The organism is Mycobacteriales bacterium (assembly GCA_035504215.1).
Taxonomy (GTDB): Bacteria; Actinomycetota; Actinomycetes; order JAFAQI01; family JAFAQI01; genus DATAUK01.
Window position 1 is genome coordinate 1 of sequence record DATJSI010000043.1, and the last position, 57671, is coordinate 57671.

General features: G+C 68.3%; 57 protein-coding genes (1 of these 57 running past the window's edge). 30 read left to right on the forward strand and 27 right to left on the reverse strand.

What is annotated here, in order from left to right:
• Positions 1 to 604, reverse strand: a 604-nt coding sequence (locus tag VME70_04935) for a hypothetical protein (protein HTW19545.1), incomplete at its 3' end; no start/stop codon positions are given.
• Positions 605 to 788: 184 nt separating this feature from the next.
• Between VME70_04935 and VME70_04940 the strand changes: the two genes are divergently transcribed.
• The 11 genes from VME70_04940 to VME70_04990 all read left to right on the forward strand — a co-directional run bounded on the left by VME70_04940 (position 789) and on the right by VME70_04990 (position 12289).
• Positions 789 to 1574: a class I SAM-dependent methyltransferase gene (locus VME70_04940; protein ID HTW19546.1), complete on the forward strand. Its 786-nt coding sequence runs from the start codon at positions 789 to 791 to the stop codon at positions 1572 to 1574.
• A 148-nt stretch (positions 1575 to 1722) separates the two neighbouring features.
• Positions 1723 to 2595 (forward strand): FAD binding domain-containing protein, encoded by an 873-nt coding sequence (locus VME70_04945; GenBank protein HTW19547.1) that lies wholly within the window; start codon positions 1723 to 1725, stop codon positions 2593 to 2595.
• Entirely contained in the window at positions 2592 to 3074 is a 483-nt protein-coding gene (locus tag VME70_04950) for a (2Fe-2S)-binding protein (GenBank protein ID HTW19548.1), read from the forward strand. Before VME70_04945 ends, VME70_04950 begins: the two co-directional genes overlap by 4 nt.
• The gene (gene pucD / locus VME70_04955; protein ID HTW19549.1) at positions 3071 to 5452 is read left to right on the forward strand and encodes a xanthine dehydrogenase subunit D; all 2382 of its coding nucleotides are present in this window, start codon (positions 3071 to 3073) and stop codon (positions 5450 to 5452) included. The genes VME70_04950 and pucD overlap by 4 nt, the downstream gene beginning before the upstream one ends.
• A gap of 3 nt (positions 5453 to 5455) precedes the next feature.
• Positions 5456 to 6694: an aldolase gene (locus tag VME70_04960; protein HTW19550.1), complete on the forward strand. Its 1239-nt coding sequence runs from the start codon at positions 5456 to 5458 to the stop codon at positions 6692 to 6694.
• 25 nt (positions 6695 to 6719) lie between these two features.
• On the forward strand, positions 6720 to 8048 hold the full coding sequence (gene allB, locus VME70_04965) for an allantoinase AllB (GenBank protein ID HTW19551.1): 1329 nt from the start codon (positions 6720 to 6722) through the stop codon (positions 8046 to 8048).
• A complete protein-coding gene (alc, locus tag VME70_04970) occupies positions 8045 to 9187 on the forward strand; it encodes an allantoicase (protein HTW19552.1) in 1143 nt (380 codons plus the stop codon). Before allB ends, alc begins: the two co-directional genes overlap by 4 nt.
• On the forward strand, positions 9184 to 9699 hold the full coding sequence (uraD, locus tag VME70_04975) for a 2-oxo-4-hydroxy-4-carboxy-5-ureidoimidazoline decarboxylase (GenBank protein HTW19553.1): 516 nt from the start codon (positions 9184 to 9186) through the stop codon (positions 9697 to 9699). Before alc ends, uraD begins: the two co-directional genes overlap by 4 nt.
• Positions 9696 to 10022 (forward strand): hydroxyisourate hydrolase, encoded by a 327-nt coding sequence (gene uraH, locus VME70_04980; protein ID HTW19554.1) that lies wholly within the window; start codon positions 9696 to 9698, stop codon positions 10020 to 10022. The genes uraD and uraH overlap by 4 nt, the downstream gene beginning before the upstream one ends.
• Before the next feature lie 6 nt (positions 10023 to 10028).
• Positions 10029 to 10922 (forward strand): urate oxidase, encoded by an 894-nt coding sequence (gene pucL, locus VME70_04985; GenBank protein HTW19555.1) that lies wholly within the window; start codon positions 10029 to 10031, stop codon positions 10920 to 10922.
• Complete coding sequence (locus tag VME70_04990) at positions 10922 to 12289, forward strand: 8-oxoguanine deaminase (protein ID HTW19556.1); 1368 nt, start codon at positions 10922 to 10924, stop codon at positions 12287 to 12289. Before pucL ends, VME70_04990 begins: the two co-directional genes overlap by 1 nt.
• 135 nt (positions 12290 to 12424) lie before the next feature.
• Here the strand turns inward: VME70_04990 and VME70_04995 are convergent, their stop codons facing one another.
• Complete coding sequence (locus VME70_04995; protein HTW19557.1) at positions 12425 to 12592, reverse strand: CsbD family protein; 168 nt, start codon at positions 12590 to 12592, stop codon at positions 12425 to 12427.
• Between the two features lie 266 nt (positions 12593 to 12858).
• On the opposite strand from VME70_04995, the gene VME70_05000 reads away from it, so the two are divergent.
• Positions 12859 to 14451, forward strand: a complete 1593-nt coding sequence (locus VME70_05000) for an MFS transporter (GenBank protein HTW19558.1) — start codon at positions 12859 to 12861, stop codon at positions 14449 to 14451.
• Positions 14452 to 14691: 240 nt separating this feature from the next.
• A complete protein-coding gene (locus VME70_05005; protein HTW19559.1) occupies positions 14692 to 15363 on the forward strand; it encodes an N-acetylmuramoyl-L-alanine amidase in 672 nt (223 codons plus the stop codon).
• A gap of 1 nt (position 15364) precedes the next feature.
• Here the strand turns inward: VME70_05005 and VME70_05010 are convergent, their stop codons facing one another.
• A complete protein-coding gene (locus VME70_05010; protein HTW19560.1) occupies positions 15365 to 16750 on the reverse strand; it encodes a HAMP domain-containing sensor histidine kinase in 1386 nt (461 codons plus the stop codon).
• Positions 16750 to 17454 carry a response regulator transcription factor gene (locus VME70_05015; GenBank protein ID HTW19561.1) on the reverse strand — a complete coding sequence of 235 codons (705 nt, stop codon included), beginning with the start codon at positions 17452 to 17454 and terminating at the stop codon, positions 16750 to 16752. The genes VME70_05010 and VME70_05015 overlap by 1 nt, the downstream gene beginning before the upstream one ends.
• A gap of 125 nt (positions 17455 to 17579) precedes the next feature.
• Here VME70_05015 and VME70_05020 point away from each other — a divergent pair, with 125 nt between their 5' ends.
• The 3 genes from VME70_05020 to VME70_05030 are packed head-to-tail and all read left to right on the forward strand — an operon-like array spanning position 17580 to position 20645.
• Entirely contained in the window at positions 17580 to 18785 is a 1206-nt protein-coding gene (locus VME70_05020; GenBank protein HTW19562.1) for a DUF2092 domain-containing protein, read from the forward strand.
• Complete coding sequence (locus VME70_05025) at positions 18782 to 19771, forward strand: ABC transporter ATP-binding protein (GenBank protein ID HTW19563.1); 990 nt, start codon at positions 18782 to 18784, stop codon at positions 19769 to 19771. Before VME70_05020 ends, VME70_05025 begins: the two co-directional genes overlap by 4 nt.
• Positions 19758 to 20645, forward strand: a complete 888-nt coding sequence (locus tag VME70_05030) for an ABC transporter permease subunit (protein HTW19564.1) — start codon at positions 19758 to 19760, stop codon at positions 20643 to 20645. Before VME70_05025 ends, VME70_05030 begins: the two co-directional genes overlap by 14 nt.
• Before the next feature lie 10 nt (positions 20646 to 20655).
• On the opposite strand, the gene VME70_05035 is transcribed toward VME70_05030, so the two are convergent.
• Positions 20656 to 21138, reverse strand: a complete 483-nt coding sequence (locus tag VME70_05035) for a hypothetical protein (GenBank protein ID HTW19565.1) — start codon at positions 21136 to 21138, stop codon at positions 20656 to 20658.
• Between the two features lie 93 nt (positions 21139 to 21231).
• On the opposite strand from VME70_05035, the gene VME70_05040 reads away from it, so the two are divergent.
• From VME70_05040 to VME70_05050, 3 genes are all read left to right on the forward strand, one after another.
• Complete coding sequence (locus tag VME70_05040) at positions 21232 to 21819, forward strand: hypothetical protein (GenBank protein ID HTW19566.1); 588 nt, start codon at positions 21232 to 21234, stop codon at positions 21817 to 21819.
• 251 nt (positions 21820 to 22070) lie between these two features.
• A complete protein-coding gene (locus VME70_05045; protein ID HTW19567.1) occupies positions 22071 to 23249 on the forward strand; it encodes a glycosyltransferase family 4 protein in 1179 nt (392 codons plus the stop codon).
• A complete protein-coding gene (locus tag VME70_05050) occupies positions 23246 to 24334 on the forward strand; it encodes a YbhN family protein (protein ID HTW19568.1) in 1089 nt (362 codons plus the stop codon). Before VME70_05045 ends, VME70_05050 begins: the two co-directional genes overlap by 4 nt.
• Here the strand turns inward: VME70_05050 and VME70_05055 are convergent.
• The 5 genes from VME70_05055 to VME70_05075 form a co-directional block, all read right to left on the reverse strand.
• A complete protein-coding gene (locus VME70_05055) occupies positions 24312 to 25433 on the reverse strand; it encodes a hypothetical protein (GenBank protein HTW19569.1) in 1122 nt (373 codons plus the stop codon). The genes VME70_05050 and VME70_05055 overlap by 23 nt on opposite strands.
• Before the next feature lie 356 nt (positions 25434 to 25789).
• Complete coding sequence (locus tag VME70_05060; protein ID HTW19570.1) at positions 25790 to 26167, reverse strand: TraR/DksA family transcriptional regulator; 378 nt, start codon at positions 26165 to 26167, stop codon at positions 25790 to 25792.
• Between the two features lie 4 nt (positions 26168 to 26171).
• Positions 26172 to 28358: a putative Ig domain-containing protein gene (locus VME70_05065; GenBank protein HTW19571.1), complete on the reverse strand. Its 2187-nt coding sequence runs from the start codon at positions 28356 to 28358 to the stop codon at positions 26172 to 26174.
• 177 nt (positions 28359 to 28535) lie between these two features.
• Complete coding sequence (locus VME70_05070) at positions 28536 to 29378, reverse strand: hypothetical protein (GenBank protein HTW19572.1); 843 nt, start codon at positions 29376 to 29378, stop codon at positions 28536 to 28538.
• Between the two features lie 100 nt (positions 29379 to 29478).
• Complete coding sequence (locus tag VME70_05075; GenBank protein ID HTW19573.1) at positions 29479 to 29907, reverse strand: nitroreductase/quinone reductase family protein; 429 nt, start codon at positions 29905 to 29907, stop codon at positions 29479 to 29481.
• Positions 29908 to 30031: 124 nt separating this feature from the next.
• On the opposite strand from VME70_05075, the gene VME70_05080 reads away from it, so the two are divergent.
• Positions 30032 to 33265 (forward strand): AAA family ATPase, encoded by a 3234-nt coding sequence (locus tag VME70_05080; GenBank protein ID HTW19574.1) that lies wholly within the window; start codon positions 30032 to 30034, stop codon positions 33263 to 33265.
• A 37-nt stretch (positions 33266 to 33302) separates the two neighbouring features.
• On the opposite strand, the gene VME70_05085 is transcribed toward VME70_05080, so the two are convergent.
• The 3 genes from VME70_05085 to VME70_05095 form a co-directional block, all read right to left on the reverse strand.
• Positions 33303 to 33425 (reverse strand): hypothetical protein, encoded by a 123-nt coding sequence (locus tag VME70_05085; protein HTW19575.1) that lies wholly within the window; start codon positions 33423 to 33425, stop codon positions 33303 to 33305.
• 62 nt (positions 33426 to 33487) lie between these two features.
• Positions 33488 to 34801, reverse strand: a complete 1314-nt coding sequence (locus VME70_05090) for a PQQ-binding-like beta-propeller repeat protein (GenBank protein HTW19576.1) — start codon at positions 34799 to 34801, stop codon at positions 33488 to 33490.
• Between the two features lie 89 nt (positions 34802 to 34890).
• On the reverse strand, positions 34891 to 35553 hold the full coding sequence (locus VME70_05095) for a hypothetical protein (protein ID HTW19577.1): 663 nt from the start codon (positions 35551 to 35553) through the stop codon (positions 34891 to 34893).
• A 151-nt stretch (positions 35554 to 35704) separates the two neighbouring features.
• On the opposite strand from VME70_05095, the gene VME70_05100 reads away from it, so the two are divergent.
• From VME70_05100 to VME70_05115, 4 genes are all read left to right on the forward strand, one after another.
• On the forward strand, positions 35705 to 36751 hold the full coding sequence (locus tag VME70_05100) for a hypothetical protein (protein HTW19578.1): 1047 nt from the start codon (positions 35705 to 35707) through the stop codon (positions 36749 to 36751).
• Between the two features lie 127 nt (positions 36752 to 36878).
• Complete coding sequence (locus VME70_05105; GenBank protein ID HTW19579.1) at positions 36879 to 37034, forward strand: DUF6131 family protein; 156 nt, start codon at positions 36879 to 36881, stop codon at positions 37032 to 37034.
• A 153-nt stretch (positions 37035 to 37187) separates the two neighbouring features.
• Positions 37188 to 39314 carry an FG-GAP repeat protein gene (locus tag VME70_05110; GenBank protein ID HTW19580.1) on the forward strand — a complete coding sequence of 709 codons (2127 nt, stop codon included), beginning with the start codon at positions 37188 to 37190 and terminating at the stop codon, positions 39312 to 39314.
• A gap of 95 nt (positions 39315 to 39409) precedes the next feature.
• Entirely contained in the window at positions 39410 to 41134 is a 1725-nt protein-coding gene (locus tag VME70_05115; GenBank protein ID HTW19581.1) for an NAD-dependent malic enzyme, read from the forward strand.
• On the opposite strand, the gene VME70_05120 is transcribed toward VME70_05115, so the two are convergent.
• Both VME70_05120 and VME70_05125 read right to left on the reverse strand, forming a co-directional pair.
• Positions 41116 to 41280 (reverse strand): hypothetical protein, encoded by a 165-nt coding sequence (locus tag VME70_05120; protein HTW19582.1) that lies wholly within the window; start codon positions 41278 to 41280, stop codon positions 41116 to 41118. The genes VME70_05115 and VME70_05120 overlap by 19 nt on opposite strands.
• Complete coding sequence (locus VME70_05125; GenBank protein HTW19583.1) at positions 41277 to 42755, reverse strand: MFS transporter; 1479 nt, start codon at positions 42753 to 42755, stop codon at positions 41277 to 41279. The genes VME70_05120 and VME70_05125 overlap by 4 nt, the downstream gene beginning before the upstream one ends.
• 120 nt (positions 42756 to 42875) lie before the next feature.
• Here VME70_05125 and VME70_05130 point away from each other — a divergent pair, with 120 nt between their 5' ends.
• The 4 genes from VME70_05130 to VME70_05145 all read left to right on the forward strand — a co-directional run bounded on the left by VME70_05130 (position 42876) and on the right by VME70_05145 (position 46033).
• Entirely contained in the window at positions 42876 to 43445 is a 570-nt protein-coding gene (locus VME70_05130; GenBank protein HTW19584.1) for a TetR/AcrR family transcriptional regulator, read from the forward strand.
• A 166-nt stretch (positions 43446 to 43611) separates the two neighbouring features.
• On the forward strand, positions 43612 to 43971 hold the full coding sequence (locus tag VME70_05135; GenBank protein ID HTW19585.1) for a hypothetical protein: 360 nt from the start codon (positions 43612 to 43614) through the stop codon (positions 43969 to 43971).
• Between the two features lie 333 nt (positions 43972 to 44304).
• The gene (locus VME70_05140; protein ID HTW19586.1) at positions 44305 to 45345 is read left to right on the forward strand and encodes a GGDEF domain-containing protein; all 1041 of its coding nucleotides are present in this window, start codon (positions 44305 to 44307) and stop codon (positions 45343 to 45345) included.
• A 343-nt stretch (positions 45346 to 45688) separates the two neighbouring features.
• Positions 45689 to 46033: a VOC family protein gene (locus VME70_05145; protein ID HTW19587.1), complete on the forward strand. Its 345-nt coding sequence runs from the start codon at positions 45689 to 45691 to the stop codon at positions 46031 to 46033.
• Positions 46034 to 46205: 172 nt separating this feature from the next.
• Here the strand turns inward: VME70_05145 and VME70_05150 are convergent, their stop codons facing one another.
• On the reverse strand, positions 46206 to 47315 hold the full coding sequence (locus tag VME70_05150) for a GGDEF domain-containing protein (GenBank protein HTW19588.1): 1110 nt from the start codon (positions 47313 to 47315) through the stop codon (positions 46206 to 46208).
• A 596-nt stretch (positions 47316 to 47911) separates the two neighbouring features.
• Between VME70_05150 and VME70_05155 the strand changes: the two genes are divergently transcribed.
• Positions 47912 to 48622 carry an ANTAR domain-containing protein gene (locus VME70_05155; protein HTW19589.1) on the forward strand — a complete coding sequence of 237 codons (711 nt, stop codon included), beginning with the start codon at positions 47912 to 47914 and terminating at the stop codon, positions 48620 to 48622.
• Positions 48623 to 49063: 441 nt separating this feature from the next.
• On the opposite strand, the gene VME70_05160 is transcribed toward VME70_05155, so the two are convergent.
• Positions 49064 to 49192: a hypothetical protein gene (locus VME70_05160; GenBank protein ID HTW19590.1), complete on the reverse strand. Its 129-nt coding sequence runs from the start codon at positions 49190 to 49192 to the stop codon at positions 49064 to 49066.
• A 159-nt stretch (positions 49193 to 49351) separates the two neighbouring features.
• Between VME70_05160 and VME70_05165 the strand changes: the two genes are divergently transcribed.
• Positions 49352 to 49831: a hypothetical protein gene (locus tag VME70_05165; GenBank protein HTW19591.1), complete on the forward strand. Its 480-nt coding sequence runs from the start codon at positions 49352 to 49354 to the stop codon at positions 49829 to 49831.
• Positions 49832 to 50092: 261 nt separating this feature from the next.
• On the opposite strand, the gene VME70_05170 is transcribed toward VME70_05165, so the two are convergent.
• From VME70_05170 to VME70_05215, 10 genes are all read right to left on the reverse strand, one after another.
• Entirely contained in the window at positions 50093 to 50557 is a 465-nt protein-coding gene (locus tag VME70_05170; GenBank protein HTW19592.1) for a hypothetical protein, read from the reverse strand.
• Positions 50550 to 51098 carry a helix-turn-helix transcriptional regulator gene (locus tag VME70_05175; protein HTW19593.1) on the reverse strand — a complete coding sequence of 183 codons (549 nt, stop codon included), beginning with the start codon at positions 51096 to 51098 and terminating at the stop codon, positions 50550 to 50552. The genes VME70_05170 and VME70_05175 overlap by 8 nt, the downstream gene beginning before the upstream one ends.
• Positions 51099 to 51168: 70 nt before the next feature.
• Positions 51169 to 51813: a hypothetical protein gene (locus VME70_05180; protein HTW19594.1), complete on the reverse strand. Its 645-nt coding sequence runs from the start codon at positions 51811 to 51813 to the stop codon at positions 51169 to 51171.
• A gap of 281 nt (positions 51814 to 52094) precedes the next feature.
• Positions 52095 to 55178 (reverse strand): type I restriction endonuclease subunit R, encoded by a 3084-nt coding sequence (locus tag VME70_05185; GenBank protein ID HTW19595.1) that lies wholly within the window; start codon positions 55176 to 55178, stop codon positions 52095 to 52097.
• Complete coding sequence (locus tag VME70_05190) at positions 55175 to 55351, reverse strand: hypothetical protein (GenBank protein ID HTW19596.1); 177 nt, start codon at positions 55349 to 55351, stop codon at positions 55175 to 55177. Before VME70_05190 ends, VME70_05185 begins: the two co-directional genes overlap by 4 nt.
• Positions 55344 to 55685: a type II toxin-antitoxin system PemK/MazF family toxin gene (locus VME70_05195; protein HTW19597.1), complete on the reverse strand. Its 342-nt coding sequence runs from the start codon at positions 55683 to 55685 to the stop codon at positions 55344 to 55346. The genes VME70_05190 and VME70_05195 overlap by 8 nt, the downstream gene beginning before the upstream one ends.
• Positions 55678 to 55902: a hypothetical protein gene (locus tag VME70_05200; protein HTW19598.1), complete on the reverse strand. Its 225-nt coding sequence runs from the start codon at positions 55900 to 55902 to the stop codon at positions 55678 to 55680. Before VME70_05200 ends, VME70_05195 begins: the two co-directional genes overlap by 8 nt.
• A 43-nt stretch (positions 55903 to 55945) precedes the next feature.
• Positions 55946 to 56299, reverse strand: coding sequence for an HIRAN domain-containing protein (locus tag VME70_05205; GenBank protein ID HTW19599.1), 354 nt, complete (start codon positions 56297 to 56299; stop codon positions 55946 to 55948).
• 91 nt (positions 56300 to 56390) lie between these two features.
• A complete protein-coding gene (locus VME70_05210) occupies positions 56391 to 57569 on the reverse strand; it encodes a restriction endonuclease subunit S (GenBank protein HTW19600.1) in 1179 nt (392 codons plus the stop codon).
• On the reverse strand, positions 57566 to 57671 hold part of the coding region annotated (locus tag VME70_05215) for an N-6 DNA methylase (GenBank protein HTW19601.1) (this coding region is incomplete at its 5' end). 479 nt of the annotated region lie beyond the right edge of the window; 106 of 585 annotated nt are visible. The genes VME70_05210 and VME70_05215, both read right to left, overlap by 4 nt.

Sequence of the window (57671 nt, forward strand, 5' to 3'; positions counted from 1 at the left end):
CCTTCGCGGTCTCCGCCCGGTCGGCGGCCCCGGCCGGGTCGGCGGCGATCAGCTCCCGGCGAGCCGCCCGGGCCAGCTGCGCCGGGGTCCACCCGTGCTCGACCGCCTGCGGCACCAGCCGCCCGTCGACCTGCCCGGCCAACCCCGGCGGACAGGACCGCAGCTCACCGGCCAACCGGCTCACGTGCGCCAGGCTCAGCGCACCACGGTCCAGCGCGACCCACGCGGCCGGCAGCTCCCGAGCCACCTGGTCGACCAACGCGAGACGACGCGACTGCGTCCCATAAGAAGTAGCGGTACGGACCGCGAGCTCCTGACCGACCAGCCGGGCGGTGTCCTCACCCTCGAGGAACACCGGCAGGTCAGCCGCGGTGACCGCCTCGGTGGCGCTGATCATCGCCTGCGCCTGGGTCCACGCGGTCAACCGGTCCCACAACACGGTGGTCCGGACCGCGGTCGAGCAGTCCATCACCAACCCCTGCAACCGGACCAGCGCCGCCGCGAGACCCGGCCCGGGCGCAAGCTGCTCCGCCTCGCCGATGAGCACCGCGGCCCGGGCGTGCGCCGCGTCCAGCTCCGGGTCATCCACCCACCCCAACGACATGACTCGAACATACGTTCGAACCCCGACACTGTCCAGCCGACATCCACAAGCCGACATCCACAGTGGTGCGGAGGCTCCGCAAGGGGTCACGGCCGGCGTCCAGGGCGGTGGACTCTTAGCCGCGTCGCAGCGTTGCGTGGCCGACCGGCGGTCCGGTTGCTGCGCCGTGTGCAGAAGATGAGGCGTGGCCTCAACCATTTCGTTCGAGGACCTTGTCGCCGAGGGCGAGTCCGTGCCCGTCGACGGTTGGGACTTCTCGTGGTTCGAGGGCCGGGCGACCGAGGAACGCCCGCCATGGCGCTACAGCCGGCTGCTCGCGGCGCGCATGGCGGCGCTCGCCGAACTGCCCGGAGCGGCGGCTCTCGACCTTCAAACCGGTGGCGGCGAGGTCCTCGCGGAAGTTCCAGTCGCTCCGCCGACCCTCGTGGCGACCGAGTCGTGGCCGCCGAACGTCGAGCTGGCTCGTCGGCGACTGGCCCGGCTCGGGGCCACCGTCGTGGCGATGGCGGATGAGCTCGATGACCTGCCGTTCGCCGATGGGAGCTTCGACCTTGTGGTCAGCCGGCACCCGGTAGGGATCCGGTGGGACGAAGTCGCTCGTGTCCTCAAGCCGGGCGGAACGTACCTCTCTCAGGACGTCGGACATGCTTCGGTAGGCGAGCTGACCGAGTACCTCATAGGGCCCCAGCCCGAACCGGACGGCCCGACCCGGGATCCGCGCTGGTCGGTGATGGACGCGAATGCGGCTGGGCTCGACGTGATCGATGTTCGCGAGTTCCGCGGCCGGATGGAGTTCTACGACATCGCGGCGGTGATCCACTTCCTGCGCAAGGTCGTGTGGATCGTGCCGGACTTCACCGTCGCGGCGTACCGAGACCGACTCCTCCGACTGCACGAGCGAATACTCGAAGCCGGCCCGTTCCGGGCCACGTCCGTCCGCTTTCTCTTCGAAGCCCGTAAATCGCCCTAGGCCGTACGGGAGGGTTCACTACCTGCGCGTGGCTTTCACCTCGCTCCGTTCGGTGCGCCCCGACATTGCCAGTTCTGCCTGCGCTGCGCTCGGGACGATCGGAAGTCGCTGTCGGGCATGATGTCCGGAACAGGAGGTGGGTGCGCTCGTGGACTTTCTGTACGCGACCTCGTGGGACGAGGCGCTTGCAGCGAAGGCTGACCGCCCTGCGGCGGTGCCGATCGCCGGCGGGACCGATCTGATGGTGGACCTCAACTTTGATCGGCGCCGGCCCGAGGCGATGCTCGACCTCAACGGGGTCGCCGAGCTTCGCGAGTGGGAGCGCACGGGAGACGTCGTACGGATCGGCGCCGGCGTCTCGTTCACGCGGATCATCCAAGAGCTCGCGCCCGAGGTGCCTGGCTTGGCGATCGCTTCGCGAACCGTCGGCTCGCCCCAGATCCGCAACCGCGGCACGCTCGGTGGACAGCTGGGTACGGCGTCTCCGGCCGGGGATGCATTGCCGCCGTTGGTGAGTGTCGGCGCAACCGTAGAGGTCGCGTCCGTGCGCGGAGCGCGAACGGTGCCGGTGCGCGAGTTCTTCACCGGTCCGAAGCGCAACGTTCTCGAGCCCGACGAGCTGGTGCGAGCCGTGCAGGTGCCGGTCGCCGACGGGCCGCAACAGTTCGCCAAGGTCGGGACCCGCAATGCGATGGTGATCTCCGTGTGCGGGTTCGCGCTCTCCCTGCATCCCTCGCGCGGACTCGTCGGCACGTGCATCGGCTCGGCCGGCCCGACCGTGCTGCGCGCACCCGAGGCGGAGCAGTTCCTGCAGGAGGAGCTCACGGCCGGCGACCTGTGGCAGTCCCGCGCGGCGCTGGGGGAGTCGGTGATCGCACGCTTCGGCGAGCTGGCCGGAGCAGCAGCGCGCCCGATCGACGACGTACGTGGGACGGCGAGCTATCGCCGGCACGCGGTCGGTGTGATGGCTCGCCGGACGTTGAGCTGGGCGTGGTCGGACTATCAGGCGGCCGCGGCATGAGGATCACCTTCGACGTGAACGGCTCGACCGTGCACGCGGACGACGTGTGGCCGGGCGAGAGCCTGCTCTACGTTCTTCGCGAGCGGCTCGGCCTGCCCGGGACCAAGAACGCCTGCGAGCAAGGGGAGTGCGGGTCCTGCTCGGTCTATCTCGACGGGACGCTGGTGTGCGCCTGCCTCGTTGCCGCACCGCAGGCCCAGGGCAGAGTCGTGCGCACGGTCGAGAGCTTTGCCGCGGACGACGAGCTCGACCCGGTGCAGCAGGCGTTCGTCGACGCGGGCGCGGTGCAGTGCGGCTTCTGCACCCCGGGTCTGATCGTGGCGACCGACGACCTGCTGGCCCGCAACCCCGAGCCGGCCGACGGCGAGATCCGCGAGGCGCTCGCCGGCAACCTCTGTCGCTGCACCGGCTACGAGAAGATCCTCGACGCGGTGCGGCTGGCGGCGGCGAGGCGGTCCGCGGTCGACGGAGCGTCATGACTGAGACCGCGCGCCGGGACGCGCCGACACTGCCCACCCACCGGCCGGGGTCCGAAGCGACGACGACGCCGGCTCGGGGCGGAGTCGGCGAGAGCGTGCTGCGGCCGGACGGCATCCCGAAGGTCACCGGCGACTTCGCCTACTCTTCCGATCTCTGGATGGAGGACATGCTGTGGGGTGCGACGCTTCGCAGCCCGCACCCGCGGGCCCGCATTCGCAGCATCGGCATCGGTCCTGCCCTGGCGCTCGCCGGCGTCACCGCCGTACTCACGCACGAGGACGTGCCAGGTTCCAAGACCTACGGCCTGGAGATCTCCGACCAGCCGGTGCTGGCGATCGACCAGGTGCGGTACGCCGGGGAGCCGGTGGCGATCGTTGCGGCCGACCACCCCGAGACGGCCCGCCGCGCCGCGGCTCTCATCGACGTCGACTACGAAGTGCTCGACCCGGTCAGCGACATGGCAGCCGCGATGCTGCCGGACTCGCCGCTCGTGCACGAGGTGCCCACCCAGGACCACTATCCCGGTGGCGGGAACATCCTGCGCAAGATCCGCATCCAACGCGGCGACCTCAACGCAGCGGCGGACGTAACCGTCACGGGTGAGTACGAAGTCGGCATGCAGGACCAGGCCTTTCTCGGCCCCGAGTCCGGGTTGGCCGTCCCTGCAGAGGACGGCGGCGTCGACTTGTTCATCGCGACCCAGTGGTTGCACGTCGACCAACGCCAGGTGGCCGAGGCCTTGGATTTGCCGGAAGACAAGGTGCGGTTGTCGCTGGCCGGTGTGGGCGGCGCGTTCGGCGCACGCGAGGACGTCTCGATGCAGATCCACGCCTGCCTGCTCGCGCTGCGCACCAACCGCCCGGTGAAGATGGTCTACTCGCGCGAGGAGTCGTTCTTCGGCCACGTGCACCGGCACCCGGCGCGGATGCGGTACGCGCACGGTGCGCGCAGCGACGGCACGCTGGTCTACGTCAAGGCGGAGATCCTGCTCGACGGCGGTGCCTATGCCTCCAGCTCGCCGGCGGTTGTGAGCAACGCAGTGAGCTTCGCGGTCGGGCCGTACGAGTGCGACAACGTGCAGATCGATGGCCACGTCCTCTACACGAACAACCCGCCCTGCGGTGCGATGCGCGGCTTCGGCGCCGTACAGGTGTGCTTCGGGCACGAGTCGCAGATGGACAAGCTCGCCGCCGCGCTGGACATGGACCCCGTCGAGCTGCGAATCCGCAACGCGATGCGCAAGGGCTCGCTGATGCCGACCGGCCAGGTCATCGATGGCGCCGCTCCGGTCGCCGAGATCCTCCGCCTGGTGCAGAGCTCGCCCTTGCCCGCGGCCGCAGACCCTGCCGGCATCGACCTGCGGACCATGCCCGGTGGCGTCGCCAACACCACCCACGGCGAAGGAGTCCGCCGCGGCGTGGGCTACGCGGTCGGGTTCAAGAACGTCGGCTACTCGGAAGGGTTCGACGACTACTCGACGGCGCGCGTGCGGCTGCAGCTGCTCGGCGACGAGGTCAGCGCGACCGTCCACACCGCGGCGGCCGAGGTCGGCCAGGGGCTGGTCACCGTGATGGCCCAGATCGCCCGGACCGAGCTCGGTGTCGAGCGCGTCGTCAACCATCCCTCCGACACGTCCGTCGGCAGTGCTGGTTCGACCTCCGCGTCGAGGCAGACCTACTGCACCGGCGGCGCGGTGAAGCTGGCCTGCGAGGCGGTGCGCACCCAGGTGCTGGCGATGGCGACGCGAAAGCTCGGCCTCGAGGTCGACGGTGCCTCCCTGCAGGGTGGTCAGATCGTGGCTGCCGACGGCCGGTCGATCACCTCGCTCGCATCCGTGCTCGGTGACGACGTCGTTGAGGAGACCCGCGAGTTCCACCACCGGCCGACCGTCGCCCTCAGCCGCACGCCCGCACCGGACGGGGCGGTCGGGCAGGGCGATGCGCACCTGCAGTTCGCGTTTGCGGCGCACCGCGTGGTTGCCGACGTCGACGTCGAGCTGGGGCTCGTGCGGCTGGTCGAGGTGACCACCGCGCAGGACGTCGGAAAGGCGCTGAACCCGCTGTCGGTGGTAGGCCAGATCCAGGGCGGTACGACGCAAGGCATCGGTCTGGCTCTGATGGAGGAGATCCAGGTACGCGACGGCTTGATCCGCAACCCGTCCTTCACCGACTACCTGATTCCGACGATCCTCGACACCCCGCCGATGCAGATCCACGTCCTCGAGCTCGGCCACCCGACCGCGCCGTATGGGCTGCGCGGTGTCGGCGAGCCGCCGACGATCTCCTCGACCCCAGCCGTCGTGGCTGCGTTGCGAGCCGCGTCCGGGCGGCCGCTCACCCGGGTCCCGGTGCAACCCGAGCACATCGCCGGCATCTGAGCGATGGGTCTGGACGCGGGGGCCTACGAGCGGCTCGACGCCGAGCTCGCCGAGGTGGATGCGCAGCTGCTGGCCGACTATCCCGGTGATCTCGGCACCCGCCAGCCCGTGCACACGGTGTACGTCCCGGCCGACGCCGTCACCGCGACGCTTCCCGGCGACTGGGGTGAGCAGGCGCTCGGTGCGCTCGACCGGAACCTGCCCGAGCCGACGGCCCTTGCCGGCGTACTGGAGGTGGACGACGACCTGGCGGCCGCCGTGCTGCCGCGTGTGCGGGCGAAGCTCGCGCGAGAGCCGATCGAGGACCTTCGGGTCGACTTCGAGGACGGGTACGGCGCCCACTCCGATGCCGAGGAGGACGCAGCTGCGCGGGCAGCCGCGCGCGTACTGGCCGGGACCGCGCTGCCGTTCTGCGGGATCCGCTTGCGGAGCCTCGAGCCGGGCACCCGCCGGCGCGGGATCCGCACGCTCGATCTCTTCCTGGCCGAGCTGCTCGACCACGCAGCGCTGCCGGACGGCTTCGTGGTGACGCTGCCGAAGGTGACGCACGTCGCTCAGGTAGCCGCCTTCGCCGACCTGTGCGGCGCGTTGGAGCAGGCGCACGGCCTGAGCCCGGGCAGTCTGCGGTTCGAGATCCAGGTCGAGACACCACAGGCGATCCTCGCCGCCGACGGCACGGCGTCGGTCGCCCTCATGGTGCACGCCGGCGGCGGGCGGGTCGCCGGGTTGCACTACGGCACCTATGACTACAGCGCGGCCTGCGGAGTGCCGTCGCCGTACCAGAGCCTGGCGCATCCCGTTGCCGACCACGCGAAGGCGGTCATGCAGGTGGCCGCCGCCGGCACCGGGGTCCGGTTGAGCGACGGGTCGAGCAACGTCCTGCCGGTAGGGACCGCGGAGGAGATCGTCGCGGCGTGGCGCCTGCATGCGCACCTGGTGAGACGTTCGCTCGAACGCGCGTACTTCCAAGGCTGGGACCTGCACCCGCTGCAGCTCGTAAGCCGGTACGCCGCGACCTACGCCTTCTACCGCGGGGGCATGCCGTCCGCGGCCGCCCGGCTGCGGGCGTACCTGAGCGGCACGCATTCACCGGTGCTCGACGAGCCGGCGACGGCACAGGGCATGGCGGCGTTGCTGGTTCGCGGACTGCAGTGCGGAGCGCTCGACGAGGCCGAGGTGACCGAGCAGTCGGGTGCCGACCGCGTTCAGCTCGATGCGTTGTATCGGCGTCAGGTCCGCTGATGGGAAGTCCTCGGAGCACCGGGTCATGACGGTGGACCTCGTGGTGCGCGCCCAGCGCGCCGTGCTGCCGGATGGTGAACGTGCCTGCAGCGTCGCGGTCAACGCCGGGCAGGTCGTCGGCATCGGGTCGCTGAGCGAGCCGGTCGAAGCAACGCGGATCCTCGAGCTGGCCGACGACGAGGTCTTGTTCCCTGGCTTGGTGGATACCCACGTGCACGTCAACGAGCCGGGTCGCACGGAGTGGGAGGGGTTCGCGACTGCGACGGCCGCGGCAGCAGCCGGCGGGGTGACCGTGATCGTCGACATGCCACTCAACTGCATCCCGCCCACTTGCGACGTCGGCGCGCTGGAGGTGAAGCGGACGGCCGCAGCGGGGAAGTGTGCGGTCGACGTCGGGTTCTGGGGCGGCGCGATCCCGGGGAACCTGGCGGACCTTCGCCCGTTGCACGCCGCCGGGGTGTTCGGCTTCAAGTGCTTTCTGCTGCCCAGCGGCGTCGACGAGTTCCCGCCACTCCATGACCGAGGGCTGCAGGACGCGATGCGCGAGATCGCTTCGTTCGGTGGTCTGCTGATCGTCCACGCAGAGGACGCCGGCATCGTCGCCGATGCGCCGCATGACCGGCACTACCGGTCCTTTCTCGACTCGAGGCCGACGGACGCCGAGAACCGCGCGATCGCCCGGCTGATCGAGCTGTCCCGCGAGACCGGTTGCCGCGTGCATGTCCTGCACCTGTCGAGCGCGGGCGCGCTGCCGATGATCACCGCGGCGCGCGCGGCCGGCGTACGGATGACGGTGGAGACCTGCCCGCACTACCTGAGCTTCGAGGCAGGTGACATCCCCGACGGAGCGACCCAGTACAAGTGCTGCCCGCCGATCCGCGACGACGCCAATCGGGAGGCGCTCTGGCAAGGCCTGCGCGCGGGTCAGATCGACGGCGTCGTGTCGGACCACTCGCCGTGCACGGTCGACCTCAAGCGGCTCGACACCGGCGACTTCGGCGCGGCGTGGGGTGGCATCGCGTCGGTCCAGCTGGGGCTACCTGCGCTGTGGACGCAGGCTCGCGCGCGTGGCCTTTCGCTCAGTGACGTGGCCCGCTGGATGGCGGAAGGTCCGGCGAAGCTTGCCGGGCTGGCGCGCAAAGGGCGGCTGGCGCCAGGGTCCGATGCCGACTTCTGCGTGTTCGCTCCGGATGAGTCGTACGTCGTCGACCCCCTCCGCCTCAAGCACAGGAACCCGATCACGCCCTACGCCGGTCGCGAGCTCACCGGGGTGGTGCGCTCGACCTGGCTGCGCGGCGCGTGTATCAACGGTGACAACCCTGCCGGTCGGTTGCTGCGCCGAGGAGAGCGATGAACCAAGACGCCGTCGTGACAGCGAGCGCGCGCACGCTGCCCGACCTCGCCTCTCGCGCGCTCGGCGGCAGCGTGGTCGCTGCGAATGACGAGCTGTTCGCCGAGCGCGAGAACCTGATCAAAGCGGAGCCGCCGGTCTTCCAACCGCACACCTTCGGGCCGAAGGGCCAGATCATGGACGGCTGGGAGACCCGCCGTCGACGGGAGCCCGGCAGCGACTACGCGATCGTTCGGCTCGGCTGCCCCGGGATCGTCCGGAGCATCGTCGTGGACACCTCCTTCTTCACCGGCAACTACCCGCCGGAGGTGTCCGTCGACGCCTGCGGAATCGAGGGCTACCCGGAACCGTCCACGATCGCGTCCGGCGACTGGACCCCGCTCGTGGCACGGACCCGGATCGCAGGCGACACCATCAACGAGTTCGAGATCACCGCGCAGGAGCGCTTCACGCATGTCCGGCTGACAATCTTTCCGGATGGCGGCGTCGCGAGGCTTCGCGTGCATGGCGAGGTCGTCCTCGACCCGAGAGCACTCCCCGGAACGTTCGACCTTGCCGCATGTGAGTCAGGCGCTCGGATCGCCGGCTGCAGCAACATGTTCTACTCCTCGCCGAGCAACCTGATCATGCCCGGCAACGCTCGTTCGATGGGCGACGGCTGGGAGACCTCGCGAAGGCGCGACGACGGAAACGACTGGGTCGAGGTGCAGCTCGCCTGCCCCGGCCGGGTCGAGATCGCCGAGCTCGACACGTCGTGCTTCGTCGGGAACGCGCCGGGCTGGGCCCGCCTGAGTGACGGCGCCGACCGGGTTCTGCTGGAGCGCACGGCGCTGACGCCGGACACCCGGCATCGTTTCGTGCTCGACGACGACGCGTCCGTCGAGCGAGTCCGCATGGACATCTATCCCGACGGAGGGATGGCCCGGCTCCGCCTCTATGGGACGCCGAGCCCGCAGGCGCGGATCGAGCTTGCGCAGCGGTTCCTGGCCGGCCTGCCCGGGTCGCAGCTCGTCGAGGTGCTCGTCGGCGCAGGCCAGCCGCGCGCGGAGGCCGAGGCGCTGGCGGCCGGCCGGTCGATTGCTTTCGGCGACCTGCCCGAGTCCGCCCAGCACCGGCTGGCCGGGATCCGCGCGGCCCGATGACCGAGCGCTGGCTCCACGTCCTCAACGAAGGCTCGGCGGACGACCAGGTGGCTGCTGATCTCATGGCGTGCTGCAGCTCGCGCCAGTGGGCGGACCGGATGCTCGATCAGCGGCCGTACGCCGACAGCAATGCGCTGCTCGTGGCCTCCGACGCCGCGATCGCAGCGCTCGATGACGTCGGGCTCGCCGATGCGCTCGCCGGCCACCCTCGAATCGGTGAGCGCCCGACTGGATCGGCTCATGAGTGGTCGCGCCGGGAACAGTCCGGTGTGAGCACGGCAACCGCCGGCGTACTCGAGGAGATCGCGGCCGCGAACGCGGAGTACGAACGCCGCTTCGGTCGGGTCTACCTGGTGTGCGCGACCGGCAAGACGGCCGATGAGCTGCTCGCGATCTGCCGGTCGCGGCTGGGCAACGACCCGCAGACCGAGGAGGGTGTCGTGCGCATCGAGCTGGCCAAGATCACCCGGATCAGGCTGGGTCGGTTGCTCGGCTCCTACGATGCAGCGTGACCGTTTCCACGCACGTCCTCGACACCGTCACCGGTCTGCCCGCGGTCGGCGTTGCGGTCGTGCTCGAACGCCGGGCCGGCGCGGGCTGGGAGCAGGTGAGCGCCGCCAGCACGGATGACGACGGCCGGATCTCCTCACTGGGCGAGCTGTCCACCGGGGTGCACCGGATCTCCTTCGACTCCGGTGCTTACTTCGGGTCGCGTGAGATCGAGACGTTCTACCCGCAGGTCACTGTTGTGTTCGACGTGAGCGATCCCGGCCGCCACCTTCATGTTCCGTTGCTGCTGAGCCCCTTCGCCTACTCGACCTACCGCGGGAGCTAGGTATTCATGTCCGTGACCTTCGGTGACAACCAGTACGGCAAGGCGGAGGTCCGCCTGGTGCGGGTCACGCGCGGTGGCGAGCGCCACGAGCTGAAGGACGTGAGCGTGTCCACTGCGCTTCGCGGGGACTTCGCGGCCGCTCACGTGCACGGCGACAACTCGCATGTCGTTGCGACCGACACGCAGAAGAACACGGTCTACGCGTTTGCCCAGCAGTTCGGAGTCGGGGCGATCGAGGACTTCGCGCTCCGGCTTGCCCGCCACTTCGTCGACTCCTTCGACTGGGTGAGCGGCGCGAGGGTCAGCATCGAGGAGTACTCCTGGGACCGCATCGAGGTCGACGGCGCGCCGCACGACCACGCCTTCTCGCGCGGAGCGGGCACCCGCACCACGGTGGTGACTCTGGACGGCTCCGCGGCGTGGGTGGTGTCGGGCATCTCCGACCTCGTCGTGCTCAAGACCACCGGATCGGAGTTCACCGGCTTTCCCCGCGACCGCTACACGACGCTTCCCGAGGATCGGGACCGCATCCTCGCCACCGCGGTGACCGCTCGATGGCGCTACACCCACATCGACGACGTCGACTGGGACGCGAGCTATTCCGACGTACGCCGCATCCTGCTGGCGTCATTCGCGCGGAAGCACAGCCTCGCGCTGCAGCAGACCTTGTACTTCATGGGGGAGCAGGTGCTCGAAGCGCACCCGGAGGTCGCGGAGATCCGGATGTCCATGCCCAACAAGCATCACTTCCTGGTCGACCTGTCGCCGTTCGGTCTGCCCAACGACCGGGAGGTCTACTACGCCGCGGACCGTCCGTACGGGTTGATCGAGGGCACGGTCACCCGCGACGACGCGCCCGATCCCGGTCGCGCCTGGCAGAGCATCCCCGGATTCTGCTGATGGCCGAGATCGTCATCGACGGTTGCGCGATCGCGACGGTCGACGCTGCCGGCACCGAGTACGACGTCGGCCACGTCGTCGTGTCCGACGGTCGGATCGCCGCGGTCGGCAGCGGCCCGGCCCCGGAGGTCGAGGGCGCGAGGCGGGTCGACGGCAGCGGCTGCCTCGCGACGCCCGGCCTGGTGAACACCCACCATCACCTCTATCAGCGGCTCACCCGCGGGCGGGCCCAGAACAACACGCTGTTCGAGTGGCTGGTCACGTTGTACCCGATCTGGGGGCAGCTCGACGCCGAGCTCGAGCACGCCGCCGCGAGCGCCGGGCTCGCGAGCCTGGCGCTGTCCGGTTGCACGACCTCGACCGATCACCATTACGTCTTCCCGCACGACGGCGGCGACGTGCTCGCGGCGGAGATCGAGGCGGCTATCCGGATCGGGCTCCGCTTCCACCCGTGCCGCGGCTCGATGGACCTCGGCCAGTCCCAGGGCGGCCTGCCGCCGGATCACGTCGTCGAGGATCGCGACGCGATCCTGGCCGCGTGCGAGGACGCGGTGCGCCGCCACCACGATCCGTTCTTCGACTCGATGGTGCGAATCGCGCTCGCACCGTGTTCGCCGTTCTCGGTGACCGGGGAGCTCATGCGCGAGTCGGCCGACCTCGCTCGCCGGCTCGGGGTGCGGATGCACACCCATCTCGCCGAGACGGTCGACGAGGACGAGTTCTGCATGGAGCACTTCGGTTGCCGGCCGGTCGACTACGTGGAGTCGCTCGGCTGGCTGGGCGATGACGTGTGGCTGGCGCACTGCGTGCACCTGAACGGGCCGGACGTCGCGAAGCTTGCCGCGACCGGCACCGGCACCGCCCACTGCCCGAGCTCGAACGGGCGGCTCGGAGCGGGGATTGCTCCGGTTCCCGAGCTGCTCGCCGCCGGTGCGCCGGTCGGCCTGGGCGTCGACGGTTCGGCATCGAACGAGCACAGCGGTCTTGCCGTCGAGCTGCGGCAGGCGATGCTGGCTGCGCGCTCGCGGCGCGGGCCACTCGCCCTCGATGCGCGCGAGTCCCTCGCGATCGGCACGATCGGCGGGGCACGGTGTCTTGGCCGTCAGGACGAGATCGGCTCGCTCGAGCCGGGGAAGCTCGCCGACGTCGCGTTGTGGCGCCTGGACGGCCTCGGGCACGCCGACATCGAAGACCCGGTGTGTGCGCTGGTCTTCGGACCCCCCGCGCCGTTGGCGCTGTTGCTCGTCGGAGGGCATGCGGTGGTCGAGGATGACGAGCTTCGTACGGCGGACACCCGCACCCTCGCGACCGAGTCCCGGACGGCCGCCCGAACCCTCGCCGCCCGGGCGAGCGAGAAGGCTGGCTGAGTTCGATACCGCAGGAAGAACCGCCCGCCGCGTGCACGCGGCGGGCGGCAGGTCTGCGCAAGCAATGGCCTGCTCTGCGGTCGCCAGAAGCTCGTACGGATCTGTCTTCGCACGCTCTATCCAGCGACCTCCCCGCTAGAAGGCGTCCTTCACCTTCTCGCCGGCCTGCTTGAGGTTGCCGCTCGCCTGCTCTGCCTTGCCCTCGGCTTCCAGAGAGCGGTCGTTGGTGCCCTTGCCCGTCGCTTCCTTGACCTTGCCGCGGGCCTGCTCACCAGCGTTCTTCATCTTGTCCGTCGCGCCCATGATCACTCCTGTTCGTCGACGCCTTACCGTGAAAGCCTGCCCCCAGCGGTGTGGTCGAAACCGGGGCCGGCCGGTGTCCCGCTCTGCCGTGCTGAGGCGCTGAGGCGTCGCGAGGTGTACTTGCCGGCAGCTGCGCGGGGCGCCAGGTGAACGAGGGGTGAATCCCGGTGCGCGCCGCGGGCCCGGCGGGCGACTCAGGCGGAGCCAGGCAAGGCAGGTAGCGCCAGTACCGCCATAGTGTCGGTGCGGCAGGGCAGACTGCAGGTATGTCCCACGCCTCACCGATGCATGCCGCTACGCACGAGTCGCCCGCTGCGCCCTCGACCACCGAGACCAACGACAACAAGTGGTGGACCCTGATCGCGGTGTGTCTCGGCACGTTCATGCTGCTGCTCGACATCACGATCGTGAACGTCGCCCTGCCCAAGATCCAGGATGACCTTCACTCGACCTTTGCCGACCTTCAGTGGGTGGTCGACGCCTACGCCCTCACCCTCGCCGCGTTGCTGCTGACGAGCGGAGCGCTCGCGGACATGTACGGACGGCGTCGGCTCTACATCCTCGGCCTGGTGATCTTCACCGCCGCTTCCGTGTTGTGCGGGGTGGCACAGGGCTCGCTCATGCTGGAGCTCTCACGGGCGCTGCAGGGGATCGGCGGCGCGATCATGTTCTCGGTCTCGCTGGCGCTGCTCGCGCACGCCTTCCGGGGCAAGGAGCGCGGGCTCGCGTTCGGGGTGTGGGGAGCCACCACCGGCTTTGCCGTCGCGATCGGACCGGTGCTGGGCGGCGCACTGGTGAGCGGGCTGTCGTGGCGGTTCATCTTCTTCGTGAACCTGCCGATCGGGATCGGCGCGCTCGTGCTCACGATGATGCGGGTCGAGGAGTCCCGCGACACCGCGGCGCGTCGACCGGACTGGTGGGGGTTCATCCTGTTCACCGCGGGGCTGTCCAGCTTGATCTACGCCCTGATCGAGGCGGGCCTGACCAGCTTCGGTGCAACCCGCGTCATCGTGTGCTTCGTCCTCGCCGGCGTACTGATTGCCGGCTTCCTCGTCGCCGAGCGCATCGTGCGCGACCCGATGTTCGACCTGTCGCTGTTCCGGTTGCCGACCTTCAGCGGCGGGGCGATCGCCGCCTTCGGGCTGTCGGCCAGCATCTTCTCGATGTTGCTCTACCTGACGCTGTACCTGCAGGACCTGCTTCAGTACAGCGCGCTGCAGACCGGCCTGCGGCTGGTGATCATGTCCGGCGGCATTCTCGTCGTCGCTACCGTCGCCGGTCGGGTCTCGTCGCACGTCCCGGTGCGGCTGTTGATCGGGCCGGGGCTGCTCGTTGTCGGTGCGTCACTGCTGTTGATGCGCGGCCTTGGCGCCGGCTCGTCGTGGACCCACCTCATCCCCGGCCTGATCGTCGGCGGGATCGGGGTCGGGCTGATCAACCCGCCGCTGGCGTCGACCGCGGTCGGTGTGGTGCAGCCGCATCGGGCCGGGATGGCCTCCGGGATCAACTCGACGTTCCGGCAGGTGGGCATCGCCACCGGCATCGCCCTGCTCGGCACGTTGTTCGCTAAGCGCACGGCGACCTCGGTGGCCAGTGGCCTGGCGCACACGCCGCTGGCGGGCAAGAGCGCTGCGCTCAGCAATGCGTTGAAGAGCGGCGAGGCCACGTCGTACTTCAAGCAGCTCCCGCCGAAGCAGGTGCCGATCGCCGCTCACGTGGCCCGGGCCAGCTTCACCGCCGGGCTGAACGAGATCCTGCTGGTGGCCGCGATCGTCGCGCTCGTCTCCGGCGTGCTGACCTTCGGGCTGATCCGCACCAAGGACTTCATCCGGCACGAACCGGCCGGCGGAGCCGGGTAGCGCACGCCCACTCGCGGGGCTCGCTACGGCCGAGGATTGCTGCGGCTGATGCGGTTACTTTCTCCCGCCCGGGGGACGGCACGGGCCGTGGCCGTCCGGATCGTTCGCCTTCTCGCCCTCGGCAGCTGTGCGGTGCTCGTGGTGCCCGCGTTGGTGGGCTGGTCGGCGGCGGCACCGGCGGGCGGAGCCTCTCGTACTACGGTCCGAACCCACCATCGCCACCACGGTCCGCTTGCCGGCGTGACCGTCGGCGTGGACCCTGGCCACAACGGCGACAACTGGGCGCACCCCGGCGTCATCGACCGCAAGGTCTGGAACGGCAGGGAGTGGGAGAACTGCAACACCACCGGGACCGCGACCGACAGCGGCTACAGCGAGGCCAAGTTCAACTTCCGCGTGGCCGAGGACCTGCACCGCGACCTGCGCCATGAGGGAGCGCACGTGGTGATGACCCGGCACAACAACCACGGCGTCGGGCCGTGCGTCAACAAGCGTGCCGAGATCATCAACCGCTCACACGCGAGCGTCGGTATCGACATTCATGCCGACGGCGGGCCGGCCGGCGGGCGCGGGTTCGCGGTGCTCGAGCCGGTGCGCGACAAGGAGAACCGTCACGTCATCGGATTGTCGGACCGCTTCGGGCACATGTTGCGGCGCGCGATGCGCAGCGGGACGACCATGCCGACCAGCACGTACGACGGGCACCACGGGCTTGCCCACCGAGACAACCTGGCCGGCCTCAACCTGACCAAGGTTCCGCTCGTCCTCATCGAGTGCGGCAACCTGAGGAACTCCCATGATGCCCGGCTGCTGACCAGGACCCGGTTCCAGCACCGCCTGGCGCGTGCGTTCGCGGTTGCGATCACCCGGTTCGTCCGCTACCGCGAGCACCATCGCGATGCCGTGCTCTGACCTACTCCGTGCTGGCAGTTGCAGGCCGGCGGTCGAGCTCTGGCACCGCGCTATCGGGCGCCGCCGGCAGCACCAGGACGAAGCGCGCACCGCCCAACGGTGAGTCCTCGACCCGGACGCTGCCCCGGTGCGTGTGCGCCGTTGCTCGCACGATCGCCAGGCCGAGGCCCGTGCCGCCGTCGTCGCGGGCGCGGGCGTCGTCGAGTCGGACGAACCGCTCGAACACCCGCTGCCGATCGCGCACGGGCACACCGGGCCCGTCGTCGTCCACCCGCACCTCGATCGTCGTGCTGCCGGTCCGTACGACGTCGACGACCACCTGTCCGGCGGCGTGCCGGTTGGCGTTGGCGACCAGGTTGTCGACGGCGCGGGCCAGCGCTGGGCGATCGCCGAGGACGACGTACGGATCTGCTCGCACGAGCCCCGCGAGCTCGGCCACGTCGACCGGCTCCGAGACCGGCAGTTGCTCGGCCTCCATCCGGGCCAGCGTGAGCAGGTCGTCGATCAGCGCGGCGAGCCGCCCGGCGTCCTCGAGCGCGCCCGCCACCAGCTCGTCCTGCCGGGCCGGGTCGCTCTGGCGGAGCGCCACCTCGAGCTGGGTGTGAAGGGCGGCGAGCGGGCTGCGCAGCTCGTGCGCGACGTCGGCCACGAACTGCCGTTCCCGGCCGGCGGCCGCGGCGAGCCGGTCGAGCATCGCGTTCAGCGTGACGGCAAGCGCGCGGATCTCGTCCTGGCTGCCGGGCAGCGGCAGCCGCACGCCGCCCGCCGGGTCGGTGACCGCCTCGGCGCCCCGGCGCAGGCCGGAGACCGTGGTGAGCGCCCTGCCGAGCAGCATCCACAGCGTTGCGCCCACCAGCACGAGCAGCACCGGCGCCGCAATCGCGAGATAGCGACCGAGGCTGCTGAGGGTGGCGCGCTCGTCCCGGAGCGACTCGACGACCACGACGTAGTAGGTCGCGCCGCGGACGCGGACCGGCCGGACGAGGATCCGGTTGACCCCGGTAGCCGCGGTCTGGCTGACGTTCCCGCTGCTCGGTCCGGTCCGGGCGAGCCGGGCCAGCGCGCCGGCCGGCACGAGCGGCAGGGTTCGCGACGTACCGGGGGATACGGCGAGCACCTGGCCGCGAGCGGTCAGCACCTGAGCGCTTTGCCCTGCCTGCACCGGGAGCGTGGGTGGCAGCGCGCCCGTCGCGGTGAGGCTGGCGATGTCCGACGCGGCCGACCGGCTGGTCGAGTCGATGGCGTGCAGGCGGCTGGTCGAGAAGCCGTACAGCAGCAGGACGCTTCCGGCGGCAAGGAACACGGCGAGCGCGACCGTTGCGATCAGGGTGAGCCGGGCCCGCAGGCCCAGCCGGCTCCATCCGCGGGGAGCGCGCCAGGCCGCCATCAGCCGGCCCCCGGTCCGGCCCCGGTGGCGGCGCCGGGAGTGGTGGCGAGCGGAGTGCGGTAACCCGCGCCGCGAACCGTTTCGACGATCTCGCGGCCGAGCTTGCGGCGCAGGTAGCCGACGTAGACCTCGACGACGTTCAGGCCGCGCCCCGCGTCGTGCGACTCCCAGACATGCTCGTAGAGCTCCGCCTTCGATACGACGCGCCCGGCGTTGCGGGTCAGGTAGGCGAGCAGGGCGAACTCCCGCGCCGTGATCTCGACCTCGACGCCGTCACGAAGGACCTGCCGGGTGGCGGGGTCCACCTCGACCGTGCCGGCCCGCAGCACCGTTGGGCGAGGCGCCGAACCGCGTCGGAGCAAGGCGCGGATCCGCGCAACGAGCACGACGAGGGAGAACGGCTTGGTCAGGTAGTCATCCGCTCCCTCGTCGAGCGCGTCCGCCTCGTCGTACTCGCCGTCCTTCGCGGTGAGCATCAGCACCGGCGTCCAGATCTCCGCGCTGCGCAGCCGGCGGACCACCTGGTAGCCGGAGAGAACCGGAAGCATCAGGTCGAGGATGATCGCGTCGTAGCCGCCGGCGCACGCGGCGTCCAGCCCGGACTGGCCGTCGTAGGCGACGTCCACGACATAACCTTCGTCGCTGAGCCCGGTCTGCAACGCGCGTGCCAGCCGGCGCTCGTCGTCGACCAGCAGCAACCGCACGCACCCAGTCTCGGGGTGCGGCTGCGCAACGCGCCACTCGTCCCGCCGGTTCGCTCTCAGGCTCCTCTCAGGGAGACCGCGTCGCTCTCAGCGTCCTCTCAGCCGGCCCTTGGCATCGTGGCCGCATGCCAATGAGTCCCATCGCGCGCCGTCGGGCCCGGTACCTCGTCCCGCTGGGCGCGGCAGCGATCACCGCAGCCATCGTGTTCGTCCCGCAGGCTGCTTCGGGTGAGCAGCACCCGAACCTGCCGGCCAAGTCGGCCGCGCAGCTGCTCGCTTCCCTTGAGCAGCTGAAGCTGCCGCAGTTCAGTGGCACCGTGGTCGAGACGGCGCGGCTCGGGCTTCCCGACATCGGCGACAGCGCGCTCGGCTCGGAAGTCGCGCCCGGTGGCGGCAAGACCGGCATCGAGCAGCTGGTGACGCTGCTCACCGGTTCGCACACGGCGCAGCTCGCCTATGGGGGCCCGGACAAGCAGCGGGTTGCCATCTTCCTGTCCGACCTGTCCGAGACCGACGTCGTGCACAACGGCACCAACCTTTGGACCTACTCCAGCGACAGCAACACGGTCTCGCACAAGACGGTCGCGCGCGACAGCGAGGATACCGCGCCGCAGGCCACGACGCCGCTCAACCCGACGAAGGAGGCGGAGCAGGCACTGGCGAAGATCAACCCGTCGACGAAGGTGACGGTCGACCGTACGGCGGAGGTCGCGGGCCGCCCGGCGTACCAGCTGGACCTCGACCCGCGCGACAGCCGGGCGTTGATCAGCTCGGTGCGGATCGCGATGGACTCGCAGACCTCGATGCCGCTCCGGGTGCAGATCTGGTCGCGGAAGAACACCTCGTCGCCGGCGTTCTCCGTGGGGTTCACGAGCATCGCGATGTCCGCACCGAGCGCCTCCACGTTCGACTTCACGAAGCCGCCGAGCGCGTCGATGCAGTCCTCGCCGTTCTCTGGCGAAGGGCTGGGCGCCATCTCGCACGGTGCCGCGCAGCGCGCGTACGCGCAGCCAACGATCGGCAAGGACTGGACCGTGGTCTACGTCGACCGGGGCTCGGTCGGCACCTCGTCGTCCGCTAGGTCGGTGCGTTCATCGGTCACCCGCAGTGGAGTGTTCGGGTCGAAGAGCAAGTCGGTCGGCGTCGAGGGATCGGGCGGCGGGCCTGGTCTCGCGCAGGAGCTCGACCAGCTCGGGAGCCGCGTGCCCGAGGGACATCTGATCACGACCAGCCTGGTGACAATCCTCGTCACCAACGACAACCGGATTCTTTTCGGCGCCGTTACGCCGCAGTATCTCGAGCAGGTCGCAGCCAGCCAGGCTGCGCAATGACCGCGCTGATCGAGGAAGACGCCGAGTCCGCGCCGTCCGCATCGACCACCGAGTCCCTGGTCGTCGCAACCGAAGGCCTGACCAAGCGGTTCCGATCCGGACAGGTCGCGGTGGACCACATCGACCTGGCCGTGCCCAGAGGCGCGGTCTACGGCTTCCTCGGCCCGAACGGGTCGGGGAAGACGACGACCATCCGGATGCTGCTCGGCCTGATCCGCCCGACCGAGGGATCGGTGACGCTGGTCGGCGAGCCGATCCCGCGCGGTGCGCCGCGTGCGCTGCCGAAGGTCGGGGCTCTGGTCGAGGGCCCGGCCTTCCATCCGTACCTCACCGGTCGGGCGAACCTCGTCCGGCTCGACCGGATGGACGAGACGGCGGACCCGCGGACCCACGACGAGCGCATCGCCGATGCACTGGCTCGGGTTGGGCTCACCGCGGCGGCGGGCAAGAAGTTCCGGCAGTACTCGCTCGGCATGAAGCAGCGGCTCGGGATCGCCGCCGCGCTGTTGCAGCCGCGCGAGCTGCTGGTGCTCGACGAGCCGACCAACGGTCTCGACCCGCAGGGCACCCGCGAGGTGCGCAACCTGGTCCGCGAGCTGTCGTCGGACGGCCTCACCGTGTTCGTGTCGAGCCACCTGCTCGCCGAGGTCGAGCAGGTCTGCACGCACGTCGGGATCATGAGCACCGGCAAGCTCGTCGTACAGGGCACTCTCAATGACCTGCGCAGGAACGGCACAACGCAGGTCGTGGTCACGACACCCGCCGTTGAGCTGGCCGCCTCGACGATGGCTGCGCTCGGCCTCACCGATGTCGGCGCGGGCGCGCCGGAGGAGGTGCACGCGACGCTCGGCGAGGTGCTGCCGGAGGCGGTGACCGCCGCGCTGGTGCGCGCCGGCGTCCCCGTGCGGGGGATCGCCGTGACCCGACCCGCGCTGGAGGACCTGTTCGTGGAGCTCACGGGGGAGGGATTCGATGTCGTCCGCTGAAGCCGTCGGCCTCGGCGCCGGCCATGCGGTGGTCGCGCCGCGTCGCCATCGCGGCGCGCTCGGCCGGCAGCTGCGCTCCGAGCTCCGCCTGGTGTTCGGCCGTCGGCGCAACCAGATCCTGCTTGGCGCGCTCGGAGCGATCCCGCTCACCATCGGGATCGCGGTCAAGCTGGCTCCACCCGGCGGTTCGGGTGGCGGCGGCGGCCCGGAGTTCCTGAACCGCATCACCGGCAGCGGGCTGTTCCTCGTGCTGACCGCGCTGTTCCTGACGCTGAACCTGTTTCTACCGGTAGTGGTCGGGATCATTGCGGCCGACGGGATTGCCGGCGAGGCACAGAGCGGCACGCTGCGGTATCTGCTGACCATCCCGGTACGCCGCACCCGGTTGCTGTTCGTGAAGGCGTTCGGCCTCGCCGCGTACGCGTTGGCCGCAGTCGCGACGATCGCGCTGGTTGCCGCTGTTGCGGGCGTCGGGTTGTTCGGCACCGGTTCCTTCACGTTGCTCGGCGGCCAGACGGTGTCGGTCGGCGAGGGTTTGCTGCGCATCTTCGGCGTCGCGATCTACGTGTGGCTGTCGCTGTGGGGGCTGCTGGCCGTCGGGCTGCTGATCTCCGTGCTGACCGAGGTGCCGATTGCAGCGATGGCGGGCACGCTCGGCTTCGCCATCCTGTCCATCGTGCTCGACCAGATACCGCAGCTGCATGCGATCCATCCCGGCCTGATCGACAACTACTGGCAGAGCTTCGGCACGCTGATCCGGGTCGGCCCCCACTTCGGGCAGCTCGGCCGCTACCTGCTGTTACAGGCGGTCTATGTCGCGGTCGCCGGCGGGCTGGCCTGGGCAAGGTTCAGCGACGCGGACGTGACCTCGTAGCTCCTACCTCCTACCGGGTGAGATGCGCCAACACCCGGTCGCGCAGGAGGGTGTACTGCTCCGCGCACCGAAGCGGCGGTCCGCCGGGCCGCGGCATGACGCGGCCGGGCTGAACCTGCTCGCCGTCGGTGAACTGCGACCGGGTCAGGTCGAGCTCGGAACCGTCCGGGAGCCGGTTCCAGAAGTGCACACCCTGCCGGGATCCGTCCGGTCGGAGGACCTCGGCGAGGATCAGGTCTCCGCCGCAGAGATCGTTGATCACGAGCGCGGTGACACCGCACTGCCCACGCGCCCGATTGGTCTCGCTCCAGAGCGGCAGGTCGACCGGGTCGCAGGTCTCGACCGACCAGCTCGCGCGGCAGGCGCCGGCTACCTGCTCGATCGTCCACGCGGCCATCGGCGCATCGTTGCAGACCATGACGACCTCGAGCGACGGCTGCCCGAGGTTGTTCCTCGAGCGGCAGTTGGACCGGCGCGGCTCGGTTTTGTGCACCCTGGGACGGGTATCTGTCACGGAATTGCTCCTCGTTCGTCTTGAGCAGCATCTGGCTGATCGACGTTCGTGGTTCTCGAGGAGGCGTTCGGCATGTCAAGTGTGGTCATCGCCATCATCGTCATCGTGGTCGTCGTCGCGGTCGCGCTCGCCGCCGTCTCGTTCGTCACGCGGCGCCGCGCTGAGAAGCTGCGTGGGCAGTTCGGGCCGGAGTACGACCGTGCCGTCTCAGATCACGACAGCCGCCGCAAGGCCGAGCGCGAGCTGCGTGAGCGTACTGAACGCCGGGAGCGGCTCGAGATCGTTCCGCTCACCCGTGAGGAGACCGAACGGTATCGGGCCGAATGGCGGCTCGTTCAGGAGCGCTTCGTCGATGTCCCGGCTGAGTCGCTCGCGATGACCAAGGCGTTGCTCTCCGCCGCGATGAGCGATCGCGGCTATCCGACTGCCGGTACTGACGAGCGGGCGTCGTTGTTGTCGGTCGACCACGCCGACGTCGTGCAGGAGTACCGCGAGGGCGCAGCGATCGAGCAGCGCTGGCGCGACACGGACAGCGCCGACACGGAGGATCTGCGGCAGGCGATGCAGCACTATCGAGCCGTCTTCGGGCGCGTTGTCGGTGCCGGCGCGGACACCGAGGCCGGACAGACCGCGAGCCGATCGCGTTCCGGCCGGGCGTAGCGGTCGGCTAAGTCTCGCGGCCACAACTCGGCCGAAACCAGGCGCGGCCCCGCTCTACTACTACAGTGTTGTAGTAGTAGAGTTGAGGTGCTTACGTCGCGTACGACGCGTGCGAGATCGCGTCGCGTGTGAACACGTGACGAGGCGAACAACGGGACCGGATCCACCGTGCCGACGCCGGTGCGCTTACCCGATCTGAAGGGGCGTCGCGTGATCACTGCAGCGGGCGGTTTCGTTCGCGGCAGCGGTCGATGCGGCACGCAGCCGATGTCGTCGTGAGCGGGTTCCCCAGAACAATGGTGGTGACCGGGCACTTCCCCCCGGCGCACGGAGGAGTGCAGCGCTTCACCGCGGAGATTCTCGCGCGACTCCCGTACGAGCGGATCGTCGTGATGGCGCCGAGGCAGCCGGGCAGCGCGGCGATCGACGCCCGGCTGCCGTTCCCGGTTCACCGCTACCCGGGCCACATCACGACCAACCCGCGGCTCTCGTCCCTAGTCCGCGAAGCCTTTCGCGCCCACGGCTGCGAGGCGGTGTGGTTCACCTCCGGCATGCCCCTCGCGGCAATGGCGCCGGCGTTGCGCCGCGGCGGTGCGCGCCGGATCGTGGTCTCGACGCACGGGCTCGAGGCTGGTTGGTCTTCGATCCCAGTGGTTCGCACCGCGCTGCGCCGGGTCTCGCGGGCCGTCGACGTCGTAACCGTCCTCGGCGACTACACCCGCGCCGCGATCGCACCCGCACTGCACGGCGCGGTACGGATGGTCCAGCTCACCGGCGCGGTCGATGCCGGACGGTTCCACCCGGACGTCGACCCTGCGCCGGTGATCGCCCGGCATCGGTTGCAGGACCGTCCCGTTGTCATCTCGGTGTCTCGCCTGGTACGCCGCAAAGGACACGACGTCCTCCTCCGAGCCTGGCCCGGCGTCCTGCGCCGGCAACCGGACGCGGTCGCACTGCTCGTCGGCGACGGCTATCTGCGTCCGGCGCTCGAGCGAGAGGCTCGTCGCCTCGGCATCCATCGCAGTGTGCGCTTCGCCGGCTCGGTGCCCGACGACCGCCTTCCGGCGTACCTGAGCGCCGGCGACGTCCACGTGCTTCCTTGCCGCACACAGCTGCGCGGCATGTCGGTGGAAGGACTCGGTCTCACCACCCTCGAGGCGTCGGCCACCGGGCTGCCGGTGGTCGTCGGAGACTCCGGGGGCGCGAGGGACACCGTCCTTGACGGGGTGACCGGGGTCGTGACCAACTGCTCGGGACGGCATGCCTCGGCGCGGCTCGCAACAGTGTTGGGCGATCTGCTCGCCGACCCCTCCACGCGGCAGGCGATGGGCGTGAAGGGACGGCTGTGGGCGAGCGAGGCCTGGTCCTGGCCGACGATGAGCGGCCGGCTCGCGGACGCGCTCTGCGGGTCGACTGAGTTGGGCCGATGACCGGGTCGCGCCGGCTGCTGAGCCCGCTCGCCCGCCGCGCGCTTCGGCGTTCGGCCGAGCTCGCCATCCTCGCGCTCGTGATCGAGTACGTGCTGCTGCCGCAGTTCATCGGGCAGCGCAGCCAGTTCCACCGGCTGCTCGCGCTCAACAGCCCGTGGTTGCTCGTGGCGGTCGCGGCGGAGCTGGCTTCGCTCGTGTCATTCGCACTGTGCAGCCGCGCGATGCTGCCGCGCCATGCGCGGCCGAGCTTCCCGCGCCTGGTCCGGATCGATCTGTCGACGGTCGCGCTGTCACACAGCTTGCCGGGCGGAAGCACAGCGGGAACCGGGCTCGGCCTGCGACTGCTGTCCGAGGCGGGAGTGCCGCTGCCCGATGCGGCCTTCGCAAAGCTTGCGCAAGGCTTCTCGTCCGCGGTCGTGCTTCAGGCGCTGCTGCTGACCGCTCTGGTCGCGACGTTGCCCACGCACGGCGGCTCCGAGCTCCTGGGCGCGGTGACGGTGGGCGGCGTGCTGCTGATCGTGCTGGTAGTGATGGCCGTCGTACTCGTGCGGTGGGGCCGGGACCGCCTCGCTGCTGTCGTCGCACGGGTCTGCCGCTGGACGCCGTTCCTGAGCGATCAGTTCGGACACCGCCTCGTGATGTCGACCGCCGCGTCCCTCGACGCGATCCTCGCGGACCGGCGACGGCTGGCATCGGCAGCGCTCTGGTCGACGGCCAACTGGATGATGGACGCGTTGGCGTTGTGGGCGTCGGTGCGAGCCTTCGGCCACTCGCTGTCCTACCTCAGCCTGATGGTGCCGTTCGGTGTGGCCAGCACGCTGGCGTGGATCCCGCTGACACCGAGTGGCCTCGGCTTCGTGGAGGGCGCACTCGTGCCGCTGCTGATCGCGTTCGGTACGCCGAAACCGGCCGCCGTCCTGGGCGTGGTCACGTGGCGCATCATCGCGTTCTGGCTACCGGTACCGCTCGGCGCCGCGGCGTACGGATCGCTGGCCGCCTTTCCCGGCCGAGGAGCTGTCCGGCGTACGCAGCGCGCGGCCGGCGCCGGTCGTCAACTGGTCGTCAGCCCACCAGCTTCTCGATGAGCGCATGTCCCGTGGCGCCCGGCTGGTTGCCCACGGCGAAACAGTGCTTCGACGACGCGCACGAGCCCCCCACGAAGCCGCTCGGGTGGTTGCCGGGATTCACGCTGCGGGCGACATGCCAGGAATGACCGTTCCACTTCGCTGCAATCGTGGACCGGTCCTTCGAGGTGGGGTGTGCTCCGGCGAAGGAGAAGGCACCACCTTGACCATTGGCCCAGCAGTCCTTGCTCGAGACGCAGCTCACTGCGAGCAGGGTGTTGTAGGGGAAGGCCAGATGAGTCGGGTTCGGTGAGATCACGGTCGTGAACCGGCCCTTGCGATAGACCTCGGTGAGGGTCTTGTACGCCTTGCTGCTGTCCTGTTCCCCTACCGCGATGCACTCCTTCGAGGTTGGGCAGGACACGGACCACATGTCCGCGGTGTAGCCCTTCGCCGTGTGCCCGGCCTTGACCCGGGTGAACTTCTTGCCCGTTGAGCGCTCGAGCAGTGCGCCCTTGGTACCACCGCCGACGGCCATGCACATGCTGCCGTGGCAGCTCACGCCGTTCAGATAGTCGAGCTTGCCGACGGTCACGGTCGACACGATCGTGAACTGTTTGCCGGTCCAGTGCTCCGCCAGGGTCGCGTTTCCGTCGATGGCGCCGACCGCCCAACAGTCCTTGGCCGAGGGACAGCTCACCGCCTTGAGTGCCGCGGTCGACTGCGGGTTCGCGGCGGTGACCTCTGTCCAGGACGTCCCGTTCCACTTCTCTGCCAGCGGACCGCCCGTGACGATGCCCACCACCATGCAGAACTTCTTGCTCACACAGGAGACGCCGTCGAGATAGGCACCAGCGGGAAAGGCCGGTGTCGTTGTTGTCCAGTGATGTCCGTTCCAGCGCGCGACGTCGGCCGCGCCGCCCGAGTTGGCGCCGACCGCCATGCAGTTCGTGGGGGAGGCGCAGCTGACGGCGTTGAGCCGGCCGGTCGCGCCTGCCTTGACCACGACCCAGTGCGGCGATGCAGCGAAGGCGGCGGGCATCGATCCCAACGTCGAGCCCAGCAGCCCCATCGCAAGCACCAGAACGAGCTTCGAGCTCCTCGTGATTCGCCGAGTCATGAACCCCGCCCTCTTTACTCACACCCCCGTCGGCGTTCGCAACCCTAGGCCCCGGCGTACGATTCGTCAGCCTTTCCTGCGACCTCCGGTGGCCGGTGAGCGCGCGTCAGCCGTCGTGGTCGGGGTGTTGCGGGCTGATCAGAATCGGTCGCGGCGTGTGCGCCGCCAGGGTGTGCGAGACGCTGCCCAACAGTGCACTGCGGACGGCGCCTCGCCCGCGTTGGCTGCACACGATCAAGCGCGCCGACAACTCATCGCCGCCCTCGACCCGTCAGATCCGTCGAAGCAGAACAGCACAGGCCCGGTGCGGGCACCCTCGGTCATGGCAGTGGTCCTCAATCTGTTGTTTGACGGACTCAGTGCCGGCGGCCTCGGCGAGCCGGTCGCGCGTCGTTGCGCGAGTTGCTCTGGCAGCTGACGCAGCGCACGGCGGTGGGGAGAGCATCGAGGCGGGCCTCGCCGATCGGGCCACCGCAGTCGTCGCAGCGCCCGTAGCTGCCGTCCGCGACCTTGGCGAGCGCTCGGAGCACGACGTCGAGCTGCTGGTCGAGCTGCTCGGCCGTCATCGCGCGCTCTTCCTGCTCGGTCGCGATCGCGGTGAAGTCGCCCGCCCGCTTGCCGAACCCGATCGCGGCCATGCCTTCTTCGCGCGGCGCGTTGAGCCGCGCAATCTGAGCGACCAGCTCGTCACGGCGACGCGTCAGCTCTGCGTCGACCTCAGAAGTTCGACGCAAGCCATCAACCCGTTACTTTGATCGTGATCCGGTGAGTGTAGGCCCGGGGCTTGACCCCGTTGGAGGCGCGCACCTTGAAGCGGTACTTGCCCGGCTTGGTGGGCTTGCCCGAGAGGACGCCGGTGTCGTGGTTGAGGTGCATGCCCTTCGGCAGCTTGCCGGAGAACAGGACGTAGCGCGCGATCGGGTAGCCGAGCGCGATGAACTGGTACGCGTAGTGCTTGCCGACCGTCATGTGCCGCCGAGGATGTTCGGCCGCGAACACCGGTGCTTCCGACACCACGATGTGTAGCGACGGTGAGAGCACGCTGCCGAGCGAGTTGCGCGCGCGAACCCTGAAGGTGTACCTGCCTCCGACCCCGGGAGTGCCGGTCAGCTCCCCGGTGCCGGCGTCGAGGCGGATGCCACGCGGCAACGCGCCCTTGGCGATCGAGTACGTCGGTCGCGGCGTACCGGTGGCGTGGAAGGTGTAGTAGTAGAGGGCTCCGGCCCGGGCCTTGGCGCCCGGATGGTCTGCGCTGAACTTCGGTGCGGTCGCCGGGACGAGGGGAAGCTTCAGCAGTCGGCTGTTCCCGCTGTCGACGACGAAGACGTTCTTGGCCGAGTCGACGGCTACGGACTGCGGATGCCGCAGACCGATGAACGGCAGAACCTTCGGAGAACTCGAGCCGTGGGCGAGCTCGAGCACCCGGTTGTTGCCGGTGTCGGCGACGAACACGTCGCCGGAGGAGTCCACCGCGATGCCGGTCGGACCGGACAGGCCGACAAACGGCAGCGTCTTCGGCGTGGATGCGCCTTTGGCCAGCTCGAGCACGCGGTCGTTGCCGGTGTCGACGGCGAACAGGTCGCCGGCCGAGTCGAGCGCCACGCCGGTCGGGCTCGCCATGCCGGTGAAGGGCATGGTGGTCAGCGTGCTCGATCCGGAAGGGAGCTCCAGCACATGGTTCTTGGCGTTGTCGACGATGAAGGCGTTACCGGCGGAGTCGACTGCGACGCCGCGAGGATGTGCCACCGTCGTGACGAGGATGTTGCCGGTGTTCGCGCCGTTCGCCAGGGACACCAGCTGGTCGTAGCGCACGTTGGTCACCCATACGCTCTGCCACGACTTGCCGGAGGCCTGGATGGCGACCCCCTGCGGTTGGTGCAGCCCATCGCTCATGAGGACGGTCGGAGTCGACGCTCCGACCGGTAGCTCCACAAGCCGCGCGTTGCCCGAGCTGTCGTAGTCGGCGACGAATGCGTCGCCCTTGGGGTCCACCGCGACTGCCTTGGCGGTGTACAGGCCGAAGGACGGTACGGCGGTCGCCGGCGCCTTGTGCCCGACGTACTCGTACAGCGACGTTGATGCGGCGAAGAGGTTGCCGTTGCTGTCGACGGCCAGTGCCTGAGCCGGCGTCCCCGACAGTGGCAGCGTGGTGACCTGGTTCGATCCTGCCGCGAGCTCGCTGATCTCGGCACCGGCCACGAACACGTCGCCGGACCCATCGACCGCCACGCTTTGCGGTGCCGAGAGAGCGCCGAACGGAAGCACGGTCTGCGAGCTCTTGCCCTTCTTCAGCTCGACGACCTGGTTGCCTCCGGTGTTTGCGACGTACACGTTGCCGTGGCTGATCGCGACCGCCTGCGGGTTCGTGAGCTTGTTGAAGCCGAGCAGAGTGTCGTGCGAGGTGCCGTGGCGCAGCTCGGCAACCCGTCCGGTGTTGAAGTCGGTGACCACGACGTCGCCGTCCGGGTCGACCGCCAACCCGACCGGCGAGGTGATGCCGTGGAGTGGCAACACGGTCTGCTTGGTGGCGTCGTGCGCCAGCTCGAGGACTCGGCCGTGCCCGGAGTCGACGACGAAGACGTCCCCGGCGGAGTCGACGCCGATGCCGGTGGGGTCCGACAAGCCGGTGAACGCGAGCTGTTTCGCGGTACTGGAGCCGGCCCGCAGCTCCAACGCGCGGTTGGTCTTGCCGTCGGTGACGAAGATGTTGCCGGACGTGCTGATCGCCAGTCCGTTCGGGCTGGTGAGCGCGGGGCCGATGAGGGTTTGCTGCGCGCCGTAGGCGAGAACCGTGGCCGCGGTCTTCGGGACCGCCGCGGACTTACCGTCATGCGCCGAGGCAGCGCCGACGGAGGCCGGCCAGAGCGACCCGAGCGCAACCGCGGATGCCAGCACTGCGGCACGCCGAGCAGGTACGCCACGCATGCGTAAGCCTCAACCCCCCGCACCCATCGTTGCCTGACGGACCGTCACACAACTGGGTGCGATCGCGGGGCGACGGCCGCGACAAAATGCTAGCTTCCGCAAACCCGTTGCGGAGCCGATTCGGAGAATCAGCTGCCCTTCGCACCGGGTGAATTTTTGCCTGGTTTAGAGGGTTTCTCAGACCTCGAGGCTGTCCGCTCCCTGTTGGATGTCGGGCCGCGCAACCGCGAGATAGCCGACGAGTGCGGCAACCAGCAAGAAGCAGATCGCCGCGGTCGGTCCGTTGCCGTAGTGCAGGCCACCAATGCGCTGCGGTTTGCTGAACCAGTCCGCGAACGAGGCGCCGAGCGGACGAGTGAGCACGTACGACGCCCAGAACGCTGTGATCGCGTTGAGGTGGAACCGCCAGTGCGCGATGCCGGGCAGGACGATCAGGATGCCGAAGAACACCGCGGAGCCGAGGTAGCCCATGTTCAGGACGGACGCGGTGTAGTCACCGAGCGCGGTGCCCAGAGCGAAGGTGGCGAAGACGGTGGCCCAGTAGTACGCCTCGCGGCGGCGGGTGTGAATGCTGTGGATCGAGAGGGTTCCCTCGGCGTGATGCCAGAGCACGAACACCGCCGCCAGGACTGCTGCCCAGAGCAGTGTTGTACCGAAGTACGGGATGTGCAGGTCCAGATGCATGAAGTCCGCGATGCCGGTGCCGAAGATGGCGATCGAGAAGGCGAGCCACCAGTAGGAGAAAGCGCGGTATCGGCGGGCACTGAACTGCAGGAGCAGGCCGATCGCGAACTCCAGCACCTCGATGCCGCCGCCGACGACGTTGCCGTACCTGGTCAGGAAGTCAGACGTCGCCTCGCCACCCGCGGTAGTGAGGACCTTGACCACCCAGAACAGCGGGATGATCTCCGGCACCTTCGACGTGGTCGGCCAGGCCCAGACCCGCTCCCACCCGAAGTTCGCATGCGGATGCGCGCGCGGTCGGGGGAGCGGTCTCAGCCGCGCCTCGCCGTCCGCCACTACTTACGACAAGTAGTAGTAGTCACGTCGTCGAGCGTATCTCCGGCGGTTCGCGAGTGCGGTCCGAACCTCGGATGACCGCGCGAAACGACTATCCGGCTCAGGCCCGGCGCAGCGCCAGGACCGGAATGGTCCGAACGCCCTCGGTCTTCTCGGCGTACTCCGCGAAGCCGGGGTAACGGCTGGCCTGCTCGGCATAGATCCGGTCTCGATCCGCGCCGGTCAGCTCGGTGACCGTTACGGGGTAGGTCTCGGTGCCTACTTCGACCACCGCGCGCCCGGCGGCGATGGCGTTGTAGTACCAGTCCGGGTTGGTCGGCGCGCCGGCTTTCGACGCGAACACGTAGATCAGGCCGTCGTCTGCGGGATCGGCCAGATACATCATCGGGCTGATGAACTCACTGCCGCTCTTGCGGCCCGAGTGGTGCAGCAGGACGATCGGCGCGCCGTCGAACGGACCGCCGACTCGTCCCTCGTTGGCCCGGAACTGCTCGATCACCGAAGTGTTGAAGTCGTTGGTGGAGGTCATGTGTGCCTCAACCGGCGGCCCGTGATCCCGCATTCCCCCACGACGGACCGGCCGCGTTCTCGGACGCCTGCGTGTTCGCGGGATCTGGCCGCTCAAGCGATCTGCCACGGCCTAGGCTCAGCGAATGGCGGCATGCGTGGCGTGTGGCGAGCCACTGGGGGACGGCGCCCGCTTCTGCGCGGCCTGCGGGCACGCGGTCCAGGTCGGAGCTCCGCACGAGGAGCGTAAGGTCATCTCGATCTTGTTCGTGGACCTGGTCGGTTCTACCGCTGCAGCTGACGGCAAGGACCCGGAGGTCGTCCGCGATGTTCTTCGCTCCTACCACCAGCGAGTGAAGGAAGAGCTGGAACCGTACGGCGCTGTCGTCGAGAAGTTCATCGGTGATGCGGTGATGGCCGTCTTCGGAGCGCCGCATGCCCACAGCGACGATGCCGAGCGGGCAGTTCGGGCCGGACTACGGGCGCTGGATGCGGTCTCCTCGTTGACCACACCGACAGGGACGGCGCTTGCCGCGCGGGCCGCGGTCGCAACCGGCGAAGCGGTCGTGATGGTCGACGCGAACGCCGGCGCGGGCGAGGCGCTGGCGATGGGCGACGTCGTGAACATCGCGGCCCGGCTGCAGTCAGCTGCGCCCGAGAACCGCCTCCTCGTCGACGACACCACGATGCGGGCAACCCGGCGGACGATCAGCTATCGCGAGGCTGATCCGGTGGTCGCGAAAGGCAAGGCTGATCCGCTCCCGGCCTGGTTGGCCGACGCCGTGTCTTCGGAAAGCGTGGCGCCGGTCGGACGGGTTCCGCTGGTCGGGCGGGACGCAGAGCTGTCACAGCTGCTTGCGACCTGGGAGCGGGTCGCTCAGCAGGGCCGACCGTCCCTGGTGGCGGTCATCGGCGCGGCCGGGGCCGGCAAGTCGCGGCTCGCCAGCGAGTTCCGGGACGCCGTGGACGCGCGAGTGGTAACCGGGCGAAGCCTGCCGTACGAGCAGGCGAACGCGTACGGCTCGTTCACCCGGCAGCTCAGGCAGCTGGCCGGCATCGTTGAGGGTGACGACCGATCGGTCGGTCGGGCGAAGCTGGACCGCCTGGTTGACACCACCGTGCCCGAACCGGAGCGCGCGGAGGTGCGCCGCTGCGTGGCCGCGCTGCTGAGCCAGGCCGCGGACGAACCGGTCGTCAGTGACTCAACCGTGTTGTTCTACTCCATCCGGCGGTTGGTGGAGTCGGTGTCGACGGACCGGCCGACCGTGTTCGTGTTCGAAGACGTGCACTGGGCGGAGGCGGCGGAGTACGAGCTGATTCGCTACCTGGCTCAGTATGTGCGGGACGTGCCCGCGATGTTCGTGCTGCTGGCCCGTCCCGAGCTCATGGAGACCAGGCCCGACTGGAGCAGCGGCCTGCTGTCCTACAGCACGATGCCCCTCGAGCCGCTCGCCGGCGAGGATGCGCGGACGATCGTGCGCACCATCGCCGGCGCGGGTCTGCTCTCCGACGTGGTCACGCGGTTGGTGGAGCGGGGAGCAGGCAACCCACTGTTTCTCGAAGAGCTCGCGACTGCGGTCGCGGAGAGCCGCGGATCCGGCGCGGACGACCTACCGGCGAACGTTCGGTCCGCGATCGCCAGCCGCATCGACGCCCTGCCGGCTGATGCGCGCTCGCTCCTGCTGACCGCCTCGGTCGTCGGACGGTCCTTCTGGGTCGGCGCAGTGGCTTCGATCGCTGCCGCGGAGGTCGGTGGAGCGCTGGCCCTGCTCGAACAGCGAGATCTGATCCGGCGGCAACCGACGAGCGAAGTGCCTGGAGAGGTGGAGTTCCGCTTCAAGCACGCGCTGATCCGCGATGTCTGCTACGGGACGCTGCCCAAGGGCGAGCGGGCGCGTACCCACGCGGCGGTCGCGACGTACCTCGAGCAGCGGGTCGGGGGAGACGACGAGTTCGCCTGGCTGCTCGGGCACCACTTCGAGCAGGCGGGTGCCGCTGCTGAAGCGATCCGTTACCTGCTGGCCGCGTCGGATCGGGCTAAGGCGGTGTTCGCGCCGACTGAGGCAGTTGCGCTGCTCGATCGCGCCGAGCGGCTCGCTCTCGACGAGCCGACCCGGACGCGGATCCGGCTGGCGCGCGGCCGCACGCTGACGATCTTCGAGGACTACGACGAGGGCTATGCCACTCTTCAGCCGCTGCTGCCGCTCCTGAGTGGCGACGATCTGATCGAGGCGCTCACCGACTACGCCCGATGCTGCCACTGGACCGAGCGGACCGACGAGGTGATCGAGGTCGCGCAGCGCGCCGCGGACCTCGCACGCGAGCTCGGCCGCATGGATGCCGTCGCGCCGGCGCTGGCCCGGCTCAGCCAGGGCTACGCGATGCGTGGCCGCGAAGGGGATCTGGCGCGAGGGATCGACATCGGTGAGCAGGCACTGGCGACATGGTCGCCCGGCATCAGAGCCGAGGATCGCGCCGAGCACGAGTACCTGCTCGGCCATCAGTACCACTGGGCGGGTGACTATCACCGCGCGATCGAATTGGCCCGCACGGCGCGCGAGACCGCGGTCGAGGACCCGGCCAGCGTCGAGGCCCGCCTGCGCGGGATCGGCATGGACGGGATTCTGCTCGCGACGATGGGCGACTACCAGGAAGCGCTCGCGAAGTTCGACGACGCCCTGACCCTCGCCGAAGAGATCGGCCGGCCCCGCCGGGTGCTGATGAACTACTCGACGCTCGCGTTCCGGGAGCTGTTCGACCTCGAGGAGGCACGGCGACGTAGCAGCTGGGTGCTCGACGGGATCCCGAAGTCGTCGTTCCACATGCCGTGGATGAATGCTGAGGCCGACCTGCTGCATGCCGACGTGCTCGCCGGAGACTGGGGCGCCGCGGCGAGCCGGTGGAACGACCTGTACCCGCAGGTGGCGGCGACCGAGGCCTGGGAACGCTGGCTGTTGGGCTCGAAGCTCGTGACCTTCCGCGCCGAGATCGCGCTGCACACCGAGGAGCCGGCGGTCGCCGCCGATTGGGCAGCCCGGGCGCTCGACTCCATCCTCGAGTCCGCCCGGATCAAGTACGAGCCATCCGCGCGCGACACGTTGGCTCGTGCGCTGGCGGCGATGGGCGACGGCGAACGGGCCCGAAGCGAGGTCGGGGCCGCTGTGGCCTCCGCGGACCGGCTGGACAACCCGCACGTCCGGCTGCTCACGCACACCCACGCGGCGGCCACGCTCTACCGGCTCGGGGACGATGACGCCGCCGCGGCTCACCATCGGGTCGCCGAGCAGATCGCCGCCGATGTCGCGGCTGGTCTCGCGCCGGACAGCGCAGCGCACTATCTTGCCGCGGTCCCGCTGCCGGCGGTCGACGAGTACCGATAGCGGGGCGAGCCCGGCCGGCTCGCGCAGGCACCGGGTTCTACTTCTTCGGCAGCGAGAACTTCACGACCTCTTTGACCGCACCCTTACCGCTGGGCGTGAACGACCTCGACGCGGTGAGTGCATCCGGTGCCGGAAAGAAGACCCTGACGGTGACGCTCACGAAGGCCGGGCGAGAGGCATGCGCCTGTCACCGCGGTGAACCACCAGCTCACTGGAGTGCAGCTAGCGTTCGCCGTACGCGACGTAGTGCGTCTTGTTGTCGACGAGCAGCCGTCCGTCGGCCACCAGTACCGGGCCAAGTCTGGTCGCCTGAGACGTCCAGAGCGTCTGGCCGTCGCTGAGCCGGAACGCGCGCACATGGTTGCTCGCCGTGTCGGCGTAGATCACACCGTCCGCCCCTACCACGTGGTCGAAGAACTCGGACGCCGCGCGGCGCCACAGCACGTGGCCGCTCGCGATGCTCAAAGCGACCAGCCTTCCCGGGTTGGTGATGTAGACGACCCGTTTGCCGTCCGTGACGATGAACGAACCATCCGGGCCGCCGCTGGCGTGCGGCTCGGCGTGCGCCCAACGGACCGTTCCCGCCGCGGCGTCGAGGGCGTAGATGTCCGAGGCCGCGTTGTCGGTCGAGTTGGCGGTCACGAAGACGGTCGAGTCGCTGTAGGAGACGCCGGTGATGTAGGGGTTGTCGGTCAAGGAGAACTCCCACGCCAGCACCCCGGTCGCCTCGTTGTAGGCGTGGATCTCCACGTCGACCGAGGGCTCCTCGCGCGGGCCGGCCGTCTCGATGACCACCCCCGAAGCGGGCACGTAGACCATGCCGCCCCCGACGGCGATCGGCCCGTAGGCATCTGCGGCTGACCAGAGCAGCTGTCCGGTCGTCAGGGAGAAGGCTTCGAGCTGGTCGGAGTCGGTGTACGACGGAGAGAAGCTCTGCGTCTCGAGTACGGCGAAGACGGTCGATCCGCTCACCGTGAGCGAGCTCCACTGGTTGGACACCGACGAGGTGTGCACCTCCGGCACCTTCCAGTCGACCTTGCCGTTCGACAGGTTGATGGCGACGAGATCCGGTCCGGTCGTCGTGATCATCCGCGACCCGTCGAACGCCGGCGGGACGATCGCGGTCGCCCCTCGCTTGACCGTGAAGGTACGAACGTGGCGGCCGGACGCCATCGAGTAGGCCCGGACCGTGGTCGGGTTGGCCTCGAACAGCGTGCCGCCCCGGACGCCGATCGGCGGGACCGCGGCTCGGTCGCCCGAGTACGCCGGGACCTCCCACTTCTTGACGATCTTGCCCACGGTGACCGGTCGCAGCGTGTGCTCCGAGCCGTTGTAGGAGGTCGCCGCGCCGTTGTAGTTCCAGTCCGGCCACGGGTCAGGAGTTGGAGCGTGCTTGGTGGCTGAGGGTGACGACGGCGACGAGTGGTGCGGCGCCGCTGCTGCTGCCCCGGGACCGGCCAGGCCAACGGCCGCCACTGTCCCCAGCAGGGCGATGAGCGTGCAGGCGCCCGTGGTCCGCGACCTGTTCCGGTTCATCCAGATACCCGCCCTTCGTCCCGATCGCTGCGGCCAGCCTGACACGAAGCGGCGGCCGGGTCACGGGATCCGGCCGGTGACGTCGCGAGCTACCGCGGGGCGGGAAGCCCGGCCGCGACCGTGGCGGCGAAGCGCAGCCGGTCGTCGAGCAGCGCCACGTCGTGCTTGTGGTAACCCTGCCAGAGGAACAACCGGTCGTTGACGATGTGCATGCCGGTCAGCGCCTGGGCGGGAAGGCCGGCCCGCACCGCCGGCGACAGGGCGGCTTTCGCGTACTCCTGGTCCTTTGCGAACAACACGTACGTGCTGTCAAAGGTCTCGTCGCCGGTCGGGACCGCTTCGTCGTCCCCGTGCCGGCGTAGGTGCTTGCGCTGGGTCACGTGCAGCCAGGGAACGCTGGTCGGGAGCTGCATGACCAACATGGCGAAGTAGACGTGGGAGGCTCCGGAGCCGGCTGGGCCGACGCCACTACCCACGGTGGCGAAGTAGAAGTCGTAGACCGCGATCGCGCGCTCGGCGTACCTGCCCGTGATGACCCGGTGCGCGTACTGACGATCGAACTGCCCGAACGGGTAGAACGTCAGGCCGTCGTACTGGCTGTTGTCCTCGAAGACATAGCTGCAGCCATGGGAGGTGGCCCATGCCTGCATGTCGTCGTTGTGCGCATTGAACACCCGCTTGTTGCGGCGCGCGATCGGAATGGCCACCACGACGAGCACCAGCACCGCGATGATCGCGAGCACGCGACCCAACGAAACCACCCCCCGACCTGCCGCCGTCCGCGCTCACCATAGCGACCCGAGCCTGGTTGCCGTGACCTACATATTGCCGAGTGTTGCCGAGAGCGTTTATCGATCAAGGTTCCGTGGCACGTCCGGGCATCGGCTAGCAGGAGGTGAGGCCATGTTCACACGCGCGATTGCGCTCTCAGCCGTGGTTGCCACGTCAACTTTGGGGTTGGCGGGCATCCCGGCGCATGCCGGATCGGCGCCGCCATTGCCGACCGCGACGAACGGGCACAAGGTGCATCTGTTCGCGTCGGGCTTGAAGACGCCGACATCGTTCGCCTTCGGGGACGGCGCAGTGTTCGAAGGTGATGGCGGGAACTCGGAGGGTTCGGCGCCCCCGAACGGGGGAGTCTTCCTGCTGAAAGGCGGAAAGGCGACCGAGATCCCGGGCTCGCCGCAGTTCGTCGCGGGGCTCGCCTGGCACCACGGCGCGCTCTATGTGAGCGGCGGCTCGGTCACTGACACCGGCGTCGCCTGGACCCTGTCCAGGTGGACCGGCTGGACGGGCAAGAAGTTCAAGCACCAGAAGACGATCTTCACCGCGCCGTGGAAGAAGTTCGACGGCTTCAACGGCTTGGGCTTCGGAGCCAACGGGCGTCTGTACGTCGGTGTGGACGTCGGCCTGACCGACGGCAACGACCACGGTCCCGCATCGACGTCACCACACGTGTACCAGATCCTGTCGTTCACCCCGAACGGCAAGCATCACAAGATGTTCGCCCGCGGGATCCGGCAACCGTGGCAGATGGTCTTCCCGGCCGGCTCGAACTCGCCGTACGTCACCGATCTCGGTCAGGACAGCGGCGCGACGAACCCGCCGGACTTCATCCTCAGGGTCAAGGCCGGCCAGAACTACGGCTTCCCCAAGTGCAACCGCACCTCGGGCTCGGCGTGCTCCGGTTTCGCCAAGCCGTGGCGGAGGTTCCATCCGCACACGGACCTGATGGGCATCGGTCTGCGTTCGCGCCATCTGTACCTCACGTCGTTCCAAGGCCCGAAGGCCAAGGGTCCGGGTGGCGAGGTCTACTCGCTGTCGCTGAAGGGTCACACGCTGAAGCCGTTGATCAAGGGCTTCGTGGCCCCGACCGTCGGACTCGGCATTCATGGCGACTACCTGTATGTCGGCGAGCTGACCGGACAGGTCTTCCGCCTGAAGCTGTAAGCAACGTTCACGTCGACGGGGCGGGTGTCTGCGCATCACAGCGCGGATGCCCGCCCCGCGGCATCGTCTGCGCCAGATGTGGGTACGTCGTAACCGAGACGCGACGCGTCAAGGCGGAGGTGCCACGATGATCATCCTCGGTATTGTGCTGCTGTTACTCGGCTTGATTACCGGAATCGGCATCCTTTGGACGATCGGGATCGTCGTCCTGGTCATTGGCCTGATTCTCCTGCTGCTGGGCGGAACCAGCCGCGCGGTCGGAGGCCGCCGCCACTACTACTGAGCAACCCGAGGCGGCTGAGGGCCGAGTGATGCCTGACCGATTCCGCCTGCGAAGGACCGCGTGTCCCGCGAGGATTGCCGTGGGGTGGCCATCTGCTTAGGCTCCCGGAGCAACTGCGCAGCATGCACTGCGCACCTCTCACGAGGAGTCACCGTGTCCGACGCTGCCGTCGCTGCTCCCGTCCGTCCGGTGGTGCTGCCTTCGGTAGTTCGCCGCCGCGCCCTGATGGGCTTGGTCGCGCTTGCCTGTACGGCGTTGGCCGCGGCCGGCCTGCCGGCGCTGCTGTCGTCGGGCTCCGGCGCGGCCGAGTCGCTCGCCGGCGGAACCGGTGCGGCGTCTCTGTCGGTGACGAATCCGGCCCAGGGGCTGACCGCAAGCTTCGGCATCGGCGCTTTGACGGTCCGATCACAGGGCGCACGGTTCACGCTCGGGCGTCCGGCGGTCGCGCGCGGATCTCAGGTCCACTCACTCGCGCCGGTGCAGCCGCGGGTGAGTAGTGGGGAGGTCCGGTACGCGTATCCGGGCGGCGTGACCGAGACCTGGCAGAACGAGTCCGCCGGGCTCGAGCAGAGCTTCGTGATCGCGCGGCCGCCCGCCGGAGCTGGTCCGTTGAGCATCGACATGACAGCGCCTGCCACCGCGGTGCTGAACGGCGCTGCTGTGTTGCTGCCGGGCGGTCTGAGCTACGGCAGCCTGCGCGCCACCGACGCCAGCGGACGGGTATTGCGCTCCTGGCTCGCGCTTTCACATGGGACTTTGCGCATCAAGGTCTCCGACCACGATGCCCAATACCCGGTGCGGATCGATCCGCTCGTCCATAAGGCCAACGTGACCGCGAGTGACGGTGCGGTCGGGGACCTGTTCGGGACGAGCGTCGCGGTGTCCGGAAGCACGATGGTTGTGGGAGCTCCTGACCACAAGGTCGGATTGAATTCCAACGAAGGGGCGGCGTACGTCTTCACCGATCGGTCGGGTCACTGGAAGCAGGTCGCCGAGCTCACGCCGCCGGCCGGTATCCCCAGCGAGGAGTTCGGCGCGGCGGTCGCGATCTCCGGCAAGACGATTGCCGTCAGCGGTTGGGGTGCGGGCAGTGACGCCCAGGGAGCGGTGTTCGTGTTCAGTGATAGCTCTGGACACTGGAAGCAGATCGGCACGCTCACCGCGTCGGATGCCGCGCCCAACGACGAGCTCGGCCACTACTCGATCGCCATGCAAGGGAGCACGATCGTCGCGGGTGCGCCGTACCACTCGGTCGACTCGGTCAGCGGCCAGGGGGCGGTGTATGTCTTCGACGAGCCGTCCGGCGGCTGGCACAGCATGACGCAGAGCGCTGAGCTGACCGAGTCGCACGGGGCGCCGGACGACTATGTCGGCTACTCGGTATCGATCTCCGGCAACACGATCGCGGCCGGGGCGCCCGCGCCGTACCACGGGAACAACCACAACGCCGCGATCTTTGTCTTCACCAAGAGCGCAGGGCACTGGAAGGTGACCGGCGAGATGCACCAGAAGAATGCCGCCCTCGACAACGACATCGGCAGCGCGGTTGCGATCTCCGGTCACACCATCGCGGCGGGCGCATCAGAGACCGGCGCCTTGTACGTCTTCCAGCCCAAGGGCGGCAAGTGGAAGCAGACGGCAGACCTGAGCTATGGAGGGTGCGACGCTGGCTGCCTGACCTACAGCTATCTGGGCAGTGCGGTTGCATTCGACGGCAGCACCATCCTGGCGAGCGCCGACGACATCAGCGCCAAGGGCGACTACTTGGGTGCGGTGGCTCAATATCGGGAGATCTCAGGCCACTGGCGCGAGGTCGCAAGGTTCCTGACCGGGTCCGGCGAGCACAGCACGCAGAACCTGTTCGACGAGTCGGTTGCCGCATCGGGCAGCACCGTGGTCGCCGGCGTCTACAACAGCGGCGACAAGGGCTCGGCGGTCGTCTACAAGGGCCACGTCACCAGCGAAGGTCTGCTGATCGACCAGATCGGGGCCACCACAACGGGTGAGGGCGTGGTGTCGGTGACGTGCGAGGAGGTCCACTCGACCTGCCGCGTGACCGTCGGCGTACACCGGGCGGGCACCAAGAAGGTCATGGGCCACGCGAAGCCGAAGAACATCCCGGCCACCGACGTCAAGACCATCACGGTCCACTTCAACAAGGCCTTCGAGCATTTGCTCGCCAAGCCAAAGGGCGTGGACGTGACTTTCACCGTCCGTGAGTACTCCCACGGCAAGTTGAAGGCGCACGGAAGTGCGACGGTCCACTTCATCCCCGAATAGAGGTCTCGACCCGTAGCGGGGTGGCGCCAGCGTGGCCGGAGTCGTTCGGCCATGCTTGATGCGCCGGCTGCGAGGAAGGGATCCCGATGTGCCCGATGGCGGACCAGCCGAGGGTTGGGGGCGGCACCGCAAGCGCGCCAGGGACGCGGAAAGCGCGTTGGGAGCTGCTCGCGGATCCGCTGACGAACCGCGGTACGGCGTTCTCCGAGGCCGACCGTGACCGCCTCGGCCTGGCCGGCCTGCTGCCGCCCGGGGTCGAGACGCTCGAGCAGCAGTCCGAGCGCGCCTGGCGGGCAATGCTGGCGGTCGAGGGAAGTGACCCGTCAGCACGCGACCTCGCCCGCCACATCAACCTGCGTGCTCTTCAGGACACCAACGAGGTGTTGTTCTACAAGGTCCTGTCCGACCACATCGCAGACACCCTCCCGATCGTCTACACGCCGACGGTCGGTTTGGCGACGGAGCGGTTCAGCGAGATCTACCGGCGACCTCGTGGCCTGTTCATCTCCTATCCCGACCGGCATCGGATCCGCGACCTGCTGGCCAACCGACCACGCAAGGACGTCGATGTCATCGTCGTCACCGACGGGCAGCGGATCCTCGGGCTCGGCGACCAGGGCGCCGGCGGCATGGGCATCCCGATCGGGAAGCTGTCCCTCTATACGGCCGTGGGCGGCATCAACCCGGCGCGGACGTTGCCGATCCTCCTGGACGTCGGCACCGACAACGCGGAGCGACGGGCGGATCCGATGTACGTCGGATGGCGCCATGAGCGCGTTCCCGAACCCGACTACGACGCGTTCATCGATGACTTCGTTAGAGCGGTGCAGGCCGAGCTGCCCGGCGTACTGCTGCAGTGGGAGGACTTCGCGACCAACCATGCGGCCCCGATCCTGCAGCGCTACCGCGACCAGCTGCTGACGTTCAACGACGACATCCAAGGCACTGCTGCCGTCGTGGCCGGGGCGATGACGGGTGCGGTGGCCGCCACCGGTACGCCGCTGCGTGACCAGCGAATCGTGATGGTCGGGGCCGGGTCGGCGGGGATCGGTGTGCTCGACCAGCTCGTCCGCGGCATGGTCCGTGACGGCGCCACCGAGCAGGACGCGGTGGATCGGTCGTACGTCGTCGACGCCGGAGGGCTGCTCGTCGAGGGGCGCGAGGGTCTCACTCCCGGCCAGCGCCGCTACGCGAAGAGCGTCGAGCAGCTGGCCGGTTGGAGGATCGACACCAGTAACCCTGCCGGGCTCGATCTCGGCGCCGTCGTGCGCCAGGTGCGCCCCACGACGCTGATCGGCCTGTCGACCGCGCACGGCATCTTCACGAAGGAGATCGTGCAGGACATGGCGCGGGCGGTGGCGCGGCCGATCATCATGCCGTTGTCCAACCCGACCTCGCGCTCGGAAGCCGATCCGCAGGACCTGGCCGACTGGACGGACGGCCGGGCGCTCATTGCGACGGGGTCGCCGTTCCCGCCGATCGTCGGCCATGGCGCACCAAGGCGGGTGGCGCAGTCGAACAACGTCTACATCTTCCCGGCGATGGGGCTGGGTGTGCTCGCGAGCGGTGCTAGCCGGGTGACCGACGGGATGTTCGCGGCAGCCGCGGAGGCGCTCGGCGTACTGGCACCTGTGCATCGCGATCCGGACGGTGCGCTGCTGCCCGAGATCACCGACATGCCGGCCGCCGCCACGGTGATCGCGGAAGCTATCGCCATCCAAGCCGTGGCCGACGGTGTCGCGCCGCATCGATCCGCCGATGAGCTGCGCGCAATGGTCCGCGCGTACCGATGGACGCCCGCCTACGCCGACGAAGGGTGATGTTCGCCCGGGTCGGTGGATGGGTTGAATGACGGACGCCGTACGTCGTCGCGGTTGGGCGCACTGCCCGTCTTCGCGTCGGCGACCACCCACCTGGGCGTGTCGCGCAACACGCCGAGGCGGATGGTCGCCAGCACGAAGATCACTGCAACGACAGTGCTGCTTGCGCCTTCGGGCGTCGGGTGGCGAGGGCGAGCATCGCGATCGCGCCGGCGAGCAGGGCGGCCGCGCCGGTGAACACGGCGTCGACGCCCTGGGTGAAGGCGACCGTCCCGGCGCTCGTGCCGCTGGCGGCACCGAAGACGCTGACCAGCACGGCGACGCCGAGGGCGGCTCCGAGCTGCTGCGTGACGTTGACGAGACCTGATGCGGCGGCGGCATCCTGCGCGTCCACGCCACTGACGGCGCTCGCGGTCAGCATGACGAAGGAGATCCCGTTGCCGCCGGCGAAGAGCAGCATGCTGGCGAGCAGGATCGGGTAGCCGCTACCGGTGCTGAGCTGGCTGTCGATCACCATGCCGATGGTCGACGCGGTCAGGCCGACGTACATGAGGACGGTCGCCGGGAAGCGGTCGACCAGCACCCGCGTCGTCAGCTGTGACATCACGAAGATCGTGAGCGGGATGGGCAGGAAGGCAACGCCGGCCTCGAGCGGTGAGTAGCCGCGGACGTCCTGCAGGAACTGGGTGAGGAAGAAGAACATGCCATAGGCACCGGCCGAGAGCAGCGCGCGGGCGACCAGTGCGCCGCCGCGGGTGCGGTTCGTCAGCAGGCGGAGCGGCAGGATCGGCTGGGCGGCCTTCGCTTCGGCCCGGACGAACACCGTCAGTAGTACCGCGCCGGCCGCGAACGCCGCCAGGGTCCGGGTGGCGAGCCAGCCCGCGGAAGCCGCCTCGACGAATCCGTAGACCATTGACGTCACGCCGGCGGTCGAGGTCAGGGCGCCGGTGAGGTCGAAGTGTCCGCTCCGCCGCGGCGTCTCGTCGATGACGAATGCACCGAGCACGATCACAGCGATGGCGATCGGGACGTTGACGAAGAACACCCAGCGCCAGTTGGCAAGGTCGGTGAGCAAGCCGCCGGCCAGCAGGCCGGTGGCGGCGCCGCCGACCGAGACCGCGGCGAACGTACCGATCGCTCGGGTCCGGGCCCGGCCGTCGGGGTAGAGGCTCATCAGCAGCGCGAGTACGGCGGGGGATGCCACGGCGCCTCCGACGCCCTGTACGGCACGCGCGGTCAGCAGCATCCAGCCGCTGGTCGACAGGCCGCCGATCAGGGAGGCGGCGGCGAACAGGGCGACGCCCGTCAGGTAGCTCCGCCGGCGGCCGAGCAGGTCGCCGCAGCGGGCGCCCAGCATCAGCAGGCCGCCGAAGGTGAGGGCGTAGGCGTTGATGACCCACGACAGCCGTTCGGTGGAGAACGACAGGGCGTGCTGGATCTGGGGGAGAGCGACGTTCACGATCGTGCCGTCGAGCACGACCATCAGCTGGGTGGTGAGGATCACCGCCAGCATGACCGCGGACCGGGCCGGCCGGCGAGACCGGCGGGCGGCTGGCTCGACGAGGTCGATCAGGTCGCTGGGGGCATGCGGGCGGACAGGAGCTTCGAGCTGAGCTGGCATGGGGATCGCTACTTCCGATTGAAACGGAGACTGTCTCCATAACTATACGGAGATTCTCTCCACTTGGCAATAGGCGGAGGGGTTCTCCACTTTCTTGGCGGATCGTGGCATCATGGGAACGTGGCGACGACTGTGGAGCGGGATCGGCCGATGCGGGCCGATGCCCGCCGCAACTACGAGCGGATCCTCACCGCCGCCCGCGAGGAGTTCGCGGAGAACGGCACCGACACGTCGTACGACGACATTGCCCGGCGGGCGGGGGTCGGGGCGGGGACGCTCTACCGGCACTTCCCGCGCCGGATCGACCTCGTGGAGGCGGTCTACAGCAGCGACATCGACACCCTGGTGAGCGCCGCGGACAAGGCCGAGTCGATGCCGGACGCGTTCGAGGGCCTGCGGCTGTGGATGCGGGCTTTCGTCCGCTACACCGACACCAAGCGGGTTCTCTTCAACGAGATGCACGAGGCATTCGAGCGCGACCCGAACCTTAGGGTGCAGCTGCGTGAGCGGCTGTCGTCCGCGGCCACCCGCGTGCTTCGGCGGGCGCAGGACAGCGGCGTGGTGCGGACCGACATCAACCCGGACGACCTGCTCCAGTTGCTCGGCGGCATGTGCCTGTCAGCGACGGCAACGCCGGCCAGCAACAAACGCCTCCTCAACGTGATCCTCGAAGGCCTCCGCCAACCCTAAGCGGACAACTGCGCGATCAGTTCGAGACCGGCATGCAGCGTCGCGCAGCGGATTCACCCGAATGCAGCAAGTTGCCTTAGCCCGGTCGGCGGTACCGTCGATTAGCCCGCATGCAGCAGCGACATCGATTGGCCACCCGGGCGGGTGGCCGCATCTGTGAGGTGGCATGAGCACCGAACAGCGGTTAGCCACGCGCGCTGAGTTGCTCGCCGTCGCGGTGAGGCGACTCCACGCTGAGTTCCCGACCGTGGCTGCTGATCAGGTGGTCCGGTGCGTGCAGATCGCTCGGGACGAGGTGAAGGCCGCGCATCCCGCCGAAGCCGCAGCGGCCGATGCCGCGGGGTTCGTCGGAATCGTCGAGACTCAGGCCCGTCTGTACCTCGCAAAGTTCGAAGCGGTCCGCGCGGGAGCACAGGTGTCCCCGCCGCCGCCTTCCGCGCCGAAGGTCATTGAGCTCGGGGCCGCCGAGCGCCGCCGCTTCGGCCGCCACCGCCGCGACGCCGGCACATCCAAGGCCCTCAGGTAGCACCACACGGCCGATACGCCGCAGTCGCCGAGGGCACAGGCCCGGGTCTGCGGCCGTTCGAACTGAAGCAGCAGCCAGAGACGCGCGCTCAATCAGAGGTCGTAATACAGCGCGAGATTTGGCGCTGAACTGGGGATACACAGGCTGCGTGGCTCGGCTGGGCGCAGGTGGGGCACACCACCTACGGCCGTGGGCGGCAGAGGCACCCCGCGCGCCTCCGCCACTACTGGCGGCGTGCCCGGTTGAGAGGTCAGGTCGGCCGCGCCTGTTGCCGATACAGACCGGATGGGGATCCCCACCTGGTGGCGGAACCGACGGCACGACGACCCGGCGGTGTCGTCGGATCGGCGTGCGGTCCGCCAGGCAGCGGTGCTGTTCATCGCGGCTGGCGCGATCGGGTTGATCACCGACTTCATGCCGGGCGCGGTCGGGCCAGGGAACAAGTTCCTGGATGCGTTGAACCTGATCGTGGGCCTGCTCGCATTGACCCGGCTGTCCAACCGAGTGACCGGCTACCGGGCGCTGGTCTTCCCGGCTTTCGGGATGGTCGTGATCGGGTTGAACAACGCCGCGGGCGCGCTACCCGCACCGACCTTGGGAATCTGGTTCGTGCTGATCTTCTTGTGGATCGGTTCGTGGTATCCGCGGGGGATCTGCCTGCTGGCGAGCCCGTTCGCGGCAGCGGCCTACCTGGCGCCGTACGGGTTCGGTGCACCCCGCACGACCGGTGCCGTCGGCTCGGCGATGCTGGTGATCCCGGTCGCAGTCTTGGCCGGCGAGGTGATCGCAGCGAACGTCGCGCGGTCGCGGGCGCTGGCGCGCGAGCAGCAACGCGCGGTGGATGCGCTAGCTAAGGCGAACCTGACCGATGACCTGACCCAGCTCGGTAACCGCCGGTTCGGTAACCAGATCTTGGACGGGATCGAACCGGGTGACGCGTTGGCGTTGCTCGACCTTGACCATTTCAAGGCGATCAACGACCAGTACGGGCACGCCCGCGGCGACGTGGTCCTGCAGCAGCTCGGTGACTATCTGCGGGCCATGGTGCGAAGCGAGGACGGGATCGCTCGGATGGGCGGCGAGGAGTTCATGGTGATCCTGCACGGGGTGACGCTTGGGCAGGCGTTCGACTCGGTCGACCGGCTGATCCGCGGCTGGCGGGCGACCGGGCCGCTGAGCACCCTGAGTGCTGGCGTCGCGCTGCAGGCCGCGGGCCGCTCCCCGATCGACACCTACCGCGACGCCGACAACGCCCTGTACGTGGCGAAGACCACCGGCCGGGACCGCACCGTCCTTCACGACGTCGCGGTAGCCGCCGCCTTGTTGGCTGAGGGTGGGGTGGACTCGCCGGCTGCGGGCACGCGCTCCGCGTAGTTGATGTCGCTCGCGAGACACGCTTGCAGTATCCGCAGGTATTGCGGTCGCGCTTGCGGCTCGCGGTTCCGTACCGGTCGCCCGCCTCCCGCCGCTGCTGGTAGTAGCCGCGAACCGCCGGTGAGGCGTTGATCAGCGGGGTGACCCAGAGGTGGACCGTCAGACGAGCAACCGTCGCTTAGGGGCCCGGATCGGCTCTATCGTCCGAGCTAGGTACTCGGCTGACGGTGGGGACTGGCGAGCACCAGCTCCCCGACCGCCAGCGGGCCATGCGGTGGCGGTCGGGGCGCACGCCGGCAGCCTTACCCCTTCAGTTCCAGCAGGTCTGGTCCTAGCCTGAATCATGCACATCATCGGACTGTCATTCGCTGGGACATCAACCCCCCAGCGCGAACAGATGACCGAATTCATGGTGTCTGTACTCGGCGTCGAGCGCGCTGAGATCACCGGGGTAGAAGCCGACCTGTTCTGCTTGGCCGACGGCAGCCTGTTCGCCGTTGCGGCACCGGACACGATGGGGCCATCCGCTCGAGCCATTGGCTTCCTCGTCGATGACCTCGACGCCGCGATTTCAGACCTCCGAGACCACGGCATCTACACCGACGAGATCGTGACCAACGATCTCAACCGCTATGTGCACTTCACGGCACCGGACGGTCATCTCTACGAACTCGTCGAACCTTGCTAGTCCTGGACCAACGCGAACGTCGGTTCTGCAGTACTTGCCTTTGCGCGCCGCGGGCGGTGGTCATCGAGAAGCAGTCAGGACTTCAGATCGTCCGGGTGGCGGAAGCCGAACGGGATCGACGCCTCTGGCCAGTTGACGGCCCTGCAAATGAGCTGCCGCTACCGGCTGTGGGTTATGACGCGCGCAACGCGCCGGGATGAGCGATCTTGCTCGCGAGCGCGGCAGAGTAAGGCACCGCCGTGCCTTTGCCGGCGTGCTTCGCCGCGTACATTGCGAGGTCGGCGCGTCTGAGCATGTCCGTCGCATCGACGGGTGCCTCGGCTGATGTGAGGGTCGCGACGCCGATGCTCGCCCGAACGGACAGCTGAAGACCCGCGATCGCGATCGGCTGGTCGAGGCTGTGCAGGAGGCGCTGCGCAGTCTCCAGCGTTGCCTCGCCTTCCTCGATCAAGATCGCGAACTCATCGCCGCCGAGGCGCGCGACCGTATCGCCTGTTCGAACGGTTGTGCAGATACGCTCGCTGACGCGCACGAGCAACTCGTCCCCGCACGGGTGTCCGAGGGTGTCGTTAACCGTCTTGAAGTCGTCGAGGTCGACCAGCAAAACAGAGACAGTTCGGCCGTCTCGTCTGTGCAACTCGAGGGCATGGGCGAGACGGTCATTGAACAGGGCACGGTTGGCCAAGCCGGTCAGCACGTCGTGAAGCGCCTGGTGGCTGATGCGGTTCATGAGGGTGCGGTTGTCAAGCAGAACAAGCACCTGACGACTAACCAGCGCGACCGCGAGCAGAGCCGCGGCCCACGCGGTGGTGGGATCGAGCTTCCTAGTAGACACCTGGTTCAACACGATCGCGATCGCCGCGGTCGCGGGCAGATAGGGCAGCAACAGTGCCGTGCGCGGCGCGAGCGCCGTGACGGCGTCATCCTGGACCGTGTCGTCGACGACGGCCGCGACCGCGATCACCAGGAATCCCGCGACCCATCCCGTGTCGATGAGGTTGACCGCGCCGTAATGCCCGATCGCGGTGAGATAGGCGAAGCCGCTGTCGGCAACCGACAGGAAGGTAAGGCCCGCGACGGTGGTGACGAGGCCAGCCCGATGACCAGTCCGCGCGTAGCTGATGACCACGACCGCGACGGTGACAAGGACAAGGTCACTGACTGGGTAGGCCAGCGACACCACCGCCGCGAACCGGGTGTCTGCGCCCTCGCGGTACACCTCGCCGAGCGCGGTGATCCAAGTGATCAAGAACAACGAGGCGGATACCAGCGCGGCGTCCAAGCCGACCCGGACCCTGCCTTGACCCGTGAAGGCGGCCGACGGGCGGGTCAACAGACCAGCGAGCGCGAGCACGGGGAAGAGCAGGAACCCCGCATCCGCTAGGGATGGGAAGGGCGTCTCGCGACCAACCAGAAGTTCGTAGTAGCACCAGATGGCCTCTCCGCCCGCCCATGCTGCGCAGCCCGCGGCGAACAGCGCCCATGACCTCCGGTAGCGGCGAGCGGCTCGATGCGCTCGCCAGGCCCCGGCAGCTGCTGCCACACCGGCTGCGACCATCTGGGCGATGTCATCGACACCCCGGGTGAAGGAGACGCCACGCGGGCGCAGGACGATGTCAGCGACGAACGCGGTGACGAGCACCGCGCACGCTGTCGGCGCCCAGCGACGTCCATGCATGCCACCAACATCGGCAGGAGGACGGCACGCTCTATAGCCCGATTGCACTGCTACCCCCGCCAAATGGCGCGGCCGGCGGCCTGAAATAGCTTGCCCCCGATGCGCCAAGACCGTGCTGCCGGGTCTCGGTTACGTCGGGGGCGCTCTCTTGCCTGTGAGGGGTCGCGTCGGCGACGGAGGACCCCGATGCGACCGTTCTCGTGCCCGACAGCCGGGTCATCCGCCTCCGAGATTCTCAGGAATCCGTCTCCCGCTATCGGACGGATTGCTACGTTTGCGGAGTGTCCGAATCAGGCGAATTAGATGCATGGCTGGCGCGCCTGACGGCGGCAGAGTCGGACCTCGCTGACCGGGAATCCGCAACTCAAGAGGCGGAGCTGAGTCCCGAGGAGCGGCGAGCATTCGCGGAAGAGCACGAGAAGCTGGCCGCTGACCGCGACGCTCTGGCCGACGCGTACGACAACGCTGCGAGCTATCGGGACACCGCTGGTTTCGCTCGCGACGTCTACGGCTCGGAACGCGACCGTGACGCGCGCCGCCGGTTTCAAGACCTCGACCCGGGCTGGTCCGACCGGGTCACGGCAGGTGAGGACCGTGATCTCGCCGCGGGTGACCGGGCGGACGCGGGTGATGATCGAGCGCGCAGCGCAGCGGACCGGCTCAGAGCGGCGGCCGAGCGGCAGAGAGCCCGGGTTCACACCGAGGGCCTTGAACGAGAGATCGCGTTGCTGCGGGAAGCACTCACGGCGCGGCAGTTGATTGGGCGAGCCGAAGGACTACTGATGGCTCGCCACAACCTTGGTGAGCCAGCCGCCTCCAAACTCCTCACCCGACTCGGGGCCGAACTCGAGCTCGATCGGACCGCGATAGCAGTAGGGATCCTCAGCGAGCACGCGTCGCAGCGACCGTAGCAGGCGTTCTTTGAAGTGCTGGCTCAATCAAGCAGTGCTGGAAGCCTCTGGCCATCGTCAGCGCCTGTGCCCAGCATGACGAATCTGGCAGGAGTGTTGGCACAGAGTCCTAGCTACCCACCCTCGATCGTCGTCTGACGATGTCGGCGCAGATCCCGCAGGCCCGCCCTGTTCCAGGCCATGGTTCCCGGTAGTCATTCGCGATCTGGACATTGCAGAGGGTGCGGCTTGAGCCGGTTTCGACCGCGTGCCCGACACCAACGGTTTCGTGACGGTAGTGGACAACCGTCTTGTCGGCGATCAGGCGGTCGTATGGCTCCTGGACGTGCTCCCACGCCATCTGCACAGGCGCAGTGTGCTCTCCCACGCTTACCTGATCAAGAAACCCCCGACTGCCTGACGTCCGGCTTGTTCGAGTTCGCTCCCGGTGCCCCCGAAGGATCAGCGCGAGGCGACAATCGCGACCGCAACGACAATGAGGATCATGGCGATGATCGGCCAGACCGGAACGTAGCTCAGTTTCCGGCGCTGGTTACGTTCCGCCTTGGACGGGCTCGGCATCCGCTGCACGATGCTCGGTCTACCCGATGGCGCTGGTCGGCAACCGTCGGTGGCCCTGGCTTGCCAGGCTAGGTGGTCGACAAAGGCCGCATGCGCATGAACCTTCCGCTGGGCGCGCCCGGTCGACGCGTCGCCCCATGACCCATTTCCAGCCGGCTCAACCTAGCTATGCGTTGCACCGGTGTCAGCAAAACGCTGCAGAAGCGGTCGGCGTACCTAGGAGGCAGCTCGCGGCGAGGACGCGCGCTCGCGACCAGCTCACCCACGTTGCCTTATGCGGCCGGGTTCGACACCACCACCTATGCACCGGTCATCCAGCGGTTCAACGGCACGACCTGGTCTGCCGCGACGTTGACCAAGAAGGCCAAACACCCAGATCAGCTGGAAGGGCTCACGATGCATGGTCGGTCGGCGTGGACAGTCGGCATCCACAACGGCAGCGAACCTGAGATCCTGCATACAGCCGGGGGGGTTTGGACGGTTGAGCAAACCCTCAAGAGCGGCGACACCCTGAGCGCGATCAGCGCCGCGTCCAGGAAACACGCCTACGCCGCCGGCAGCTACCTGAACAAGACCGACATGGCCCGACGAACCCACCTCGAGTACTTCAACGGCCACTCGTGGAAGGCCGAGCCCTCCAAGGTCTAAGCACTGGTCGTTGGAATTGCCGTCAGCTCGCCCATCAGATGTCGTAATACAGTCGCAGGGCGCCGGCGATGCGCGTCTGACCTGCGGTTTCGCTTCAGCGGTCGACGGCTGGATGTTCTCTGGATGTTCTGGGAGCGCTCTGAGAGTGTCCCTTGGTCGCCGCGTCGCCGGCGCGACCGCTAGCTGAAACCGAGTGGTCAGGTCCGGCAAATGATGTGGGAGCGATTCAGCCTTCACTGTGGTGGGTGTCGCAAAATGGCGCTAGTTATTCGCCTCGACAGGCTCGATCGCAACGTCCAGGTTGGCCTTCATGATCGGGAGGGTCACGCCGGTATAGCCGAGCCTCAGCGCGGTCGAATGGATTGCCTCACGCAGGTTCGGCGTGATCATCATCAAGCCGACGTTCTCGGTGAAGCGCTGGACGACCGCCACACTCGGTTCAGGCCCCACGAAACTGAAGGCAAGGACCATAGCGACTCGGACGTGAGCAACTGGCTCGCCATCATCGCCTTTCAGGGTCGCGGTGCACTCGAAGCGGAGAAACAGACTCTTGTCGACTACCGAGAAGTTCGATTCAAGCTCGTAACTAGTGGTCGGTGCGGCTCCGGGACGCAGCCGATCGGCGTGCAGGTTCGTGGTGTCGATTCCAAGGAGTTGGCTCCCATGGATGAAGGCGTTGTACTCCTCAGCCGAGAACGGCACGAGCGGTTCTGCGTAGTTAGGCACCGCGGACGACCTCCCACATCGGACTGTTAATCGCCTCTGCGGTGAACAGCCCGACTGGTCTCTCCACGGCCGCTCCTCCGACCTCGAAGGCAGCGCTCACGTCTGCGTCATTCGCCGGCTGAAAAACAGACTCAACAACCAGTCGGCCGGGCGTCATGCCGACGACGCTCGACTCGACAACGAGTGGTTGACCACTCGCCGGATAAACCATGTGCCAGATAATGGGCTCTCGACTGAGCTCTCTGCGCTGCCAACAGCACTCGACGTGCGCGCGACCCGGTTCTACCGGATGAACGGCCAGGCACGATTGGTAGCCCATCGCTCGCGTATACCGGCCGATTGTGGCAATGCGAAGGTTGCCATCGCCGTTGAGGACCTGCGAAACCGCGCTCTCAGACACGCCAAGCTCATCCGCGACCGCCGATGCCGTCATGCCGCTGGCAGCGAACGTCTTCTTCAAAACGCCCGACACTGTAATGGCAAGTTCGGCGGCTGCGAGCTCCTGCAACCCAGCCGGGGTACTGGCGTACTCGTCGAACATCGACGGCTCGGCATTGCTGACCGCGCCGTCGCTACGTCGGCGGGGCGTGCGGCCAGAGCGAGGCGAGTGCTCAAGGTCTGTCATGCGCGGCGTCTTCCTCGCGAATCTTCAACGCTTCCTGAACCTTCTCGGGTGGCGCAAGGTCGTCATCCTTCTCCCATGCACAGCCGAGGCGGAGAACTGCGTCCATCTCGGGATACCACCATTTGTCGTCGGGATGGAACTTGCCTGGAGTCGTGCTGTTGAAATCCTTGACACGAGGCTTCGGTGTAAACGTGCCGTCACCTGGGGTATCCCAGTAGCTGAGGCGGCGATTGCTGTGCTTGAACTCCCACACGCCGTCGTCAAGATCGTTCACATCCGTCCGAGTAGACGGCTCGCCGAACTCAACGACGTGTTGGATCTTCTTCAGAAGATAGGCATAGTCGTGGATTTGGTCCTGGTCCTTTGGTGGTTGGTAGCCCGGGTCGTCGCGACGCGCCCCGTTCCGCATCGCTGTGATGTACTCGCGCGCCGGCGAGGAACGATCAGCACGTACGGCGCACTCTGCGGCGTCATGGATGGCCCTTCCGCTACCTCTGTACACCACGTCTCGACTGACTTTAGCAAACACTAAAGCAAGAGTCACCGGGTTCACCTGAACGGGCTCTACGCCCGCGGTGGAATCAGGCGGGCCTGTGATCGACCCCTCGTCATCCTTATACACCTCGGCCACGCGGCGCACAGTACGCCGCGATCTCCCGCGCCAGTGTGATTTCTCGCGGGTATGTCGCTGGCGACAGATCACCCACCCGCGATGAATGCACCCGGAAGCCATCACTTCGCGTGTGAACGTTCGCAGAATGCAGCCGACAACGCGAGATGGGTAGCCTCTGCATCGAAAGGTTGTGGATGTACGACGTCGTCGGAGAGTGCGGTCGACCGGTCACCGATCCCGAGACTTGACAATCCTGACGGGGTGCTCGATCGAGCCAAAATTCCCCGCGACCTCCCCAGCTAATTTGTGGACGCGGCGAATAGTTCTGCCTGCTCCAACACCAGCTCGATCGCGCGCTCTTCGTGGTCGGGTGGGTAGTCGTACTTCGCGAGCAGACGGCGGATCTTGGCGCGCATCGTCGCACGGACCGACTCCTTGAGGTTCCAGTCGATCGTGACGCTCTGCTGGACCGCGAAGACGAGGTCGACCGCAATCTTCTTGAGGGTGTCGTCGCCCATCTCAAGGACTGCGGCGTCGTTCTGGACGATCGCGTCGTAGAGCGCGGCCTCGGCTACTGACAGGCCGAGTTGCTCATGGCGGTGCTGCTGGTCGCGCATTTGTTTCGCGAGCTTCACCAGCTCGGCGATGATCTCGGCAGTCGTCAGGGCACGGTTCGTGTAGCGGTTGATCGCCTCGTCGAGTTGCGCGGAGAACAGCCGGGCCTGCACGAGGTTCGTCCGCTGGACAGTCGAGATCTGGTCGTTGAGCAGCTTGCGCAGCAGGCCCATCTGCAGGTTCGGCTTGTCCTTGTGCGCGAGACCGTCAAGGAACTCGTCCGACAGGATCGACAGCTCTGGCGTCTCGATCCCCGCCATCGCGTAGACGTCGACGACGTCGTCTTCCGCGGTGACGGCCTCGTTGACGAGCTGGCCGATCGCGGTCTCCATCGCGACGTCGCCACCGGCGCCGGCTCGACCCGAGTCGGGGTTCTCGATCTTGAGGATCGCCGCGCGGACGTCGGCGAACAGCCGCACGTCGTTGCGGATCGCCAGCGCCTCGTCTCGGCTGCCGCACAGCGCGAACGCCTTCGCGAGCGCGAGCACCTGATCGAGGTACCGGGTCTTGCGGTCCGGGTCGGCCATCACGAAGTCGAGGACGACCGCATGCTGCGCGAGTCGCTCAGCCGCCGGCAAGGCGGGTGAGGAGTTGAAAGCGCAGCCGTGCAGCAGCGTCCGGATGACGTCGTGCTTCTCGAGCATGACCGAGACCATCTCGTCGATCGGCACTCCAGCCTGGTCGCGATCGCTGGGGGAGTACTCGCGCAACGCGGCTCGCAAGCTGGTCGCCACGCCGATGTAGTCGACGATTAGGCCGCCCGGCTTGTCGCGGAAGGTGCGGTTGACCCGCGCGATCGCCTGCATCAGACCGGCGCCCTGCATCGGCTTGTCGACGTACATCGTGTGCACGGCAGGCGCGTCGAACCCGGTGAGCCACATGTCCCTGACGATCACCAGCTCCAGCGGGTCGTCCGGGTCCTTCGCCCGCGCCTTGAGCTGCTTGCGCACGTCCTTGCCGTGCAGGTGCGGCTGGTACGCCGGCGGGTCCGCGGCCGAGCCGGTCATCACGACCTTGATCGCCCCGGCGGCCGGGTCCTCGTCGTGCCAGTCCGGCTGAAGCTCCACGATCTTGGCGTAGAGCTCGACCGCGATCCGGCGGCTCATCACGACGATCATCGCCTTGCCGAACAGCTCGCCCCGGCGCCGTTCCCAGTGCTCAACGATGTCCGCTGCAACGACGTCGAGCCGGTCGTCCGCGCCGACAATCGCCTCAAGCCGCGCCCACTTCGATGTCGCCGCACGTGCGTCGTCCTCGGAGGCGCCTTCGATGATCTCCTCGACTCCGGCGTCAACTGCCTCTCGCGCGTCGTCGGGCAGCGACACCTTCGCCAGACGCGACTCGTAGAAGATCCGGACCGTCGCACCGTCCTCGACCGCTCGCGTCAGGTCGTAGACGTCGATGTAGTCGCCGAACACGCTGCGGGTCGAGCGGTCGCCGGACTCGATCGGGGTGCCGGTGAACCCGAGGTACGTCGCATTCGGCAGCGCATCACGCAAATGCTTCGCGTAGCCATCCGCGAACCCATACTGCGAGCGATGCGCCTCATCCGCGACGACCACGACGTTGCGACGATCGGTCAGGACGGGGTGGATGTCGCCGCGTTCCTCGGGCGCGAACTTCTGGATCGTGGTGAAGATGATGCCGCCCGCCGCACGCGACAGCAGCTCGCGCACCTCGGCACGTGACTCCGCCCGCCGCGGTGCCTCCGGCAGCACTCGTGCCGGCGCGAAGACCTCACCGAACAGCTGGTCGTCGAGGTCGTTGCGGTCGGTGATGAACACCAGCGTCGGGTTGCCCATCGCCGCAGAGCGCATGATCTTCGCGGCGTACAGCAGCATCTCGAACGACTTGCCCGACCCCTGGGTGTGCCAGACCACGCCGCCGCGTCGGTCACCGTCCGGGCCGGCCGCCTCGATCGTCGACTCGACGGCGGCGTTGACCGCCCAGTACTGGTGGTATTTCGCGAGCCGCTTCACCAGCCCGCCCGGCTCGTCGGAGAACGCGATGAATGACCGTGTCAGGTCGAGGAACCGGCGCTGATCAAACACACCGCGCATCAAGACTTCGAGCGCAGGCCGGTTCGTGATCACCTCGCGGCCGTCGATCGTCTTCCACGGCGCGTAGTGTTCCCAGCCGGCGGTGAACGACCCCATCGACGCCGAGGTCCCGTCCGAGACGACCGTCACCGCGTTCGGGACGAAGATCGACGGGATGTCGTGGCGGTAGGTCTGGATCTGGTTCCACGCGCCGCGCAGCGTCGCGTTCTCATCGCCGGGGTTCTTCAGCTCCAGCAGGGCGAGCGGCAGTCCGTTGACGAAGACCACAACATCGGGCCGGCGGTTGCGGCCGGCCTCGATCACCGTGAACTGGTTGACCGCCAGCCAGTCGTTCGCCGCCGGGTCTTCCCACGAGATCAGCCACACCAGCGACGTCCGGATCAACGCGTCCGCGCCGCGATGCTCCACCGGTACGCCGTCGACCAGCAGCCGGTGGAACCGCTCGTTCTCCGCGAGTGGGTTCTGCGACTCCGGCCGCAGCAGCGCCTTGATCGCGTCGTCGATCACCGCAGCGGGCAGTTCCGGGTTGATTCGCGCCGCCGCCTCGCGGAGCCGGCCGAGCAGCACGACCTGCTCGTAGGACTCGCGTTCGGGTGCGTTGCCGTCCTCGGCGATCACTGGTCCCGGCTGCGTCTGGTAGCCGAGGCCGCGCAGGTAGTCCAGCGCCGCGTCCTCGACGACCGCCTCGGTGATCCCGGATGGACTCACGGCGCGAGCTTTCGGACAGCGGTGGGCGGTCGCAGGAAGGCGACGACCTTGCCGCGCCGGCTCAGCGCGACAGTCTCGCCGGACTCGATCGCGCGAATCAGTTCGTGCATGTGCGTACGCGCGTACGTCATCGAGACGACGTGTCCAGGGTCGGCCGTGGCGCGGTCAGACATCGAGGAACAGCCGGATCGTCCGCGACACGGCTGACATCACCTCGAGGCCGACGAACCCATCACGGCGTACGAGCCGCCGGTCACTGATCGATCGGATGTCCTCGACCCGCGCGTATGAGGTCACTTTCAGGCCGTTAGCCGCGTCTGGCTCGATCTCCACACGAGTGGGAAAGTCGTGCTTGGTCTTGGTCAGTGGAAGCACTGTCAATGTCGAGGCATGGCGATTCCACTGGTCGGAGGACACGACAAGCGCGGGTCGCTCGAAGCCTTGCTCATGTCCAATCGGATTGCCGAGGTCGACTCGCCACACTTCGCCGCGGCGTGCTTCAGTCACGATCGAGACCGTCGGCCGCCGTCCGCTCCCACAATGGATCGGCCTCGCCGGCCTCCGCGTGCGCCGCGAGGGCTTGGCGAGTTTGGCGCCAGAACTCCTCTTTCTCTAGGGCTTCGAGTGCGGCGTCGACCACGTCGCCGATCGAACTGCCCCGCTCGGCCGCGAGCGCCGCAGCCCTGGCTCGTGTCTGCTCGGACACCCGCACGGTCGTGGTCATGAGCCGAGTCTACTGTTCTGCATGCAGAAACGCATGCACGATCTCAATTGTTGATGAAGACGCCGATGTTCGGCTTGTCGCGAGTGCCGCCGCAGAGCGTGGCGTCGAACTCGACCATGACGCCTTGGCCTCCCCAGGCATCCAGCGTGCTCGCTAGTTCCGCAGCCTGCTCACGCGCGACATGGCCGACGATTCGACCCCTGATGTGTACGGCGATGGCGTTGCGGTCGTACTGGTTGTGCGGCTCGCGCACCAATCGCGCGGGCCAGCTGTCGCTCTGCCGCTGAAGTTGGCGAAGGGCCGAGAGGTGGAACGACTCGCCACGGATCTCGAGCCGATGCCGGTAGTTCAGCGCCGAGAAGTCAACGACCCGCACCGGAGTCGCAGCGCGCTGCACAGGCACTCGCCGCCGTCGTCGCAGGGTCAATAAGGACACGCGGTCATGGTGGCGCGCCGGCAAGATCACTCGCAGCCGAACGCTGGATCGCTCAGCCGCTCTCGGCAAAGGCTTCGCGCGCCTCTGGTACTCGAATGCGCCCTGACAACAACTCGGGCAGCAGGATGTCGCGCAACGATGTAAGAGTTCCAATTTCGTCAGTCCGCGCCCGGACGACTGCAAACAGGCTTGCCAAGGCTGACTCGACCCTTTCGAGCTGGTGCGCGGCGGGCAGCCGAATTTGGTGCGCCTTGAGGTTGCTCATGCTGATCTTCGCTTGGACCGCTCCCGTGACGATGGGCCGTACGTCCGTGTCTTCGAGCGCGACCATCAGAAGTTCAGTGGATATCTGTCGCCCGACGAGGACATGGGCGTGGTTGTTGACCCAAGATGGGCCCCAGATGTACTGGACGACAGGTGATCCATCTGGATTCACGACACTGCCGTCCTCGCCAACCAACACCAGCACCTGGTCGAAAATTGGCTCGGCGACGTGGCCGAAGACCCCCGTCGCGCCGTAATACGGCACCGTGCCGGGCATCTCCGACCTCTGCTTGGCCGACAGTGGCACTCGTTGCCGATTTAGGAAGGTCGACGACTCCGCGACAACCCCCAACACCGTGGCGTCGGCCAAGCCGGCCAAGTAGTGCTGCCGCGCGAGTTGCCGAGCGGTCGTGATTACCCGACGGTTGGAGTCGATCTTGTCGTCCAGCGCCCCCAACGTTGCGGCTATCCCGCGCCGCACGAGATCGGGCGGGAGTGGGATCGGCACTTCACGGAGGTCCTTGAGGTTTAGCGTCGGTTGCACGGTTGTGTTCAACCGCGACGCGATTCGAGCCTTCGCCTCGCGGGACCTGAGACAGAGCGCGACCCACTGAGCGCCGATCTGTGGCCGTATGCGCGCTACGCCAATCGCCCGCGCAGTGTTCCATCCCGTTAGCGATCCAGGCGCGATCGCTACCTCGCCTGCCGTACCTACGAGTGTGATCAGGAGCTCGCCGCCGGTCAGCCGGGACCGCGAATACGCTGCCTCAACCGCAGGATCGACGAACAGCGGATCCGCGGTATCGATCCGCCCGTCCTGAACGTTCGATACCCGCACTATTGGAATGCCTCCGGCTACGGCTGGTCCGGGCTGGACAATGCCGTACGTCAGGTCCTCCGGCGATACGAGCACGCTCCCTAGCGGCTCGACAGGCCAGTCAGGCAACGCGATCCCGAGCCCACTCACCACAGGATGCTGCCGAGCCGAGCCCGCACCTCATCTTCGAGGCGACGCCCCTCGTCGAACTCGGCATACAGCGCCCCGGTCAGGCGCGTGATCTTGTCGTCA

Coding starts and splice junctions, on each gene's coding strand:
- uraD (HTW19553.1), top strand. CDS start 9,184: ATGACCGAGCGCTGGCTCCACGTCCTCAACGAAGGCTCGGCGGACGAC.
- VME70_05065 (HTW19571.1), bottom strand. CDS start 28,358: ATGCGTGGCGTACCTGCTCGGCGTGCCGCAGTGCTGGCATCCGCGGTT.
- VME70_04960 (HTW19550.1), top strand. CDS start 5,456: ATGGGTCTGGACGCGGGGGCCTACGAGCGGCTCGACGCCGAGCTCGCC.
- VME70_05165 (HTW19591.1), top strand. CDS start 49,352: ATGCGTTGCACCGGTGTCAGCAAAACGCTGCAGAAGCGGTCGGCGTAC.
- VME70_05000 (HTW19558.1), top strand. CDS start 12,859: ATGTCCCACGCCTCACCGATGCATGCCGCTACGCACGAGTCGCCCGCT.
- VME70_05055 (HTW19569.1), bottom strand. CDS start 25,433: ATGACTCGGCGAATCACGAGGAGCTCGAAGCTCGTTCTGGTGCTTGCG.
- VME70_05135 (HTW19585.1), top strand. CDS start 43,612: ATGAGCACCGAACAGCGGTTAGCCACGCGCGCTGAGTTGCTCGCCGTC.
- VME70_05075 (HTW19573.1), bottom strand. CDS start 29,907: ATGACCTCCACCAACGACTTCAACACTTCGGTGATCGAGCAGTTCCGG.
- VME70_05115 (HTW19581.1), top strand. CDS start 39,410: ATGGCGGACCAGCCGAGGGTTGGGGGCGGCACCGCAAGCGCGCCAGGG.
- VME70_04995 (HTW19557.1), bottom strand. CDS start 12,592: ATGGGCGCGACGGACAAGATGAAGAACGCTGGTGAGCAGGCCCGCGGC.
- VME70_05020 (HTW19562.1), top strand. CDS start 17,580: ATGCCAATGAGTCCCATCGCGCGCCGTCGGGCCCGGTACCTCGTCCCG.
- allB (HTW19551.1), top strand. CDS start 6,720: ATGACGGTGGACCTCGTGGTGCGCGCCCAGCGCGCCGTGCTGCCGGAT.
- VME70_05040 (HTW19566.1), top strand. CDS start 21,232: ATGTCAAGTGTGGTCATCGCCATCATCGTCATCGTGGTCGTCGTCGCG.
- alc (HTW19552.1), top strand. CDS start 8,045: ATGAACCAAGACGCCGTCGTGACAGCGAGCGCGCGCACGCTGCCCGAC.
- VME70_05100 (HTW19578.1), top strand. CDS start 35,705: ATGTTCACACGCGCGATTGCGCTCTCAGCCGTGGTTGCCACGTCAACT.
- VME70_05030 (HTW19564.1), top strand. CDS start 19,758: ATGTCGTCCGCTGAAGCCGTCGGCCTCGGCGCCGGCCATGCGGTGGTC.
- VME70_05050 (HTW19568.1), top strand. CDS start 23,246: ATGACCGGGTCGCGCCGGCTGCTGAGCCCGCTCGCCCGCCGCGCGCTT.
- VME70_05090 (HTW19576.1), bottom strand. CDS start 34,801: ATGAACCGGAACAGGTCGCGGACCACGGGCGCCTGCACGCTCATCGCC.
- VME70_05145 (HTW19587.1), top strand. CDS start 45,689: ATGCACATCATCGGACTGTCATTCGCTGGGACATCAACCCCCCAGCGC.
- VME70_05125 (HTW19583.1), bottom strand. CDS start 42,755: ATGCCAGCTCAGCTCGAAGCTCCTGTCCGCCCGCATGCCCCCAGCGAC.
- VME70_04950 (HTW19548.1), top strand. CDS start 2,592: ATGAGGATCACCTTCGACGTGAACGGCTCGACCGTGCACGCGGACGAC.
- pucL (HTW19555.1), top strand. CDS start 10,029: ATGTCCGTGACCTTCGGTGACAACCAGTACGGCAAGGCGGAGGTCCGC.
- VME70_05045 (HTW19567.1), top strand. CDS start 22,071: ATGCGGCACGCAGCCGATGTCGTCGTGAGCGGGTTCCCCAGAACAATG.
- VME70_05025 (HTW19563.1), top strand. CDS start 18,782: ATGACCGCGCTGATCGAGGAAGACGCCGAGTCCGCGCCGTCCGCATCG.
- VME70_05200 (HTW19598.1), bottom strand. CDS start 55,902: ATGACCACGACCGTGCGGGTGTCCGAGCAGACACGAGCCAGGGCTGCG.
- VME70_05175 (HTW19593.1), bottom strand. CDS start 51,098: ATGTTCGACGAGTACGCCAGTACCCCGGCTGGGTTGCAGGAGCTCGCA.
- pucD (HTW19549.1), top strand. CDS start 3,071: ATGACTGAGACCGCGCGCCGGGACGCGCCGACACTGCCCACCCACCGG.
- VME70_05190 (HTW19596.1), bottom strand. CDS start 55,351: ATGTCTGACCGCGCCACGGCCGACCCTGGACACGTCGTCTCGATGACG.
- VME70_05080 (HTW19574.1), top strand. CDS start 30,032: ATGGCGGCATGCGTGGCGTGTGGCGAGCCACTGGGGGACGGCGCCCGC.
- VME70_05105 (HTW19579.1), top strand. CDS start 36,879: ATGATCATCCTCGGTATTGTGCTGCTGTTACTCGGCTTGATTACCGGA.
- VME70_05010 (HTW19560.1), bottom strand. CDS start 16,750: ATGGCGGCCTGGCGCGCTCCCCGCGGATGGAGCCGGCTGGGCCTGCGG.
- VME70_04990 (HTW19556.1), top strand. CDS start 10,922: ATGGCCGAGATCGTCATCGACGGTTGCGCGATCGCGACGGTCGACGCT.